We start from the raw sequence: 57,671 nt of genomic DNA on the forward strand, positions 1-57,671 counted from the left end.
CCCTCTGTGTCAGGCTACCTGTCGCCCTTGTTGATTGACTCGTTCATTCAAGAGGGTGAAGGTGCATAACAATGTCCAATTTAGGCAAGCGCTACGACAGCGACTTCAAAGACTGGGTCGTTTTGCAAATGATGCCGCCCTTTAATCGGTCAGTGGCAGAACTTGCCGTTGCACTCAATCTCACGCCACAGTCGCTGCGAAACTGGAGACAAATGGCCAGAGACAAAGGCTTGATCGTTCCAGGAAACGGCAAAACCAGTGACCAATGGTCTAGCGCCGATAAATTCAATGCTGTTATGGAAACCGCGCCGTTGAGCGAGGTGGAAATTTCTCAGTATTGCCGAATAAAGGGCATTTACCCTGAGCAAATTCAGCAGTGGAGACTGGCCTGTCAAAACGCCAATCCGGTCGTTGATCTCAACTCTCGAACCTCTAAAACGGCCGAGCAACGGCGTATCAAAATACTCGAGCGTCAATTGATCCAGTCAGATGCCGGACGTGCGGAGGCGGTGGCCTTGCTGGAGCTCAGAAAAAAAGCCAATGCGATCTGGGGCAAGGACAAGGAAGACTGATTAACGCCGCTGATCGTACGCAAGCCATGAAGTTGATTGCAGACGCAGTGCAGAGCGGCGCTCGTCGATATCGAGCCTGCAATGAGTTGGGGTTGAGCCTGCGTACAGTCCAGCGCTGGCGATATGCTGACTGTGATGGGCGACTGCTGGCTAAACGGGCAGCTCCGGCTAACAAGCTCAGTGAGTCGGAATGCCAAGCGGTACTTGATGCTGCCAATCAGGCTGGCTACGCCAGCCTTACTCCGCACCAGATCGTCCCCAAACTGGCCGATGAAGGCATCTATCTGGCTTCGGAATCGACGTTTTACCGAGTGTTAAAAGCGGCTCATCAAAACGTGCGTCGCGGCCGAACCAAAGCCCCGAAACGTAGGGTGCTGACGACGCATTGTGCCGATGGCCCCAACCAGGTGTGGTGCTGGGATATCACTTGGTTGCCAAGCACCGTCAGAGGTCGATTTTTCTACTGGTACATGGTCAAGGATGTCTACAGCCGCAAACTGGTCGCCAATGAAGTGCACGAAGTGGAATGCGCCGAACACGCATGCGAGCTGCTTAGAAAGGGATGCTTACGTGAACATACAGCGGGTCGCCCGCTGGTGCTGCACTCGGATAACGGACACGTGATGAGAGGTTCTTTGCTGCGTGAAAGCATGGTTGCACTTGGCGTCGAGCCTTCTTTTAGCCGGCCAAGGGTAAGTAACGATAACGCATATGCAGAGGCACTTTTCCGCACTGCAAAGTACTGCCCGCTCTGGCCGGATCAACCATTTGATACGGTCATTGATGCGAGGCTTTGGGTGCAGAAATTCATCGAGTGGTACAACGAAGATCATCGCCATAGCGCTTTGAAATACGTGACGCCAAACGAGAGGCACGAAGGCAAAGCGACGATGCTATTACAAGCAAGAGCAGCGCTTTATGAGGATGCCAGGAAAGCTAATCCGAGCCGTTGGAGCACTCGGACACGCAACTGGAAACTAGCTGATGCGGTGTATTTAAACCCAGAGCGCCCTGACTTTAAGGGCTCAACTGGCTAACAACGATTGGAACAAGGCGACAGGTGCCTTGACACGCACCGCGTTTGCCAAAAGTGACCCGCCGTAAGGGCGGAACCCTAAGAAGCCGTTACCGCAACAACGGATATTCACACCAAACAAACAGACAATAAAAAGGCGCCCGAAGGCGCCTTTTCACTTACCAGCCATCAGGCCATTTCTGCAGTGGTCTCGAAGTCAAACGTCAACTCACCATCCTTGATGTCGATGTGAACCACACCGCCATGCTCGGCCAGCTCGCCAAACAGAATCTCCTCCGCCAGCGGACGCTTGATCTTGTCCTGGATCAGACGCGCCATCGGACGAGCGCCCATGGCCGAATCGTAACCACCGGCCGCCAGCCAACTGCGCGCCGCATCGGTGACTTCCAGAAGCACCCGCTTGTCTTCCAGCTGCGCCTGAAGCTCGGTAAGGAACTTGTCCACCACGCTTTTGATAACCTCGTGGCTGAGGCGACCAAATTGAATGATGGTATCCAGGCGGTTGCGGAATTCCGGCGTGAAGCTCTTCTTGATCACTTCCATCGCATCGGACGAGTGGTCCTGATGGGTGAAACCGATCGAAGCACGTGCCGCCGTTTCAGCACCGGCGTTGGTGGTCATGATCACGATCACGTTGCGGAAGTCCGCCTTGCGCCCGTTGTTGTCAGTCAGCGTACCGTGGTCCATCACCTGCAACAGCAGATTGAAGACTTCCGGATGCGCCTTCTCGATTTCATCGAGCAGCAATACGCAATGCGGTTGCTTGGTGATCGCTTCGGTCAACAAACCGCCTTGGTCGAAACCGACGTAACCCGGAGGTGCACCGATCAAACGCGATACGGTGTGGCGCTCCATGTACTCGGACATGTCGAAGCGAACCAGTTCGATCCCCAGCGCCTTGGCCAATTGACGCGCGGCTTCGGTTTTACCGACACCGGTCGGCCCTGCGAACAGGAACGAACCAACAGGCTTGTCGGGCGACTTCAGACCGGCACGGGACAGCTTGATCGCAGTCGACAGCGAATCGATCGCCGCGTCCTGTCCGAACACCGTCAGCTTCAGGTCACGCTCCAGATTACGCAGCAGTTCCTTGTCGGAGCTGGTGACATGCTTCGGCGGAATACGCGCGATTTTCGCCACGATGTCCTCGACTTCAGGGACTTCGATGCGTTTCACGCGCTTCTCGACCGGCTGCAGACGCTGGTAGGCGCCCGCCTCGTCGATCACGTCGATGGCCTTGTCCGGCATGTGCCGGTCATTGATGTAGCGCGAAGCCAGTTCCGCAGCGGCGCGCAGCGACTCATCGCTGTATTCGATGTTGTGGTGCTGTTCGAAGCGACCTTTCAGGCCGCGCAGGATACCGATGGTGTCCTCCACCGACGGCTCGACCACATCGACCTTCTGGAAGCGACGCGCCAGGGCACGGTCTTTTTCGAAGATGCCACGGAATTCCTGGAACGTGGTCGAGCCGATGCAGCGAATGTCGCCAGACGACAGCAGCGGTTTGAGCAGGTTCGAGGCATCCATGACGCCACCGGACGCAGCACCCGCACCAATGATGGTGTGGATCTCGTCGATGAACAGGATCGCCTGCGGACGTTTTTTCAGTTCGTTGAGCAGCGCCTTGAAGCGCTTCTCGAAATCACCGCGATACTTGGTGCCCGCGAGTAGAGCGCCCAGATCGAGGGAATAAACGACGCTGTTGGCCAGCAGGTCCGGCACCTGGTTGTCGACAATGCGCTTGGCCAGGCCTTCGGCAATCGCGGTTTTACCCACGCCCGCCTCGCCCACCAGCAGCGGATTGTTCTTGCGACGGCGCGCAAGAATCTGCGCGACACGCTCAACTTCCGTTTCACGCCCGACTAGCGGATCGATCCGGCCCTGGCGTGCAAGTTCGTTAAGATTGCTGGCATAAGCGTCCAGCGGATTGCCTGAAGAAGAAGACTCACCGCCCTCGTCGTCCTGCATATCTTGTTCACCTTCAGAGTGATCGCCATGCCCCGGCACTTTGGAAATGCCGTGGGCGATATAGTTGACGACATCAATGCGTGCAACGCTCTGCTGTTTCAGCAGGAACACCGCCTGACTCTCTTGCTCACTGAAGATTGCAACCAGCACGTTGGCGCCGGTCACTTCGCGTTTGCCCGAGCTCTGCACATGAAAGACAGCACGTTGCAGCACACGCTGGAAGCCCAGGGTTGGCTGGGTTTCGCGATCCTCGTCGTGAACGGGGATCAGTGGCGTGGTGGAGTCGATGAACTCCTGCAGGTCGTGCTTGAGTTTGTCGAGGTTTGCGCCGCAGGCACGCAATACGGTGGCGGCAGCCTCATTGTCCAATAGGGCCAGCAGCAGGTGTTCGACGGTCATGAATTCATGACGTTTCGAACGTGCCTCCTTGAAGGCAAGATTGAGGGTGACTTCGAGCTCGCGGTTTAACATAGCTTCACCTCATACCCAAGTGGTCGGCGATTAACCGTCCTTCTCGATTTCACAGAGTAGCGGATGCTGGCTTTCCCTGGCGTACTGGTTGACCTGCATGGCCTTTGTCTCGGCGATGTCGCGGGTAAACACTCCACATACTGCCCGCCCTTCTGTGTGGACGGCCAGCATGACCTTGGTCGCCAGCTCGCGATTCAGGTTAAAAAACACCTCGAGCACTTCGACGACGAAATCCATCGGTGTGTAGTCATCATTGAACAAAACCACCTTGTACATCGGCGGCGCCTGTAACGCAGGCTTTGCTTCCTGAACAGCAACGCCTGCCGAATCGTCGTCGTGCTCCTGTGGAAGATCCTTTTGGAGAAGCGGGCGATCCTGATTGAATGTTAGTCGAATCTGGCTGATTGCATGCATGGAAAGAAAGGTTCGTCAGTTGTGCAAATACAGTGGTGGGGGCGGCTTGACACGTTTTCAACTCCGACTGCCCGGTCACCTTGACTATCGGGAAAACGGTGTTACAACCAATAGAACCCACAGTGGGGAAAAAAGATCCGCGGAGTCAATCTTTTTAACGGATTCGACTGCGGATGAATTGGATGATACTCCAGCGATGGAGACTGTTGCAGAGGGATTTGAGCATGGCTGTCGGCAAGGTGAAATGGTTCAACAATGCCAAGGGGTTCGGTTTCATCAACGCCGATGGCCCCATGGGACATGATGAAGATGGTAAGACCATCGATTTATTTGCCCACTACTCCACCATTGAGATGGAGGGGTACAAAACCCTGAAAGCCGGGCAAATCGTCAAATTCGAGATCGTGCAAGGGCCCAAAGGCCTGCATGCCACAAAAATTCAGAATGTCAATGTCGAGGCCGCGAAAGATGCCGCCTCGGCTGCTGCTGCCGCTCATCACCAATCAGTGACCAGCTGAAGTAACCCGAACACCTGCCAGAAAACAAACCGCCCGGCTCGATCACTCGAGCCGGGCGGTTTCGTTGCAGCCGTCTTTCTTACATATGCTTGATCAGCGCTTCACCGAAGCCCGAAGACGACACCAGCGTGGCGCCTTCCATCAGACGTTCGAAGTCGTAGGTCACGGTCTTGGCCTTGATTGCACCATTGGTGCCCTTGATGATCAGGTCGGCCGCCTCGGTCCAGCCCAGGTGGCGCAGCATCATCTCCGCCGACAGGATCACCGAACCCGGGTTGACCTGGTCCTTGCCGGCATATTTCGGCGCGGTACCGTGGGTCGCCTCGAACATGGCCACGGTGTCGGACAGGTTGGCACCCGGCGCGATACCGATACCGCCCACTTCCGCCGCCAGGGCGTCGGACAGGTAGTCACCGTTGAGGTTGAGGGTGGCGATCACATCGTATTCGGCCGGACGCAGCAGGATCTGCTGGAGCATGGCGTCGGCGATGGCGTCCTTGACGACGACCTCGCGGCCGGTTTTCGGGTTCTTGAATTTCATCCATGGGCCGCCATCAAGCAGCTCGGCGCCGAATTCTTCCTTCGCCACCTCATAACCCCAGTCCTTGAAGGCGCCTTCGGTGAATTTCATGATGTTGCCCTTGTGTACGATGGTCAGCGACTTGCGGTCATTGTCCACTACGTATTGCAGGGCCTTGCGCACCAGACGCTTGGTGCCTTCTTTCGAAACCGGCTTGATGCCGATGCCGCAGTCCTGGTCGAAACGGATCTTGGTGACGCCCATTTCTTCTTTCAGGAATTTGATGACCTTGGTGGCCTCAGGGGAGCCGGCCTTCCATTCGATACCGGCATAAATGTCTTCGGAGTTCTCGCGGAAGATCACCATATCGACGTCGCCGGGCTTTTTCACCGGGCTCGGCACGCCCTCGAACCACACCACCGGGCGCAGGCAGACATAGAGATCGAGCTGTTGGCGCAGGGCGACGTTGAGGGAGCGGATGCCGCCACCGACTGGAGTGGTCAGCGGGCCCTTGATGGAAACCACGTAATCCTTGACGGCGTCCAGGGTTTCCTGGGGCAGCCAGGTGTCCTGGTCATAGACTTGAGTCGCTTTTTCGCCAGCATAAACCTCCATCCAGGAAATCTTGCGCTTGCCCCCGTAGGCTTTCTCTACGGCAGCATCAACCACTTTGATCATCACAGGGCTGACGTCGACGCCAATGCCGTCACCTTCGATGAAGGGAATGATCGGGTTATCAGGGACATTGAGAGAATGGTCTGCGTTGACGGTGATTTTGTCGCCGACGGCTGGAACCTGAATCTTCTTGTAACCCATGCTGAACTCCATTGTTTGGATTGAACATCTGGCTTGGTTCGAGCGTAACCCAGTTAAATCAACACGCAAACCCTCTGTTCCGGGCGCGACCACATCTCGGTTCGTACAAGCCTGAAAGCAAAGGGAAAAGCGCCAATCTCAAGCATTCACGGCGACTCTACGCCCCACCCCGGCCTGCGACCTTTAGACCAATGGACGAGAATCGTTGCATATGAACCATCGGCAGATTGCCAGCTACCTATGTATAATGCCGCCCGCTGACCAAAGGGTCACGACGGCTGGCCTCTCTAGCACGAGACTTTCCGCCTGATTGGTCGGGTTGTTACCGCAGTCCGACTGCTTGACGCTCTACTGATGCACCCAACATCACCGCGAAGAATCTCGACATTCGGTTCATGGATGACTTTGAACGAACGCGCTTACCCGGCGCCCCTCGAGTTTCTGCGCACGCTTTAGCAAAGAAGAGAGAGTTAATCCGAATATGCCCACCCGCTCGAAGATCATCTATACCTTCACCGACGAAGCTCCAGCCCTCGCCACCTATTCCCTGCTGCCGATCATCGAGGCTTACACCGCCTCGGCCGATATCGCCGTGGAAACCCGCGATATCTCTCTTGCAGCACGTATTCTGGCCAGCTTCCCCGAGCAACTGGGCGACAAAGCCGTAGCCGACCACCTCGCCGAACTGGGCGACCTGGCCGTTACGCCTGAAGCCAACATCATCAAGCTGCCGAACATCAGCGCCTCGGTTCCGCAACTGCAAGCCGCGATCAAAGAACTGCAGGCCCAGGGCTACAACCTGCCGGACTACCCGGAAACCGTGACCAGCGACGCCGACAAAGACGCCAAGGCGCGCTACGACAAGGTCAAGGGCAGCGCCGTGAACCCGGTTCTGCGTGAAGGCAACTCCGACCGTCGCGCTCCGCTGTCGGTCAAGAACTACGCTCGCAAGCACCCGCACAAAATGGGCGCCTGGGCCAAGGACTCCAAGTCCCACGTCGCTCACATGAGCACCGGCGATTTCTACGGCAGCGAAAAAGCGGCCCTGATCGACGCCGCTGACACCGTGAAAATCGAGCTGGTCGCCCAAGACGGCACCACCACCGTCCTGAAAGAAAAAACCACCGTTCAGGCGGGCGAGATCCTCGACTGCTCCGTGATGAGCAAAAAGGCCCTGCGCGCGTTCATCGCCGCTGAAATCGACAGCGCCAAGCAACAAGGCGTGCTGCTGTCGGTTCACCTGAAAGCCACCATGATGAAGGTCTCCGACCCGATCATGTTCGGCCAGATCGTTGCCGAGTTCTACAAGGACGCCCTGACCAAGCACGCCGACGTTCTGGCCGAGATCGGCTTCAACCTGAACAACGGCATCGGCGACCTGTACGCCCGCATCAAATCCCTGCCGGCCGAACAGCAAGCCCAGATCGAAGCTGACGTGCAGGCGGTCTACGCCGTTCGTCCGTCGCTGGCGATGGTCAACTCCGACAAAGGCATCACCAACCTGCACGTGCCGAGCGACGTTATCGTCGACGCCTCGATGCCGGCCATGATCCGTGACTCCGGCAAGATGTGGGGCACCGATGGCCAGCTGCACGACACCAAGGCTGTGATCCCGGATCGCTGCTACGCGACCATCTACCAGGCCGTGATCGAAGATTGCAAAGCCAATGGCGCTTTCGATCCGACCACCATGGGCAGCGTGCCAAACGTTGGCCTGATGGCTAAAAAGGCTGAAGAGTACGGTTCCCACGACAAGACCTTCCAGATCAAGGCCGACGGCGTGGTTCGCGTGACCGACAGCAAAGGCACCCTGCTGATGGAGCAGGCTGTTGAAGCCGGCGACATCTTCCGTATGTGCCAGACCAAAGACGCGCCGATCCAGGACTGGGTCAAACTGGCCGTCAACCGTGCTCGCGCAAGCAGCACCCCGGCCATTTTCTGGCTGGACCCGATGCGCGCCCACGACGGCGTGGTGATCGAGAAGGTTCAGGCTTACCTGAAGGATCACGACACCACCGGTCTGGACATCCAGATCATGGCCCCGGTCGACGCCATGAAATACACCCTGCAGCGCACCCGCGAAGGCAAGGACACCATTTCGGTGACCGGCAACGTACTGCGCGACTACCTGACCGACCTGTTCCCGATCATGGAACTGGGCACCAGCGCCAAGATGCTGTCGATCGTGCCGCTGATGAACGGCGGTGGCCTGTTCGAAACCGGCGCCGGCGGCTCGGCTCCGAAGCACGTGCAGCAACTGGTCGAAGAGAACTTCCTGCGCTGGGATTCGCTGGGTGAATTCCTGGCCCTGGCCGCTTCTCTCGAGCACCTGGGTGTGAACTACAACAACCCGAAAGCGCTGGTACTGTCCAAGACTCTGGACCAGGCCACCGGCCAGTTCCTCGACAACAACAAGTCGCCATCGCGCAAAGTCGGCAACATCGACAACCGCGGCAGCCACTTCTACCTGGCGATGTACTGGGCACAAGCCCTGGCCGCCCAGACTGAAGACGCTGCACTGCAAGCGCAGTTCGCGACCCTGGCCAAGACCCTGACCGAGAACGAAGCGACCATCGTCGCCGAGCTCAACGCCGTTCAGGGCAAGCCAGTGGACATCGGTGGTTACTACCACGCCGACGCCGAGCTGATCAGCAAGGCCATGCGCCCTAGCGCAACCTTCAACGCGGCCATCGCTGCGCTGGTTTAAGGTTGTAAAGGGAACATCACAAACCCCGGCCATGCGCCGGGGTTTGTGTTTCTGCCTTTCGCCCAGGAGATTCAATCAATGCAATGGCTCCCCCACATCACTGTCGCCACCATCGTCGAGGACAACGGCCGCTTCCTGATGGTCGAGGAACACAAGGCCGGGCGTAACGTGCTCAATCAGCCGGCCGGCCATCTCGATCCGGACGAAACCCTGATCGAAGCCGCCGTGCGCGAAACCCTCGAAGAAACCGGCTGGGACGTCGAACCCACCAGCGTAATCGGCATTTATCTGTACACCGCACCGAGCAACGGCGTGACTTACCAGCGCGTGTGTTTCAGCGCCAAAGCCGTGAAACATCATCCGGAATATCAGCTGGACGAAGGCATCGTCGGCGCCAAGTGGCTGACCCGCGACGAATTATTGGCCCAGCGCGATAACTGGCGCAGCGAGCTGATCATCCGCTGCATCGACGATTATCTGGCCGGCAATCGCTTCGGCCTCGAACTGATCCGCCCTTCCCTTTAGCCTTGAGGCCGTGAGCCTGATAGAATCGCGTCCTTTTTCAAGACACTCATTGAATCCCTATGCGTGATCCAGCCCCTTCTGACACATCCAAGAAGCGCGTCATTGTCGGCATGTCCGGCGGCGTGGACTCTTCCGTTTCCGCTCTCCTGCTGATCGAGCAGGGCTATGAAGTGGAAGGCCTGTTCATGAAGAACTGGGAAGAAGACGACGGAACGGAATACTGCACCGCCATGGACGACCTGGCGGATGCCCAGGCCGTGTGCGACAAGATCGGTATCAAACTGCACACCGCCAACTTCGCCGCCGAGTACTGGGACAATGTGTTCGAGCACTTCCTGGCCGAATACAAGGCCGGCCGCACGCCGAACCCGGACATCCTGTGCAACCGCGAGATCAAGTTCAAGGCGTTCCTCGACTACGCCATGATGCTCGGCGCCGATCTGATCGCCACCGGCCACTACGTGCGCCGCCGCGACATCGACGGCCGCACCGAACTGCTCAAGGGCCTGGATCCGAACAAGGATCAGAGCTACTTCCTGCACGCCGTCGGCGGCGAACAGATCGCCAAGACCCTGTTCCCGGTCGGCGAGCTGGAAAAGCCGGAAGTCCGTGCAATTGCCGAGAAATACGAGCTGGCAACCGCCAAGAAGAAGGATTCCACCGGGATCTGCTTCATCGGCGAGCGTCGTTTCAGCGATTTCCTCAAGCAATACCTGCCGGCGCAACCGGGCGAGATCAAGACCACCGAAGGCGAAGTCATCGGCCGTCACCACGGTTTGATGTACCACACCATCGGCCAGCGCCAGGGCCTGGGCATCGGCGGTCTGAAAGACGCCGGCGACGAGCCGTGGTACGTGCTGCGCAAGGACCTGGACACCAACGAGCTGATCGTCGGTCAGGGCAACAACCATCCGTGGCTGTTCTCCAGCGCCCTGCTCGCTTCGGAAATCTATTGGGTCAACCCGATCGATCTGAGCCAGCCGCTGCGCCTGACCGCCAAGGTTCGTTATCGCCAAAGTGATCAGGCCTGCACGCTGGAAAAAACCGCGACCGGCTATCGCGCCGTGTTCGACGAGCCGCAACGCGCAGTCACGCCGGGCCAGTCAGTGGTGTTCTATGACGGTGAAATCTGCCTCGGTGGCGGCGTGATCGAAGTCGCCGAGCCGTGGAGCGGCCAGGCATGAGCCCGACTCAGGAGCAATTGACCGCTCTGGGCGGCGTGTTTCTCGCCGCCGTGCTAGTGGACCGGATCGCCAAGACTGGCCAGACCAACGAGGCCGGCCTGAGCTGCATGCTCGGCAGCCTGCTGGTTCGTGACCCGAAAGACACGCTGGATGTTTACGGCGGCGACGACATCAACCTGCGCGAGGGTTACCGCGCACTGATCGGCGCCCTCGAGCGCGACCCGAGCACCTTGCAGCGCGAACCGCTGCGTTACGCGTTGTCGATGCTTGGTCTTGAGCGGCAACTGGCCAAGCGCAACGACATGCTCGACGTGATCGGCAAGCGTCTGCCGCAGATCCAGTCGCAGGTCGAGCATTTCGGCCCTGCCCACGAAAACGTGATAGCGGCCTGCGGCGCGCTGTATCAGGACACCCTGAGCACGCTGCGCCAGCGCATTCAGGTGCACGGCGACATGCGCAACCTGCAGCAGCCGAGCAACGCCTCGAAGATCCGCGCCCTGCTGCTCGCCGGCATTCGCTCGGCACGCCTGTGGCGCCAGCTCGGCGGTCACCGCTGGCAGCTGGTCGTCAGCCGGCGCAAGTTGCTCAAAGAGCTGTATCCGTTGATGCGCAGCGAGTAAATCGTCGCGCAATAAAAGCTTTGTAGCCTGTAACGCGTAATACGCCGGTCAGTTGGCGACGGACCGGCGGATTTTTTCATGTATGATACGCGCCCCATTTCGTTGCCCGACTGTCCGAGAACACCCCATGCAGCTCTCTTCGCTCACTGCGGTTTCCCCTGTTGACGGCCGCTACGCCGGCAAAACCCAGGCCCTGCGCCCAATTTTCAGCGAGTACGGCCTGATCCGTGCCCGTGTTCTGGTTGAAGTGCGCTGGCTCCAGCGCTTGGCCGCTCACGCCGGCATCCCGGAAGTGCCAGCCTTCTCCGCCGAAGCCAACGCCGTTCTGAATGAACTGGCCGAAAACTTCTCGCTGGAGCACGCCGAGCGCGTGAAAGAGATCGAGCGCACCACCAACCACGACGTCAAAGCGATCGAATACCTGCTCAAGGAGCAGGCGGCCAAGCTGCCGGAGCTGGCCAAGGTCAGCGAATTCATCCACTTCGCCTGCACCAGTGAGGACATCAACAACCTGTCCCACGCCCTGATGCTGCGCGAAGGTCGTGATGACGTGATGCTGCCGCTGATGCGCCAGACCGCCAACGCCATCCGCGAACTGGCCATCCGTTTCGCCGACGTGCCGATGCTGTCGCGCACCCACGGCCAGCCGGCTTCGCCGACCACCCTGGGCAAAGAGCTGGCGAACGTGGTTTACCGTCTCGAGCGCCAGATCGCTCAGGTTGCTGCCGTTCCGCTGCTGGGCAAGATCAACGGCGCTGTCGGCAACTACAACGCCCACCTGTCGGCCTACCCGCAGATCGACTGGGAAGCCAACGCCCGCGCCTTCATCGAAGACGAGCTGGGCCTGGGCTTCAACCCGTACACCACGCAAATCGAGCCGCACGACTACATCGCCGAGTTGTTCGACGCCATTGCGCGCTTCAACACCATCCTGATCGACTTCGACCGTGACATCTGGGGCTACATCTCCCTGGGTTACTTCAAGCAGCGCACCATCGCCGGCGAAATCGGTTCGTCGACCATGCCGCACAAGGTCAACCCGATCGACTTCGAAAACTCCGAAGGCAACCTGGGCATCGCCAACGCACTGTTCCAGCACCTGGCGAGCAAACTGCCGATCTCCCGCTGGCAGCGCGACCTGACCGACTCCACCGTTCTGCGCAACCTCGGTGTCGGCTTCGCCCACAGCGTGATCGCGTACGAAGCGAGCCTCAAAGGCATCAGCAAGCTCGAGCTGAACGCTGACAAGATCGCTGCCGATCTGGACGCGTGCTGGGAAGTCCTGGCCGAGCCTATCCAGACCGTGATGCGCCGCTACAACATCGAAAACCCGTACGAGAAGCTGAAAGAACTGACTCGCGGCAAGGGCATCAGCCCTGAAGCGCTGCAGACTTTCATCGATGGCCTGGACATGCCGGCCGCTGCGAAAGCCGAGCTCAAGCAACTGACCCCGGCCAACTACATCGGCAACGCTGTAGCGCAAGCCAAACGCATCTGATCGACTGCTTGACCCGTTTGAGACGCCCGGCCGCGCCGGGCGTTTTTATTCCCGTCTGAAAAATGCTTTTTTTCAATAGGTTACATATGAATCCCGATATTCCTCTTCAACTTCTGGGTGGTCTTACGGCGCGCGAATTCATGCGCGATTACTGGCAGAAAAAACCACTGCTGATCCGTCAGGCGATTCCTGATTTCGAAAGCCCGATCGACGCCGACGAACTCGCCGGCCTGGCCCTGGAAGAGGAAGTCGAATCGCGCCTGGTGATCGAGCACGGCGAGCGTCCATGGGAACTGCGTCGCGGCCCGTTCGCCGAAGACGAATTCAGCAAACTGCCGGAGCGCGAGTGGACCCTGCTGGTGCAGGCGGTCGATCAGTTCGTGCCGGAAGTCAGCGAGCTGCTGGAAAATTTCCGCTTCCTGCCGAGCTGGCGCGTCGACGACGTAATGATCAGCTTCGCCGCCCCGGGTGGCAGCGTCGGCCCGCACTTCGACAACTACGACGTGTTCCTGCTGCAAGGCCACGGCAAGCGCAACTGGAAAATCGGCCAGATGTGCGACTCCGAAAGCCCGCTGCTGCAACACGCGGACCTGCGCATCCTCGCCGAATTCCACGAGACCGAAGAGTGGGTTCTGGAACCGGGCGACATGCTCTACCTGCCGCCGCGCCTGGCTCACTGCGGCGTTGCCGTCGATGACTGCATGACCTACTCGGTAGGTTTCCGCGCACCAAGCGCCGCTGAAGTGCTGACCCACTTCACCGACTTCCTCAGCCAGTTCCTGACTGACGAAGAGCGCTACACCGACGCCGATGCAAAACCGGTCAGCGATGATCCACATCAGATCCAGCACGATGCACTCGGCCGCCTGAAAGCACTGCTCGCCGAGCACATGAGCGATGAGCGCCTGCTGCTGACCTGGTTCGGCCAGTACATGACCGAGCCGCGTTATCCAGAGCTGGTGGTCGGCCCGGAAGAGGTCGAGGAAGAAGACTTGCTCGGCGCACTCGAAGACGGCGCCATCCTGATCCGCAACCCGAGCGCGCGCCTGGCGTGGTCGGACGTCGATGACGATCTGTTGCTGTTCGCCAGCGGCCAGAGCCGTTACCTGCCGGGCAAGCTGCGCGAGCTGCTGAAGCTGATCTGCTCCGCCGACGCCCTGCACACCGACAACCTCGGTGACTGGCTGAGCGACGAAGACGGTCGCGGCCTGCTGTGCGAATTGGTCAAACAGGGAAGCCTGGGGTTCGCCGACGATGAATAAGATTCGCGTACGTGTTGCAGACTGGCAAAAGGACAACGCCGAGATCCGCCGCATTCGCGAAACGGTGTTCATTGCCGAACAATCGGTTCCACCCGAGCTTGAGTGGGACGCCGACGACGCCACAGCGGTGCACTTCCTGGCTTTCGAAGGCGACTTTCCGATCGGCACCGCCCGCCTTTTGCCCGACGGACATGTTGGCCGGGTTTCGGTGCTCAAGGACTGGCGTGGCCTGAAGGTCGGCGATGCGCTGATGCAAGCGGTCATCGCCGAAGCAGAGGAGCGCGGACTGAAGCAGCAGATGCTCAGCGCCCAGGTGCAGGCCACGGCGTTCTATGAGCGCCTGGGTTTCAATCTGGTCAGCGAGGAATTCCTCGAAGCCGGGATTCCGCATGTCGACATGGTTCGTCATTCGGCATAAGTCCGCGTCGCGGCATTCGCGGGCAAGCCCGCTCCCACAGGAGACCTCCAGCGAACACAGATTTTGTGCTCGGCAGAGATCCAATGTGGGAGCGGGCTTGCTCGCGAAGAGGCCCTCCAGAACACCACAAAACGCCCTGCCATTTTCGGATGCCGGGGCGCTTTGCTGTCTACGATTCAACTTGCCCCACCCCGGGCCGACAAACTGGCAATATCAAGCCTTTCGAAAGCGGAGATAACGGACATGTCCCTACGCACCCTGCTCACCACCCTGCTGCTCGGCTGCAGTGTTTCGGTGATGGCAGCCACAGAAATCGTGCCCCTCAAGTACCACACCAGCGCCGACATGCTGCCGGTGGCTCAGGACTTCATCGGCAAGGACGGCCAGGTCAGCGCCTATGGCAACCAGCTGATCGTCAAGGCCGAGCCCGGCAAGATCGAAGAACTCAAGGACCTGCTATCGCAGCTCGACACCGCGCCCAAGCGCTTGCTGATCACGGTCGACACCAACGAAAACAACGGCCGTGGCGACGAAGGTTATTCAGTCAATGGCGCGCAAACCCGGATCATCAGCCGCAGCACCGCCAGCCGTGACGGCGGCATTCAGCAGATCCAGGCCAGCGAAGGTGCACCGGCGCTGATCCAGGTCGGCCAGAGCGTGCCGATCACCAGCAGCCAGACCAACTCCTACGGCGATTACAGCAGCCAGACCCAATATCGCAACGTCACCCAGGGTTTTTACGTCACCGCCAGCGTCACCGGCGAAACCGTTCACCTGGCCATCAGTACCAACCGTGACCGCATGAGCCAGGAACGTCCCGATGTAGTGAACGTGCAAAGCACCGACACAACTGTCACCGGACGGCTGGGCGAATGGATCACCCTCGCCGGCGTGAATCGCCAGACCCAGGCCGACAAACAGGGCCTGGCCCGCAGCTACTCGACTCAAGGCCGGGATGACATGACGTTGCGGGTGAAAGTCGACACGTTGGACTAAAGCACCAAAAACTGACTGATTAGTCGTATTAGACGAAAGATGTAGTGCTTGAAAAAAAGCACTACAAAACGTTTGACGAGCCAAAAAAGCGAAGGCATGATGGCCTCGCTCCCGCTAATCAGAGGCCCTGGCAAGGGCCTTCGAAGCGCTGCTCGCAACCATCCCCGCGAGCCGTTTCGTGTCTGTACCGCCCACAAGGTGTGTTTGACGAGGTTGCCGACTGGAACGAAGTTGTCCCGAGGGACGGAAGCGTAATTAGGTAACCCGGCTTTACACTGTCGTTCGTATAAAGGCCCACGACGCCCGAATGCGCCCACCAGTTCGCCTTTACCTGCTCACCTCCCCTCGAGCTCATCGTTCATCCCGTCGCCTGCCCCGCCGAACCCGACCTGACCACCTAAGCTTCTGGTCAGCGAGCGCAAGGAATTTTCCACCGCAGAACAACTTTTCATAAAGACGCGACGAGGTTTATCTCCATGGCACTGACACGCGAACAGCAAATTGCAGCCCTTGAAAAAGACTGGGCTGAAAACCCGCGCTGGAAAGGCGTGACTCGCAATTACTCCGCTGCTGACGTCGTCCGTCTGCGTGGCTCGGTTCAACCAGAGCACACCTTTGCAAAAATGGGCGCCGAGAAGCTGTGGAACCTGGTCACCCAGGGTGCCAAGCCGTCCTTCCGCCCAGAGAAAGATTTCGTCAACTGCATGGGCGCCCTGACCGGTGGTCAGGCTGTTCAACAGGTTAAAGCCGGTATCCAGGCGATCTACCTGTCGGGCTGGCAAGTCGCGGCGGACAACAACTCCGCCGAATCGATGTACCCGGACCAGTCGCTGTATCCGGTGGACTCGGTTCCAACCGTGGTCAAGCGCATCAACAACTCGTTCCGTCGCGCCGACCAGATCCAGTGGAAAGCCGGCAAGAACCCGGGCGACGAAGGCTACATCGACTACTTCGCGCCAATCGTGGCTGACGCCGAAGCCGGTTTCGGCGGCGTACTGAACGCCTACGAGCTGATGAAGAGCATGATCGAGGCAGGCGCCGCCGGCGTTCACTTCGAAGACCAGCTGGCTTCCGTGAAGAAATGTGGCCACATGGGCGGCAAGGTGCTGGTTCCAACCCAGGAAGCCGTGCAGAAGCTGACCGCGGCTCGTCTGGCTGCCGACGTTGCGGGCGTACCGACCATCATTCTGGCCCGTACCGACGCCAACGCTGCCGACTTGCTGACTTCCGACTGCGATCCGTACGACCAGCCATTCGTGACTGGCACCCGTACCCAGGAAGGTTTCTACAAGGTTCGTGCAGGTCTGGACCAGGCAATCGCCCGTGGCCTGGCCTACGCGCCGTACGCCGACCTGATCTGGTGCGAAACCGCCAAGCCGGACCTGGAAGAAGCCCGTCGTTTCGCTGAAGCGATCCAAAAGGAATACCCGGACCAGATCCTGTCGTACAACTGCTCGCCTTCCTTCAACTGGAAGAAAAACCTGGACGACGCGACCATCGCCAAGTTCCAGCGCGAACTGTCCGCCATGGGTTACAAGCACCAGTTCATCACCCTGGCCGGCATTCACAACATGTGGCACAGCATGTTCAACCTGGCGCACGACTACGCCCGCAACGACATGACTGCCTACGTGAAGCTGCAAGAGCAGGAATTCGCTGACGCCGCCAAGGGTTACACCTTCGTGGCTCACCAGCAGGAAGTGGGCACTGGCTACTTCGACGACATGACCACCGTGATTCAAGGTGGCTCATCGTCGGTAACCGCACTGACCGGTTCGACCGAAGAAGAACAGTTCCACTGATCGACTTCGCCTGAGCGAACGGCCTTTGCGGACCGTATAGAAAGCTAACCGCATTGCCGAAAAAACTGACGCCCCGACTGGTTCGGGGCGTTTTTTTGCCTGTGGTTTTCCAGGCACCTCAGGAATTGGCAAAGCCTGTCAGGCAAAACATTGATCCAGAGCGGTATCCGCATCGCAAAAATCGGCTAAAACGGGCGCCGCCGCTACTTGCAGTAACGCGCATATAAGACAACTTCCCAACTACTGACCCGTTAAGTTACGAAACCACTGCAAACGCTATCAATTATCATTTAGCGACAACTATGTTCGTTACATTTCCCACAAAACATAATTCTTGAAATTCCGGCTAATGCCCGCAACGCATGGGCTGCGGGCCCTTCGAGGTGTGCTATGTCCTTATTCCAATAAATAATTTCGCTATAGGAATTTTACTTGCAGGGTGTTTAGCCATAAAATCAGCGCGATTGATTGCTGCGACATATCGTCACTGCCTTATTTCTTTATCAAGCTCAGAGACCTTTGCTCTCTGTTAAGGATTTCCAGCATGCCCGAAGCGACAGGACTCATGGCCCACAACTGGGGCTTTGCCATTTTCCTTCTGGGTGTAGTCGGCCTGTGCGCCTTCATGCTCGGCGTCTCCAGCCTCCTCGGGTCAAAAGCCTGGGGCCGCAGCAAAAACGAACCGTTCGAGTCCGGCATGCTACCTACCGGTGGCGCCCGCTTGCGGCTCTCAGCCAAATTCTATCTGGTCGCGATGCTGTTCGTGATCTTCGATATCGAAGCCCTCTTTCTCTTTGCATGGTCTGTGTCCGTCCGCGAAAGCGGCTGGACCGGATTCGTCGAAGCTCTCGTTTTCATAGCAATTCTGTTGGCAGGTCTTGTCTACCTGTTCCGAGTGGGCGCCCTTGACTGGGCTCCGGAAGCTCGTCGCAAGCGGCAGGCGAAGCTGAAACAATGAGGCTTTGGCAATGCAATACAATCTCACCAGAATCGACCCCGATGCTCCTAACGAGCAGTATCCGATCGGCCAGCGGGAAACCGTTTCCGATCCGTTAGAGGATCAAGTCCACAAAAACATTTTCATGGGCAAGCTGGAAGACGTGCTGAGTGGCGCGGTCAACTGGGGACGTAAGAACTCCCTGTGGCCGTACAACTTCGGTCTGTCGTGCTGCTACGTGGAAATGACCACCGCCTTCACGGCGCCCCACGACATCGCGCGCTTCGGCGCCGAAGTTATCCGGGCATCACCGCGTCAGGCCGACTTCATGGTTATCGCCGGGACCTGCTTCATCAAGATGGCGCCGATCATTCAGCGCCTGTACGAGCAGATGCTCGAGCCCAAGTGGGTGATCTCGATGGGTTCGTGCGCCAACTCCGGCGGCATGTACGACATCTACTCCGTGGTTCAGGGGGTGGACAAGTTCCTGCCCGTTGACGTCTACGTACCTGGCTGCCCGCCCCGTCCAGAAGCATTTCTGCAAGGCTTGATGCTGTTGCAGGAATCCATTGGCCAGGAGCGTCGCCCACTTTCCTGGGTCGTTGGCGATCAAGGCGTTTATCGCGCCGACATGCCTTCGCAGAAGGAACAGCGCCGCGAACAGCGAATCGCAGTCACCAACCTGCGCAGCCCTGACGAAGTCTGATCCAGTCTGTTTCAAAGAAACGAGAAGCTGGCTTCATTCTTTACGTTGACCGAAAGCGAAAAAATAACCATGACTACAGGCAGTGCTCTGTACATCCCGCCTTATAAGGCAGACGACCAGGATGTGGTCGTCGAACTGAACAACCGTTTTGGCGCCGAAGCGTTCACCGCTCAGCCGACCCGCACCGGCATGCCGGTGCTGTGGGTGGCTCGCGCCAAGCTCGTCGAAGTCCTGACCTTCCTTCGCAACCTGCCCAAGCCGTACGTCATGCTCTATGACCTGCACGGCGTGGACGAGCGTCTGCGCACCAAGCGTCAAGGGCTGCCGGGCGGTGCCGATTTCACCGTGTTCTATCACCTCATGTCGCTGGAACGTAATAGTGACGTGATGATCAAGGTCGCCTTGTCCGAGAGCGACCTCAGCTTGCCGACCGTCACCAGCATCTGGCCGAACGCCAACTGGTACGAGCGTGAAGTCTGGGACATGTTCGGCATCGACTTCAAAGGTCACCCGCACCTGTCGCGCATCATGATGCCGCCGACCTGGGAAGGTCACCCGCTGCGCAAGGACTTCCCGGCGCGCGCCACCGAGTTCGATCCGTTCAGCCTGAACCTGGCCAAGCAACAGCTCGAGGAAGAAGCCGCGCGCTTCCGTCCTGAAGACTGGGGCATGAAGCGTTCCGGGGCGAACGAGGACTACATGTTCCTCAACCTGGGTCCGAACCACCCTTCGGCGCACGGTGCGTTCCGCATCATCCTGCAACTGGACGGTGAAGAGATCGTCGATTGCGTTCCGGACATCGGTTACCACCACCGTGGCGCCGAGAAGATGGCCGAGCGTCAGTCCTGGCACAGTTTCATTCCGTACACCGACCGTATCGACTACCTCGGCGGCGTGATGAACAACCTGCCATACGTGCTCTCGGTCGAGAAGCTGGCCGGCATCAAGGTGCCCGAGAAAGTCGACGTCATCCGCATTATGATGGCCGAGTTCTTCCGGATCACCAGCCACCTGCTGTTCCTGGGTACCTACATCCAGGACGTCGGCGCCATGACCCCGGTGTTCTTCACCTTCACCGACCGCCAGAAGGCTTACACGGTGATCGAAGCCATCACCGGTTTCCGTCTGCACCCGGCCTGGTACCGCATCGGCGGCGTTGCCCACGACCTGCCGCGCGGCTGGGAAAAACTGGTGAAAGACTTCGTTGAATGGCTGCCGAAGCGCCTCGACGAATACACCAAGGCCGCGCTGCAGAACAGCATCCTCAAGGGTCGTACCATCGGCGTTGCCCAGTACAACACCAAAGAGGCCCTGGAATGGGGCGTCACCGGTGCCGGCCTGCGTTCCACCGGTTGCGACTTCGACCTGCGTAAAGCGCGTCCGTACTCCGGTTACGAGAATTTCGAGTTCGAAGTGCCACTGGCCGCCAACGGCGATGCCTACGACCGCTGCATGGTTCGCGTCGAAGAGATGCGCCAGAGCGTCAAGATCATCGACCAGTGCCTGCGCAACATGCCGGAAGGCCCGTACAAGGCGGATCACCCGCTGACCACGCCGCCGCCGAAAGAGCGCACGCTGCAGCACATCGAAACCTTGATCACGCACTTCCTGCAAGTTTCGTGGGGCCCGGTCATGCCGGCCAACGAATCCTTCCAGATGATCGAAGCGACCAAGGGCATCAACAGTTATTACCTGACGAGCGACGGCGGCACCATGAGCTACCGTACCCGGATCCGTACTCCGAGCTTCCCGCATCTGCAACAGATCCCTTCGGTGATCAAAGGCAGCATGGTCGCGGACCTGATTGCGTACCTGGGTAGTATCGATTTCGTTATGGCCGACGTGGACCGCTAAGCATGAACAGCACGCTTATCCAGACAGACCGTTTCACCCTGAGTGAAACCGAGCGCTCGGCCATCGAGCACGAGCTGCATCACTACGAAGACCCGCGCGCGGCGTCGATCGAAGCCCTGAAGATCGTTCAGAAAGAACGCGGCTGGGTGCCGGACGGCGCCCTGTACGCCATCGGCGAGATCCTCGGCATCCCGGCCAGCGACGTTGAAGGCGTGGCCACGTTCTACAGCCAGATCTTCCGTCAGCCGGTCGGCCGTCACATCATTCGCGTCTGCGACAGCATGGTCTGCTACATCGGCGGCCACGAGTCGGTGGTCAGCGAAATCCAGAACAACCTGGATATCGGCCTGGGTCAGACCACTGCCGACGGTCGTTTCACCCTGCTGCCGGTCTGCTGCCTTGGCAACTGCGACAAGGCACCGGCGCTGATGATCGATGACGACACCTTTGGCGATGTCCAGCCTGCCGGCGTCGCCAAACTGCTCGAGGGCTACGTATGACCCTGACTTCTTTCGGTCCTGCCAACCGCATCCAGCGTTCGGCCGAGACTCACCCGCTGACCTGGCGCCTGCGTGACGACGGCGAAGCCGTGTGGCTCGACGAGTACCAGGCCAAGAACGGTTACGCCGCTGCGCGCAAGGCCTTCGCCGACATGGATCAGGACGCCATCGTCCAGACCGTGAAAGACGCAGGCCTCAAAGGTCGCGGCGGTGCAGGCTTCCCCACAGGCGTGAAGTGGGGCCTGATGCCAAAGGACGAATCCATCAACATCCGCTACCTGCTGTGCAACGCGGATGAAATGGAGCCGAACACCTGGAAAGACCGCATGCTGATGGAGCAACTGCCCCATCTGCTGATCGAAGGCATGCTGATCAGCGCCCGCGCGCTGAAAACCTACCGTGGTTACATCTTCCTGCGTGGCGAGTACACCACCGCCGCCAAGCACCTGAACCGTGCCGTGGAAGAAGCCAAGGCAGCGGGCCTGCTGGGCAAGAACATCCTGGGCAGCGGCTTCGACTTCGAGCTGTTCGTCCACACCGGCGCCGGGCGTTACATCTGCGGTGAAGAAACCGCACTGATCAACTCCCTCGAAGGCCGCCGCGCCAACCCTCGCTCCAAGCCGCCCTTCCCTGCCGCCGTCGGCGTGTGGGGCAAGCCGACCTGCGTGAACAACGTTGAAACCCTGTGCAACGTGCCGGCGATCATCGCCGACGGCGTGGACTGGTACAAATCGTTGGCCCGCGACGGCAGCGAAGACATGGGCACCAAGCTCATGGGCTTCTCCGGCAAGGTCAAGAACCCTGGCCTGTGGGAACTGCCATTCGGCGTGACCGGTCGCGAGCTGTTCGAAGATTACGCCGGCGGCATGCGCGACGGTTACAAGCTCAAGGCCTGGCAGCCAGGCGGCGCCGGTACCGGTTTCCTGTTGCCGGAACACCTCGACGCACAAATGTACGCCGGCGGCATCGCCAAGGTGGGCACCCGTATGGGTACCGGCCTGGCCATGGCGGTGGACGACAGCGTCAACATGGTGTCCCTGCTGCGCAACATGGAGCAGTTCTTCGCTCGCGAATCCTGCGGTTTCTGCACCCCTTGCCGTGATGGCCTGCCATGGAGCGTCAAGCTGCTGATGGCCATCGAACAAGGCCGCGGCCAGCCAGGCGACATCGAGACCCTGCTGGGTCTGGTCAACTTCCTCGGCCCGGGCAAGACCTTCTGTGCTCACGCACCGGGTGCCGTGGAGCCGTTGGGCAGTGCCATCAAATACTTCCGTCCAGAGTTCGAAGCCGGTATCGCGCCCGCAAGCGCCACCGTCCCGCCTCTGGCGAAGCCGATCACAGTCGGCGCGTAAACGCTTAAAAAAGGCGAAGGGTCCGTGCCCTTCGCCTTTCGTCCGATGACGCCTTTCGGGGCTGACTGGATTCGGACGGATAACAAGATTCCATTAGCCACGCCCGCTGACACCGGGCCAACGAAGACCTTTGAACCATGGCCACTATCCACGTAGACGGCAAAGCGCTCGAAGTCGACGGGGCAGACAACCTGTTACAGGCATGTCTGTCGCTGGGCCTCGACATCCCTTATTTCTGCTGGCACCCCGCGCTTGGTAGCGTCGGGGCGTGCCGCCAGTGCGCGGTCAAACAGTACACCGACGAGAACGACACCCGTGGTCGCATCGTCATGTCCTGCATGACCCCTGCCACCGACAACACCTGGATCTCCATCGACGATGAAGAATCCAAGGCGTTCCGCGCCAGTGTCGTTGAATGGCTGATGACCAACCACCCGCACGACTGCCCTGTGTGCGAGGAAGGCGGTCACTGCCACCTGCAAGACATGACGGTGATGACCGGCCACAACGAGCGCCGTTATCGCTTCACCAAACGTACCCACCAGAACCAGCAACTGGGCCCGTTCATTTCCCACGAGATGAACCGCTGCATTGCCTGCTACCGCTGCGTGCGTTTCTACAAGGATTACGCCGGCGGCACCGACCTCGGTGTATTCGGCGCCCACGACAACGTGTACTTCGGTCGCGTTGAAGACGGCACCCTCGAAAGCGAGTTCTCCGGCAACCTCACCGAGGTCTGCCCGACCGGTGTGTTCACCGACAAGACTCACTCCGAGCGCTACAACCGCAAGTGGGACATGCAGTTCTCGCCGAGCATCTGCCATGGCTGCTCGAGCGGTTGCAACATCTCCCCGGGCGAGCGTTACGGCGAACTGCGTCGCATCGAAAACCGTTACAACGGTTCGGTGAACCAGTATTTCCTGTGCGACCGTGGCCGTTTCGGTTATGGCTACGTCAACCGCACCGACCGCCCACGTCAGCCGCTGCTGGCCGACGGCACCAAGCTTGGCCTGGATGCTGCGCTGGACAAAGCCGCCGACCTGCTGCGCGGTCGCAACATCGTCGGTATCGGTTCGCCGCGTGCCAGCCTGGAAAGCAACTACGCGTTGCGTGAACTGGTAGGCGCCGAGCACTTCTACTCCGGTATCGAGGCCTCCGAACTGGAGCGCATCCGTCTGGTCCTGCAAGTGCTGAAAGACAGCCCCCTGCCCGTGCCGAACATGCGCGACATCGAAGATCACGACGCCGTGTTCGTCCTCGGTGAAGACCTGACCCAGACTGCCGCCCGTATGGCCCTGGCTCTGCGTCAGTCGGCCAAAGGCAAGGCCGAAGACATGGCCGAAGCCATGCGCGTCCAGCCTTGGCTCGACGCTGCGGTGAAGAACATCGGTCAGCACGAACTGAACCCGCTGTTCATCGCCAGCCTGGCTGAAACCAAGCTCGACGACATCGCCGAAGAGTGTGTACACGCCGCTCCAGACGATCTGGCCCGCATCGGTTTCGCCGTGGCTCACGCCCTGGACGCCAGCGCACCGGCCGTTGAAGGTCTGGACGCCGAAGCCCTGGAGCTGGCCAAGCGCATCGCCGACGCCCTGCTCGCGGCCAAGCGTCCGCTGATCATCGCCGGTACTTCGCTGGGCTCCAAAGCCTTGATCGAAGCCGCGGCGAACATCGCCAAGGCCCTGAAGCTGCGCGAGAAGAACGGTTCGATCAGCCTGATCGTGCCGGAAGCCAACAGCCTCGGCCTGGCCATGCTCGGTGGCGAATCGGTCGATGCCGCGCTGCAAGCGGTCATCGACGGCAAGGCCGACGCCATCGTCGTGCTGGAAAACGATCTGTACACCCGCACCGCCAAAGCCAAGGTCGATGCGGCACTGAACGCTGCGCAAGTGGTAATTGTTGCCGACCATCAGAAGACCGCCACCAGCGACCGCGCGCATCTGGTGCTGCCAGCCGCCAGCTTCGCTGAAGGCGACGGTACGCTGGTCAGCCAGGAAGGTCGCGCCCAGCGCTTCTTCCAGGTCTTCGACCCGCAATACATGGACGCGAGCATTCTGGTCCACGAAGGCTGGCGCTGGCTGCACGCCCTGCGCGCCACCCTGCTGAACCAGCCGATCGACTGGACGCAACTCGACCACGTGACCGCTGCCGTTGCTTCGAGCACGCCGCAACTGGCCCGTATTGTCGACGCCGCACCGTCCGCTTCGTTCCGCATCAAGGGTCTGAAACTGGCGCGTGAGCCGCTGCGTTACTCCGGTCGCACCGCGATGCGCGCCGACATCAGCGTTCACGAACCACGCACCCCGCAGGACAAGGACACCGCGTTCGCCTTCTCGATGGAAGGTTACTCGGGCTCCGCCGAACCGCGTCAGCAAGTGCCGTTCGCCTGGTCGCCGGGCTGGAACTCGCCGCAGGCCTGGAACAAGTTCCAGGACGAGGTCGGTGGTCACCTGCGCGCTGGCGATCCGGGCACCCGCCTGATCGAAAGCAGCGGTGATTCGCTGAACTGGTTCGCCAGTGTTCCGCGCGCGTTCAACCCAGCCCAGGGCACCTGGCAAGCCGTGCCGTTCTACCACCTGTTCGGCAGCGACGAGAACTCGTCAAAAGCCGCTCCGGTCCAGGAACGCATCCCGGCTGCCTACGTTGCACTGGCCAAGTCGGAAGCGGATCGCCTGGGCGTCAACGACGGCGCACTGCTGAGCCTCAATGTTGCCGGCCAGACCCTGCGTCTGCCGCTGCGCATCAATGAAGAGCTGGGCGCTGGCCTGGTTGCACTGCCGGCCGGTCTGGCAGGCATTCCACCGGCGATTTTCGGCCAAACCGTTGATGGTCTGCAGGAGGCAGCGCAATGACCTGGTTCACCCCTGAAGTGATCGATGTGATCCTGACGGTCATCAAGGCCATCGTGATCCTGCTGGCCGTGGTGGTCGCAGGCGCGTTGCTCAGCTTTGTCGAGCGTCGCCTGCTGGGCTGGTGGCAGGACCGTTACGGTCCGAACCGCGTTGGCCCGTTCGGCATGTTCCAGATCGCAGCCGACATGCTGAAGATGTTCTTCAAGGAAGACTGGACCCCGCCGTTTGCCGACAAGGTGATCTTCACCCTGGCACCGGTGGTGGCCATGTCCGCCCTGCTGATCGCGTTCGCGATCATCCCGATCACCCCGACCTGGGGCGTGGCGGATCTGAACATCGGCCTGCTGTTCTTCTTCGCCATGGCCGGTCTGTCGGTTTACGCGGTGCTGTTCGCCGGCTGGTCGAGCAACAACAAGTTCGCCCTTCTGGGCAGCTTGCGTGCCTCGGCGCAGACCGTGTCCTACGAAGTGTTCATGGGCCTGGCCCTGATGGGCATCGTGGTGCAGGTCGGCTCGTTCAACATGCGCGACATCGTCGAGTACCAGGCGCAGAACCTGTGGTTCATCATTCCGCAGTTCTTCGGCTTCTGTACCTTCTTCATCGCTGGCGTGGCCGTGACTCACCGTCACCCGTTCGACCAGCCGGAAGCGGAGCAGGAACTGGCCGACGGTTACCACATTGAATACGCCGGTATGAAATGGGGCATGTTCTTCGTCGGTGAATACATCGGCATCATCCTGATCTCGGCGCTGCTGGTCACCCTGTTCTTCGGTGGCTGGCACGGTCCGTTCGGCATCCTGCCGCAACTGTCCTTCGTCTGGTTCGCACTGAAGACCGCGTTCTTCATCATGCTGTTCATCCTGCTGCGCGCTTCCATCCCGCGTCCGCGTTATGACCAGGTGATGGATTTCAGCTGGAAATTCTGCCTGCCACTGACCCTGATCAATTTGCTGATAACCGCTGCGGTTGTGTTGTGGAACACACCTGCGGTTGCGGTTCAGTGAGGATTTGACCCATGTTCAAATATATTGGCGACATCGTTAAGGGTACCGGTACCCAGTTGCGCAGCCTGGTCATGGTCTTCGGCCATGGCTTTCGCAAGCGCGACACCCTGCAATACCCGGAAGAGCAGGTCTATCTACCACCGCGCTACCGTGGCCGCATCGTCCTGACCCGCGACCCCGATGGCGAAGAACGCTGCGTAGCCTGCAACCTGTGCGCCGTGGCGTGCCCGGTGGGTTGCATCTCGCTGCAGAAAGCTGAAACCGAAGACGGTCGCTGGTACCCGGACTTCTTCCGTATCAACTTCTCGCGCTGCATTTTCTGCGGTCTCTGCGAGGAAGCCTGCCCGACCACCGCGATCCAGCTGACCCCGGATTTCGAGATGGCCGAGTTCAAACGTCAGGACCTGGTGTACGAGAAAGAAGATCTGCTGATCTCCGGCCCCGGCAAAAACCCTGATTACAACTTCTATCGTGTTGCAGGTATGGCCGTTGCGGGCAAGCCGAAAGGTGCCGCACAAAACGAAGCCGAGCCGATCAACGTGAAGAGCTTGCTGCCTTAAGGAAGAACGATGGAATTCGCTTTCTATTTCGCATCGGGTATCGCTGTTGTGTCCACACTGCGTGTGGTCACCAACACCAATCCTGTGCACGCCCTGCTCTACCTGATCATTTCGTTGATCGCCGTGGCCATGACCTTCTTCGCACTCGGCGCGCCGTTCGCCGGCGTGCTGGAAGTGATCGCCTACGCTGGCGCCATCATGGTGCTGTTCGTGTTTGTGGTGATGATGCTGAACCTGGGCCCGGCCTCGGTGCAGCAGGAACGCACCTGGCTCAAGCCCGGGATCTGGGCGGGGCCGGTGATTCTCGCCGCCCTGCTGCTGGCCGAACTGCTGTATGTGCTGTTCGCTCACCAGAGCGGTCAGGCCATCGGCCACACCACCGTCGACGCAAAAGCCGTGGGCATCAGCCTGTTCGGTCCGTATCTGCTGGTGGTCGAACTCGCCTCGATGCTGCTGCTCGCTGCAGCCGTCACGGCGTTCCATTTGGGCCGTAATGAGGCTAAGGAGTAGAACATGCCTGTTATCCCTCTCGGTTCTATACCTATGGAGCATGGCCTGGCCGTCGCCGGCATCCTGTTCTGCCTTGGTCTGGTCGGCCTGATGGTCCGCCGCAACATTTTGTTCGTGTTGATGAGTCTGGAAGTGATGATGAACGCCTCTGCACTGGCCTTCATCGTTGCGGGCGCCCGCTGGGCGCAACCGGATGGACAGATCATGTTCATCCTGGTGATCAGCCTTGCAGCCGCCGAAGCCAGTATTGGCCTGGCGATCCTGCTGCAACTGTATCGCCGCTTCCACACGCTCGATATCGACGCTGCCAGTGAGATGCGCGGATGAACCTACTCTTTCTGACTTTCGTATTCCCTCTGATCGGGTTCCTGTTGCTGTCGTTCTCCCGCGGCCGCTTCTCGGAAAACCTGTCGGCGCTGATCGGTGTCGGCTCCATCGGCCTGTCTGCCATCGTCGCGGCTTACGTGATCTGGCAATTCAACGTCGCGCCACCGGAAGGTGGCGTCTACACCCAGGTGCTGTGGCGCTGGATGTCGGTGGAAGGCTTCCAGCCTGACTTCGCGCTGTACCTGGATGGTCTGTCCGTGACCATGCTCGGTGTGGTCGTCGGTGTCGGCTTCCTGATCCACCTGTTTGCATCGTGGTACATGCGTGGTGAAGACGGTTACTCGCGCTTCTTCTCGTACACCAACCTGTTTATCGCCAGCATGCTGTTCCTGATCCTCGGCGATAACCTGCTGTTCATCTACTTCGGTTGGGAAGGTGTGGGCCTGTGCTCGTACCTGTTGATCGGTTTCTACTACAGCAACCGCAACAACGGTAACGCCGCACTCAAAGCCTTCATCGTCACCCGTATCGGCGACGTGTTCATGGCGATCGGCCTGTTCATCCTGTTCCAGCAACTGGGCACGCTGAACGTCCAGGAGCTGCTGGTGAAGGCGCCTGAGCACTTCAAGGTCGGCGATTTCTGGATCGTGCTGGCGACCCTGATGCTCCTGGGCGGTGCGGTCGGTAAATCGGCGCAACTGCCGCTGCAGACCTGGCTTGCGGACGCGATGGCCGGCCCTACCCCGGTTTCGGCACTGATCCACGCCGCAACCATGGTGACTGCCGGTGTCTACCTGATCGCCCGTACCCACGGCCTGTTCGCCCTGGCGCCGGACATCCTGCACCTGGTCGGCATCGTGGGCGGTGTGACCCTGGTACTGGCCGGTTTCGCCGCACTGGTGCAAACCGACATCAAACGTATCCTCGCCTATTCGACCATGAGCCAGATCGGCTACATGTTCCTGGCGCTGGGCGTTGGTGCCTGGGAAGGCGCGATCTTCCACCTGATGACCCACGCCTTCTTCAAGGCCCTGCTGTTCCTTGCCTCCGGTGCGGTGATCGTTGCCTGCCACCACGAGCAGAACATCTTCAAGATGGGCGGCCTGTGGAAGAAACTGCCGCTGGCCTACGCCAGCTTCATCGTCGGTGGTGCCGCCCTGGCCGCCCTGCCGCTGGTGACCGCCGGTTTCTACTCCAAGGACGAAATCCTCTGGGAAGCGTTCGCCAGCGGCAACCACGGTCTGCTTTACGCAGGTCTGGTCGGTGCCTTCATGACGTCGCTGTACACCTTCCGCCTGATCTTCATCGCGTTCCACGGTGAAGCCAAGACCGAAGCCCACGCCGGTCACGGCATCGCTCACTGGCTGCCGCTGTCGGTGCTGATCGTGCTGTCGACCTTCGTCGGCGCCATGATCGTTCCACCACTGCACGGCGTACTGCCGGAGAGCGTTGGCCATGCCGGTGGCGAAGCCAAGCACAGTCTGGAAATTGCCTCGGGTGCCATCGCCCTGGCCGGTATCCTGCTGGCGGCCCTGCTGTTCCTCGGCAAGCGTCGCTTCGTCACCGCGATCGCCAACAGCGGCATCGGCCGTCTCCTTTCGGCCTGGTGGTTCGCTGCCTGGGGCTTCGACTGGATCTACGACAAACTGTTCGTCAAGCCGTACCTTGCGATCAGCCATGTACTGCGCAAAGACCCGCTCGACCAGACCATCGGTCTGATCCCGCGCATGGCCAAGGGTGGTCACACCGCCCTGAGCCGTACTGAAACCGGTCAACTGCGTTGGTACGCCGCCTCGATGGCTGCTGGTGCCGTGTTGGTCATCGGCGCTGTCGTGCTGGTAGCGGTCTGATATGAACCTTGCGAATTTGCGAAAGGAAACGAGCCCGTCATGATTCTGCCTTGGCTAATCCTGATCCCCTTCATCGGCGGCCTGCTGTGCTGGCTGGGTGAGCGCTTCGGCGCCACCCTCCCCCGCTGGATTGCGCTGTTGACCATGACCCTGGAACTCGCCCTCGGCCTCTGGCTGTGGGCCCACGGTGACTATTCATTTGCACCGGCGCCTGGCGCCGATCCGACCTGGGCGCTTGAGTTCAAGCACGTCTGGATCCAGCGCTTCGGCATCAATGTGCACCTGGCCCTCGACGGCCTGTCGCTGCTGATGATCCTGCTGACCGGCCTGCTGGGCATCCTCTCGGTACTCTGCTCGTGGAAAGAGATTCAACGTCACGTTGGCTTCTTCCACCTGAACCTGATGTGGATCCTGGGCGGCGTTGTCGGCGTGTTCCTCGCCCTCGACCTGTTCATGTTCTTCTTCTTCTGGGAAATGATGCTGGTGCCGATGTACTTCCTCATCGCGCTCTGGGGTCACAGTTCTTCGGACGGCAAGAAAACCCGGATCTACGCGGCAACCAAGTTCTTCATCTTCACTCAGGCTTCCGGCCTGATCATGCTGGTGGCGATCCTCGGTCTGGTCCTGGTCAATTACAACAGCACCGGCGTGATCACCTTCAACTACGCCGACCTGTTGAAGACCAAGATGTCGATGACCACCGAGTACATTCTGATGCTCGGTTTCTTCATCGCTTTCGCGGTCAAGCTGCCAGTGGTTCCGTTCCACTCCTGGCTGCCTGACGCTCACGCCCAGGCGCCGACTGCAGGTTCCGTCGACCTCGCCGGTATCCTGCTGAAAACCGCGGCCTACGGTCTGCTGCGTTTCGCCCTGCCGCTGTTCCCGAACGCCTCGGCCGAGTTCGCGCCGATCGCCATGACCCTCGGTCTGATCGGGATCTTCTACGGTGCGTTCCTGGCGTTCGCGCAAACCGACATCAAGCGTCTGATCGCCTTCTCGTCCGTTTCCCACATGGGCTTCGTACTGATCGGCATCTACTCCGGCAGCCAACTGGCACTGCAAGGTGCCGTGATCCAGATGCTGGCGCACGGTCTGTCGGCAGCTGCACTGTTTATCCTCAGCGGTCAGCTGTACGAGCGTCTGCACACGCGTGACATGCGTGAGATGGGCGGTCTGTGGTCGCGTATCGCTTACCTGCCGGCGATCAGCCTGTTCTTCGCAGCCGCTTCGCTGGGTCTGCCAGGCACCGGTAACTTCGTCGGCGAGTTCCTGATCCTGATCGGTACATTCGCCAGTGCGCCATGGATCACCGCGATTGCCACCTCCGGTCTGGTGTTCGGTTCGGTCTACTCGCTGATCATGATCCACCGCGCTTACTTCGGTCCGTCCAAATCGGATTCGATCCTGCACGGCATGGACGGTCGCGAACTGATCATGGTGCTGGGCCTTGCGGTACTGCTGATTTACCTCGGCGTCTACCCGCAACCGTTCCTCGACACTTCCGCCGCCACGATGCATGGCGTGCAGCAGTGGCTCGGCACCGCCTTCACTCAACTCGCTTCGGCCCGGTAAGAGCGCTATGGAATTCACGATTCAACACTTTATTGCGCTAGCGCCACTGTTGATCACCAGCCTCACCATTATCGTGGTGATGCTGGCAATCGCCTGGCGCCGCAACCACTCGCAGACCTTCCTGATTTCGGTGGCGGGTCTGAACCTGGCCTTGCTGTCGATCCTGCCGGCCCTGAAAGTCGCGCCTCTGGCCGTGACTCCATTGCTGCAGATCGACACCTTTGCCTGCCTGTACATGGCGCTGATCCTGGTCGCTACCCTCGCTTGCGTCACCCTCGCCCACGCCTACCTCGGCGATGGCGGTTCGGGTTACCCGGGCAACCGTGAAGAACTGTACCTGCTGATCCTGATGGCTGCCGCCGGTGGCCTGGTTCTGGTCAGCGCGCAGCACCTGGCCGGGTTGTTCATCGGTCTGGAACTGCTGTCGGTGCCGGTCTACGGTCTGGTGGCCTACGCCTTCTTCAACAAGCGTTCGCTGGAAGCCGGCATCAAGTACATGGTGCTGTCGGCCGCCGGTTCCGCGTTCCTGCTGTTCGGTATGGCGCTGCTGTACGCCGACTCGGGTTCGCTGAGCTTCGTCGGTATCGGTCAGGCACTGGCCGCGACCGGCCTGCCAAGCTCGCTGGCGCAACTGGGCCTGGGCATGATGCTGATCGGTCTGGCGTTCAAGCTGTCGCTGGTACCGTTCCACCTGTGGACGCCGGACGTGTACGAAGGTGCTCCGGCACCGGTGGCCGCGTTCCTCGCCACCGCGTCGAAAGTGGCTGTGTTCGCGGTCATGGTTCGTCTGTTCCAGATCTCCCCTGCCGCAAGCAGTGGCGTACTGAGCAACGTGCTGACCATCATCGCCATTGCCTCGATCCTGTTCGGTAACCTGCTGGCCCTGACCCAGAGCAACCTCAAGCGTCTGCTCGGTTACTCCTCCATCGCGCACTTCGGCTACCTGCTGATTGCACTGGTGGCGAGCAAGGGTCTGGCCGTGGAAGCCATCGGCGTGTACCTGGTCACCTACGTGATCACCAGCCTCGGCGCCTTCGGCGTGATCACCCTGATGTCCTCGCCGTACAACGGCCGTGACGCAGACGCGCTGTACGAGTACCGCGGCCTGTTCTGGCGCCGTCCGTACCTGACCGCCGTCCTGACCGTGATGATGCTGTCCCTGGCCGGTATCCCGCTGACCGCTGGCTTCATCGGCAAGTTCTACATCATCGCCACCGGTGTCGAGTCGCACCAATGGTGGTTGGTCGGTTCCCTGGTCCTGGGCAGCGCCATCGGCGTGTTCTACTACCTGCGCGTGATGGTCACCCTGTACCTGATCGAACCGAACCTGCGCCGCCACGACGCCCAACTGCACTGGGAACAGAAAGCAGGCGGCGTGATGCTGCTGGCGATTGCCGTCCTGGCGTTCTTCCTCGGCCTGTACCCACAACCGTTGCTGACCCTGGTTCAGCAATCGGGCCTGGCGGGCTGATCGTTTAGCGATCGTTGGCTACAAACAGAAACGGCACCTTCGGGTGCCGTTTTTGCTTCTGGGCGAGCATTCCGAGTTCCCCCTGCCAGTCCTGCTTGAACGCCGGAAAGCTTGCGCCGATTGTGCGGTACTTTGCCAAACCTCATAGGAAAACTCACCGCATAACTGTTCCATAAGTCCACGTAAATCCTTCAGTACGAATTTGCGTCATCCCCGCGATGAAACATCTGACAACGGCAGGAAACAGAACGTCTCAGAACGCAGATTCCTTTCGCCTGACTCGACCGTTATCACGCCGTTCGATGCTCTCAGAAGCGCCCCGCCTGGTGATTCCAGCACGTCAATTCACGTTTTATCAGTACGTGTTTCGACACCGCTGAAACCCGCGGCTGGAAACGTCCGGACATTTTTGACCCCGCCCTCACCACCCTTTTAGATTCGGCTCGTGCTTGCAACAGCACTCCCAAACAACAACCAAGGAGCAACATCATGGGCTACATGGGCAGCTGGAACGCAAACCCTATCGATGAACTGGAAGAGCAGGAAGCGCCCTCTCCAGAGCAGATCGAAGCGCTGCAACTGACCGAGGAAGAACAGGCGGAACTCAACGCCGAGTGACAGGACTCGCGGGGGCCTTGCGCCCTCGCGGGCTTTCCAGGAAGGAAATCATGGACAAGACAACGTTGGCCGAGCGTGAGCTCACGGCCGATCAGGCAGAACGGCGTATTCACACCGAACTTTCACGCCTGGGCCTCACACCGCACACCCGCACCCTCGGCAGCAAAGTGGTTGCCGTTCAGGCGAGTCTTCATGGCGGCGACAACCGTCATGCCCGTGGCTCCGGCAAGGGTTATGCGGATCAGGCGCACCTGGGCGCGCTCTATGAAGCGCTCGAGCATTACTGGACGGATGAGCTCTGTACCTACGATGTTCACCACGAAACGGAACGCTATTTTAAAGACACACCAATGTTTGCCGATGACTCGCTTCTGCACAGACTCACTTGCCAGCAAAACGTGCACATCACCTGCCGGACCTATGTCTGTCCGCCGTGGCATGACCGGTTTTCCTATCCGGTGGCGCTGACTTCGCCGAACGGCTCACGTTTACCCTCGTCACCGGGCATGGCGGACTACCGCGCCGTGCGGCGTTACGCCAGCAACAGCGGCACCGCGATTGGCGCCACTTACAACGAAGCGATGCTGCACGCCGCCAACGAATGCATTGAGCGCGACGCCGTGTCGTTGTTTCTGCTCAACCATTTTTACTACCAGAACCATCCGCCACTGCGACGGGTGGCGCGCGTTGATGGCAGTGACGACCTAAGTCGTCTGTGGGCCGATGCCGAACAGGAAATCGACGGCGAAATCGTGCTGGTGGATATCAGCACCGAATTCATGACCCGGACCTTTCTGGCGTTCACGACGAAACCGGGCCCTCACCCACAGATATTCGGCAGTGGCAGCTCTCTCGACCCGCGCCACGCGGCGTGGCGGGCACTCACTGAACTGGTGCAGTTGCAACTGAGTGCCGCCGAACCCGAATACCGCCAGACGCTGGCCAATGCGCTGCGCAACCTGCAACCGTTCCCGCGCCTGCTGCGCTGTGCGCAGTTCGATCCGCAGACGCTGCTGCATCACTGCGTTCAACACGAGGAGAGACTGCCGGATTCCGCCAAAGACCTGTCGGTGCAAAATCAACTGCACCTGCTGATTCAAGACCTGCGGATTCATGGCCGTACGCTGGGTGCAGCGGTCCTGCAGCGAACCGAGCTCGGCACGACCCTGCTCAATGTGGTGATCCCCGGACTGGAACGCTTCTTCGTGGTCTGCAGCGGTAACGTCGTCGTCCCGCAAGCCCGGGGCCGTACGCTGGAGAGGCCCGCCCCATGAGCCGACCCGATCGCAACCGGGAGCTGACACTGGCCCGATCCATGCGCCTTTACCTCAACGAGAACGGCGCTGTTGGCCACTTCCTCGAACCGCGAGGCAGCGGACTGCATCACATTTTTTTACTGCGGGTGAACGATGAGCTCTGGGTCGGCCGCAAGCTCCTGCAACGTGACCGGCATTTTCGATGGCAGGCCAGCAGCTCGCTCAAACCCGACATGTTGTTTGGCCCGCATCTGCATTCATTGTGGGGGGATGACGGGCTGTCAATCGGCTATCGGACGGTCTCCCCCGCCGACAAAGCGCAGTTCTTCGAGCACGCCTTGCATCAGGCTGACAGCGAGATCCTGTTTCCCTTCCCGCTGCTGGATGAGGCGGGCCGGGAAGCGGTCTGCCCGGCAGAGTTCTGGCAAGGCAACGAATCACTGGCCGAACAGCTGAACACCGACGAACACCACCTGCGCGAATACTGCGCCAGGCTGCTCCAGGCCATCACAGAAAAAGGCGCACTGGTTTACGACCCGGCTTGTTCAACGGGCGCGTTCATCGCCCATCTCGCCCGTGCCCTGCCCGACTGTCTTTGCCTGGGCAGTGACCGTTCGGCCTCGATGATCGAACATGCCAGGCGATGGCACAGCGCAACCTCCGTCGAGTTCGATGTGCTGGAGGCGAGTGAAGCCTTCGATACCGGGATTCGCTGCGATGTCTTGATCCTGCGTTTCCTCAACGCCGAAGTCTTGACCCGCCGAGCGGCCCAAACCGCATTCGAGTCGCTGATCCGCTGCGTCAAGCCCGGCGGCACGATCCTCGTTTTCGGTCACACCCCGGTGCTGATCCCGGTCACCTGGCTTGCCTCCACCCACCACCTGAAACTTGAATCCAGCGTCGCGGCACGGCCTGGGCAGGTCGAGCTGTTCCAGTTCTATCGTCTGACGGTTCAGGCGTCATGACCTTCTCCCTGCACAGCCGAGGTTATTACCCGACCGGCGACGGCCATCAACTCTATTGGGAACGGCATGGTGTTCCGGGACACGAACCGGTGTTTTTCCTCCATGGAGGGCCCGGCGGGCGTATCAGCCGCCACCATTTGCAGTTCTTCGACCCGGGCCGGTTCGACATCATCCTGTTTGACCAACGGGGTTGCGGGCGCTCGACGCCTTACGGCGAGCTGCAGGACAACACTACCGGGCTGTGTGTCGAAGATATCGATGGCCTGCGCCAGCATTTCGGCTTCGAAAAAATCAGTGTGTTGGGGGTGTCATGGGGCAGTTGGCTGGCGATTCAGTACCAGCAGCGTTACCCGCAGCACCTGCTGAAAACCACGCTGGTTTCGGTATTCGTGCCGTTTGCCGACAATGTCCGGGCTTACGATCAGGCGCTCAATGACGGGCTGACGCAATCGCCAGAATCATCGCCCGGCCAACGCGCCAGGAACATCTACCGGATCCTCGGCGAAGGCTGTCCATCGCAGCAACACCGCGCCGCCATCGAATGGTTGAACGCTGTTCTACGTCGCACAGGGCAGACGATTTGCCGCGCCACACTGGAGCGCTTCGTCGATCAGGAAGCGGTGCTCGCGATCCGCCTCGAACTGCATTACCACCTGCACAACTATTTCTTCACACCAAAGGACGAATACCTGACCCTCGACGACAACACCCTGCTGATCCAGGGCATCCACGACACCCATGGCATGGCCAGCGTGCGCTGGCTCAGGCAACGCATGAACATCCACTGCCGACTGCTGCATGCCGGGCACAACGCCTTTGAAAACGCCATCCTCAAAGCGGTGCGTCGGGCGGTGAAACGTGAAATCGAAAGGTGAGCGTTATATGGCCGTAGGATTTTTTTCCGTTACTGGCCCGTCCCGCCGGGAACACAGAAAGCTCTCTCCAGAATGCCCGTCTCGTCCTACAGCCACGCCAGGAAACAAGACGTTATCTTGGGTCACGGTTTACCAAGCGGCTGAGGCCAGAACGGACAATGAAACGTGAAATCTTTTTTGAGCTGGTGAGCAGCTTCGATTCATCGGTGGTCGAGCGACGGAGCAAAGTCATGCAATTTCCCTATATAGCGCGGCGTGCAGGTTTGCCCCTCACCTGCACAGAACAAATCCGGGACTTTGCCGGCCCCCTTGATTCTGGCTATATTTGTCCAGAATATGAGGAGGACATGATGATCATCGTTCCGTTGGCCGAAGCCAAAAACAATCTATCCAGACTCGTCGATGAGGCCGCCTCGGGGCAAATCATCACAATTGCCAAACATGGGCGTGCACTCGCTCGTCTGGTTCCTGTCACCAACGCTCACGGTCCGCGCATAGGTGCGATGAAGGGCAAACTCGTGCTCCCCGAAAACTTCGACGCGCCACTACCGGATGACATGCTCGACGCGTTTGAGGGTGGCCGGTCATGAGGGTATTGCTCGACACCCACATTCTGCTCTGGACGCTTTCAGACGATTCCAGACTCTCCGCAAAAGCCAGAAAACTGATTGAGAACGCCACCGAAATCTACATCAGCGCTGCGACCTACTGGGAGATGGCGATCAAGGTCGGGCTCGGCAAGTTGAATGTTGATCTCGAAGAGATAAGGCAATACAGCCTCGACAGCGGTTTTATCGAACTCCCAGTGACCTCAGAACACGCCATTGCCGTAAAGGAGCTTGAACACCACCATCGCGATCCATTCGATCGGCTTATTGTTGCAACCGCCATGATTGAGCCGATGAAGCTGCTAACCGCCGATCCCCTGGTGGCTCAGTACACAGATCTGGCTGTTCTGGTCTGAATCCCGCACAAAGAAAAACGGCACCCGAAGGTGCCGTCCCGTCCCGCAAAAGCGCTTACTTGCGTGCCGCCTCCCACGACTTGAGCAGTTCGTTGTAGCTCACGGTTTCGCCTTTCGGCTTCTCGTTGGCCAGCTTCGGTTTTGGTGCGCCCGGCTGGTCGAACCAGTATTGCGCGTCGCGCTCGGGGTTCATTTTCGGGGCGCACACCGCTTGGGCCTTGGAGCGTTCCAGGCGGGTCATGATCGCGTCCTGATCCTTGGCCAGACCGTCGAGGGCCTGTTGCGGGGTCTTCTCGCCGCTGGCGGCTTCGGCGATGTGGCTCCACCACAATTGTGCCAGGCGTGGGTAATCCGGCACGTTGGTTCCGGTCGGCGTCCATTGCACACGGGCCGGGCTGCGGTAGAACTCGACCAGACCACCGAGTTTCGGCGCCAGATCGGTCATCGCTTGCGAGTTGATGTCCGATTCACGAATCGGCGTCAGGCCGACGATGGTTTTCTTCAGCGACACGGTTTTCGAGGTCACGAACTGCGCGTACAGCCAGGCCGCGAGTTTCTGTTTCTCAGGCGTGGATTTCATGAAAGTCCACGAGCCCACGTCCTGATAACCGAGCTTCATCCCCTCTTCCCAGTACGGTCCGCGCGGCGACGGCGCCATGCGCCATTTCGGAGTGCCGTCGGCGTTGACCACCGGCAGACCCGGCTTGGTCATGTCGGCGGTGAAGGCCGTGTACCAGAAGATCTGCTGGGCGATGTTGCCCTGGGACGGCACCGGGCCGGATTCGGAGAAGGTCATGCCCGCCGCTTCCGGTGGCGCGTACTTCTTCAGCCAGTCGACGTATTTGGTGGTGGCGAACACCGCCGCCGGTCCGTTGGTGTCGCCGCCGCGGGTCACGCTGGAACCGACCGGGTGGCAATCCTCGACGCGAATCCCCCACTCGTCCACCGGCAAACCGTTGGGAATGCCCTTGTCGCCGCCACCGGCCATGGAGAACCAGGCATCGGTGAAGCGCCAGCCCAGCGACGGGTCTTTCTTGCCGTAGTCCATGTGCCCGTAGATGCGCTTGCCGTCGATTTCCTTGACGTCTTCGCTGAAGAACTTGGCGATGTCTTCATAGGCCGACCAGTTCACCGGCACGCCCAGTTCATAGCCGTACTTTTCCTTGAACTTGGCTTTCAGGTCGGCGCGTTCGAACCAGTCGGCGCGGAACCAGTAAAGGTTGGCGAACTGCTGGTCGGGCAATTGATAGATCTTGCCGTCCGGCGCAGTGGTAAAGGAGATGCCGATGAAGTCCTTGATGTCGAGGGTCGGCGAGGTGAAGTTCTTGCCTTCGTTGGCCATCAGGTCGGTGATCGATTCGGTCTTGCCGTAGCGAAAGTGCGTACCGATCAGGTCCGAGTCGTTGACCCAGCCGTCGTAGATGTTCTTGTCCGACTGCATCACCGTCTGCATTTTTTCCACCACGTCGCCTTCCTGCAGCAGGTCGTGGGTCAGCTTGATGCCGGTGATTTCGCTGAAGGCCTTGGCCAGCACCTTGGATTCATATTCGTGAGTGGTCAGGGTTTCCGAGACAACCTTGATGTCCATCCCGCGGAACGGCTCGGCCGCCTTGATGAACCACTTCAGTTCTTCGAGCTGCTGCTCGGCCGTCAGGGTCGACGGCTTGAACTCGCTGCCGATCCATTTTTTTGCGGCATCTTCGTAGGCGTCGGCCCAGGCGGACGCGCTCAAACCGCTGAGTGCCAGCATGGCTGCCAATGAAATGCTATGTCGCAGCTTATTTTTCTTATCGAACATAGAGACCTCCTGTTAGGTTTTCGGAGCACGATTGCCGAGCGATTCGACTAGCCCCAACGCATCACAGCCAACAGCCACACCAGGGACAACGCGGACGCTACCCAGATGCTCCAGTCGGTCACGCCGATTACCAGCAGATGCAGGTAGGCGCTGCCGAGAAGACCGATGAACAAGCGATCGCCACGGGTGGTGGCAATCGGCAGAAACCCTCGCCGCAAAATGCTCGGCGAGCGCAGTTCCCAGGTGGTCATGCCCACCAGGATCAAACCAATCACGATGAAAAACGCCGCCGTCGGGACGGTCCAGCTCATCCATTCCATCATCAGTTCCTCAGACCCGGCCCAGGGCAAAGCCCTTGGCCACGTGGTTGCGAACGAACCAGATCACCAGCATGCCGGGGAGAATAGTCAACACCCCCGCTGCCGCCAGTACGCCCCAGTCAATCCCGGATGCCGACACCGTGCGCGTCATCACCGCCGCGATCGGTTTGGCGTTCACCGAAGTCAGCGTGCGCGCCAGCAGCAGTTCGACCCAGGAAAACATGAAGCAGAAAAACGCCGTCACACCGATGCCGGAGCCGATCAGCGGGATGAAGATCTTCACGAAGAACTTGGGAAAACTGTAGCCGTCGATGTAGGCAGTTTCGTCGATTTCCTTCGGCACCCCGGACATGAAGCCTTCAAGGATCCACACCGCCAACGGCACGTTGAACAGGCAGTGCGCCAGCGCCACGGCGATGTGGGTGTCGAACAGGCCGATCGACGAATACAGCTGGAAGAACGGCAGCAGGAACACCGCCGGTGGCGCCATGCGGTTGGTCAGCAGCCAGAAGAAGAGGTGCTTGTCGCCGAGAAAACGGTAGCGCGAAAACGCGTAGGCCGCCGGCAGCGCCACGGTCAGAGAAATGATCGTGTTCAGACTGACGTAGTACAGCGAATTGATATAGCCGGTGTACCAGCTCGGGTCGGTGAAGATCACCTTGTAGTTCGCCAGCGTGAAATCCTGTGGGAAAAGAGTCAGTCCGCCGAGGATTTCGGTGTTGCTCTTGAACGACATGTTCAGCAGCCAGTAGATCGGCACCAGCAGGAACAGAATGTAGAGCAGCAGTGGGATCACTTTTTTCATAGGGGTAAGACGTTTGCTCATGGCCGGGCCTCAGCGGTTGGCATCGTTGTGGGTCATGGCGGTGTAGAACAGCCAGGACACCAGCAGGATGATCAGGAAGTACACCAGCGAGAATGCCGCCGCCGGCCCCAGGTCGAATTGGCCTACGGCCATCTGGGTCAGGGTCTGACTCAGAAAGGTCGTCGAGTTACCCGGCCCGCCACCGGTGAGCACGAACGGTTCGGTGTAGATCATGAAGCTGTCCATGAAGCGCAGCATCACCGCGATCAGCAGCACGCTTTTCAACTTGGGCAACTGAATGTGCCGGAACACGGCCCAGGCCGAGGCCCGGTCGATGCGCGCGGCCTGGTAATACACATCGGGAATCGCCCGCAGGCCGGAGAAACACAGCAGCGCCACCAGCGAAGTCCAGTGCCAGACGTCCATCACCAGCACGGTGACCCAGGCGTCCATGGTGTTGGCCGCGTAGTTGTAGCTGATGCCCATGGCGTTGAGGCTCGACCCGAGCAGGCCGATGTCGGCGCGGCCGAAAATCTGCCAGATGGTACCGACGACGTTCCATGGAATCAGCAGCGGGATCGCCAGCACGATCAGCACCACCGATGACCAGCGACCCTTGGTCGGCATGGTCAGGGCAATGGCGATCCCGAGGGGGATTTCGATCAGCAGCACACACGCCGAGTAGATGAACTGGCGCAGCAACGAGTCGTGCAGACGCGGATCAAGCAGCACCTGCTTGTACCAGTCGGCGCCGACGAAGTAGCGGCTGGACTGATCGAAGATGTCCTGCACCGAATAGTTGACCACGGTCATCATCGGAATCACCGCACTGAAGGCCACCAGCAGGAACACCGGCAACACCAGCCACCAGGCTTTGTTGTTCTGCACCTTGTTCATGGCTGTACCTCGCTGTCGGTGGCATCCAGCAGAAACTCGTCGGCATAGACCATCAGCCACTGCGCCGGAAAACTGATGTACGCCGTGCCCTGGGGCACCGGTTTGTCCTCGGCCAGACGCACTTTCAGCGGTGCGCCGTCCAGATCCAGGGTCATGATCTTGTAGGTGCCGAGGTCTTCGACGTGTACGACCCGCGCCTGCATCGCGTCATCGAACGGCTCGTCCCACACATGGATGAACTCGGGACGGATGCCGACCTTCAGATTTTTCCACTGGCCGTGTTCGATATGGCGCTGCAAGGCGTCGGACAGCGGCAGATGGGTCGAGTTGAAACCGACCCCGCCCGGTTGCGGTTGCACTTCGATCAGGTTCATCCCCGGGCTGCCGATGAAGTAGCCGACAAAGGTGTGGCTCGGCCGCTCGAACAATTCCCGTGGCGTGCCGAACTGGACGATCTGGCCGCCGTACATCACCGCGATCTTGTCGGCGAAGGTCGAGGCCTCCAGCTGATCGTGGGTGACGTAGACCATGGTGATGTTGAACTGCTCGTGGATCTGCTTGAGCTTGCGCCGCAATTTCCATTTCAGGTGCGGGTCGATCACCGTCAGCGGCTCGTCGAACAGAATCGCCGAGACGTCATCGCGCACCAGACCACGGCCCATGGAGACTTTCTGTTTTTCGTCGGCGGTGAGGTTGCGCGCCTTCTTGCTCAGGAGGTTCTGCAGGTCGAGAACTTCGGCGATTTCCTGCACCTTGCTGTGCACTTTCGCCTCGGCCAGGCCCTGATTGCGCAGGGGAAAGGCCAGGTTGTCGAACACGGTCATGGTGTCGTACACCACCGGGAACTGGAACACCTGGGCGATGTTGCGCTTCTCCGGGGTCAGGTCGTTGACCGCTTTGCCATCGAACAGCACATGGCCCTGGGACGGACTGAGCAGGCCGGAAATGATGTTGAGCAAGGTCGACTTGCCGCAACCCGAAGGGCCGAGCAAAGCATAGGCGCCGCCCTGCTCCCAGATGTGGTCCATCTCACGGATCGCGTAATCCTCGGGCCCGCTCGGGGTTTTACTGTAGCTGTGGGCGAGGTGCTGCAAACGGATTTCGGCCATCAGGCAACCCTCGCGACGCGCCGGCCCGGTGCCTGCACCAGACGGCCCTGCGCATCGAACACAAACAGTTTATGGGTCGGGATATAGATGCGGATCGGCGCATCGACGTCGTATTCGTGAACCCCCGGCAAATGCAGCACCAGCAGGAAATGCTCGTTGCGCACGTGGAGGAAGGTTTCCGAACCGCTGATTTCCGCCACCTCGACGGTCACCGCCAGTTCCAGGTCGTCATCGTTGCTCGGCACCAGCGAGATGTGGCTCGGGCGCACGCCAAAACGGAACTCGCCCTCGCCCACCGGCCGCAGGTCGACGTTCAACGGGAAGTGCACGAAGTTGGCGAAACTCACTTCGTTACCGGCGATGCGCCCCGGCATCAGGTTGATCGGCGGCTCGGAGAACAATTCAGCCGCCAGCACCGTTTGCGGCTGGTGATAGACCTCGGTCGACGGGCCGCTCTGGATCACCCGGCCTTCATGAAGAATGGTGGTGGTGCCGCCCAGCGCCAGCGCTTCATTGGGCTCGGTGGTCGCGTAAATCGCGATGGTGTGGCGCGCCTTGAACAGCTCGCGCATTTCCTGGCGCAGTTCTTCGCGCAGCTTGTAGTCGAGGTTGACCAGCGGCTCGTCGAACAGGATCAGCTCGGCATCCTTGACCAGCGCCCGGGCCATCGCGGTGCGCTGTTGCTGGCCGCCGGACAGTTCCAGCGGATAGCGCTTGAGAAACTTCTCGATGCGCAGCATCTTCGCGGTTTCCTGCACCTTGCTCTGAATCTGCTCATTGGAGATCCCGGCCTGGCGCAGCGGCGAGGCGATGTTCTCGAACACCGTCATGGTCGGGTAATTGATGAACTGCTGATAGACCATCGACACGTTGCGCAAACGCACCGGGCGCTGGGTGACGTCGACGCCGTTCATCAGGATGCGGCCGCTGTCGGGCTTGTCCAGACCGGCCATCAGGCGCATCAGACTGGTCTTGCCGGACAGCGTGCGTCCGAGCAAAACGTTGAAAGATCCAGGTTCGAATTTCAGGCTCGCATCGTCGATCCAGGTCTGGCCCTCGACGGTACGGCAGACGTGCTCCAGGGTGAGTGACATGGCTCGGCCTTTTTATTATTGGAGTCAAGCGACCTGTCCTGTAGAGCGACATTCGTGCCAGAAACGGCAAGCTGTTGATTTACCGCCAGATTCGCTGAAAGCCACGCAAACCGTGGTTCGTAGCTGAACACAAGTGAACAGTCGCGACTGAACAATTGAACAGTTTGGCGATTGACAATGAACAATAGTGAACAACACTCTATGGATGCTTTTTGCTCATCGAATGAGCCATAACAAAAACAACAAAGCACCCTTCAGAGACTGCCAATCATGGCCGCACCTGCTCCGCCGCTTTCCCACGACGCCCTCGTCCAGAGTTCCTGGCAACGTTGCCGCGCGTTCGGTCTGGATCACCAAAGCGCCCCGGCCTTTGATCAGTTGCCCGCCGCCGGCATCGCGCATCTGCTCGACAGCCATCACGCGCTGGTGCAGACCACCCACCAGGAAGTCTTGCCCTACTACGAAAACATCCTCAGCAATTCCAACTGCCTGATCATGCTCGCCGACAATCAGGGCCAGGTGCTGACCTCGTGGGGCACGCAACGCTTTATCGAGCCGAGTCTGGCGCGGGGTTTTCAACCGGGAGCGAGTTGGATCGAACGCGCCAGCGGCACCAACGCCATCGGCACGGCGCTGGCCTGCGAGCAGGCGGTGCACATCGAACACGATGAACACTTTCTCAAGGCCAACCGCTTCATGACCGGTTCCGCCGCGCCGATTTTCGATGCCGAGCGCAAGGTCATCGCCGTACTTGATGTGTCCAGTGACAGCTATCTGCCGCCCTCGCATACCCTCGGCATGGTCAAGATGATGAGCCAGACCGTGGAGAACCGGCTGATCCTCAACCTGTTCCATGGTCAGCACTTTCAACTGACCTTCAACACCGGGTTGAACAACCTCGACAGCCAGTGGGCCGGGCTGCTGATCTTTGATGAGAGCGGTCAGGTGCTGTCGGCCAACCGTCGGGCCGACAATCTGCTGGGTGTGCGCTTGTCGCGGGTCAGCGTTGAAAGCCTGTTCAAGGTGTCGTTGCTGGAGTTGATCAATCAGCCGGACGGTTTGCCGTTTGCCTTGCAGACTTCCGGGCGCAATCGTTTCCAGTGTTTGTTGAAGCGACCTAAACAGGCGCCGGTTCAGGCGCGAGTCTTCACTGAAACAAGAACCGCTGAAACCAGAACCGCTGAAACCAGAACCGCCGAACCGAAAGTCGCCGCACCCACGGCCATCAGCCTGAGCACTTTGCACTTCGGCGACAGCCGCGTGGAGAAAGCCGTGCGCCAGGCTGAACGTCTGCTGGAAAAGGACATCCCGCTGCTGATTCACGGCGAAACCGGGGTAGGCAAGGAAGTCTTCGTCAAAGCCCTGCACCAAGCCAGCTCCCGCAGCAAACAGGCGTTCATCGCCGTCAACTGCGCGGCGATCCCCGCCGAACTGGTGGAGTCAGAGCTGTTCGGCTACGAGAAAGGCGCGTTCACCGGTGCCAACCAGAAAGGCAGCATCGGCCTGATCCGCAAGGCCGACAAGGGGACGCTTTTCCTCGATGAAATTGGCGATATGCCACTGCCAACCCAGGCCCGGCTGTTGCGGGTGTTGCAGGAGCGCTGCGTGCAACCGGTGGGCAGCAGCGAGCTGTTCCCGGTGGATCTGCGGATCATTTCCGCCACCAACCGTTCGCTCCGGGAACAGGTGCAACTGGGGCGCTTTCGCGAGGATTTGTACTACCGCATCGGCGGCCTGACCTTGGAACTACCTCCGCTTCGCGAGCGCAGCGACAAGCAGGCGCTGTTCAAACGCCTGTGGGAACAACATCGCGAGCCATCGCAGTGGGCGGGATTGAGTCGCGAGGTGCTGGAACTGTTCGAGCGGCACCCGTGGCCGGGCAATCTGCGCCAGGTCAGCAGCGTGATGCAGGTGGCGCTGGCGATGGCCGAGGAACAACCGATTCGACCCGAGCATTTGCCGGACGATTTTTTCGTCGACCTGGAGATGGAGCCCGTCGAAGTGGCCGAGCCGTTGAGCATCGACCTGAACGATGCCGAGGCGTTGAACCGGGAGTTGCAGCTGGCCGGGGGCAATATTTCCCACCTGGCGCGGCGATTGGGGGTGAGCCGCAATACGCTGTACAAGCGATTGCGGCAGCTTGAAAGCTGAGCGCCCCCATAGCAGGTCAGGCCGAAATTGCTGGTTCAACAGGCGCAGCCGATGCGGACGCCAACGTCCGCAGGCCCATCAGCACCACGACCATCATCATCAGACCTGCAGCAATCGCGACCGCGAACCCTGCCCGTGCACCAAAAGCATCAATCACCAGCCCCGCCAGCATGCCGCCGAGCGCCACGCCGATGCTGATTCCGGTGGTCATCCACGTCAGGCCTTCGGTCATCCTCGCTGCTGGGATGATGATTGTTCCCAGCTTCATGACCACAACCATGGTCGGCGCGAACGAGATGCCGGCGATAAACAGCATCGCGGTAAGGACATAAACGTCCGGTGAGAAAATCGGCAATACGCCGGTGACTGCCGTGACCAGGATCCCGATAAAGAACTGCTTTTCAATCGCCAGCGAAACCCGCAACGCGCCGAAGGTCAGGCCCGCCACCAGCGAGCCGAACGCATAGGCGGCGAGGATGAAGGTGGCGGACGCTGGCCAGCCCTGGGCATTGGCGAAGGCCACAACGGCGACATCGATCGATCCGCCAATGGCGCCCATCGCCAGCAGTGCCAGGACAATGGTGCGAACGCCGGGAATCAGCAGGGTCGAACCGCTGTTTTTCCGGTTGCCCGCCACGACTTTCGGTTCGGTCTGACGCTGCATGAGAAACGCCGTCACGCCGACGGCCAGCAACCCCACCGCCACCAGCGGCCCGGCTTCCGCGAAGAAACTTACGCTCAAACCGATCGCCAGTGGCGGGCCGATGATGTAAGCCAGTTCGGTGAGGACCGTGTCCAGCGAGAACGCGGTGTGCAGTTGTGGCTTGCCACGAAACAATTGCGTCCAGCGTGCGCGGATCATGGACGGCATGCTCGGCATCGTCCCCGCCAGTGCCGCCAGCACAAAAAACAGCGCGGCCGGCGCCCTCAGGTGCACCGCAACAATCAGCGCCAGCAACATGACGATGCTGAACGCCGTGACGACGGGCAGCACGCGACTCTGGCCACGCCGATCAACCTGTTTCGAGATGCGCGGGCCGAGCAGCGCATTGGCCAGGGTAAACGTACCGGCGACTGCACCGGCCAGCCAGTAAACGCCGGTCTGCTGCACCAGCATGGTGATGATGCCGATGCCGATCATTGCCTGGGGCAGTCGGGCAATAGAGCTCGCGAGGATCAGCCCGGTCGCGCCGGGTGTCGATACCAACTCGCGATAGTGATTAGCCATGATTCCTCCCTTCCGGATTCGCCGCTGATGAGCATCCTGCCGCGTGCGCTATCAAGACCCATGCGAATACCAAAAGCAATCACACATTGTCTGGATCGTTCCCTCGCGGAGCGTGGGAACGATCAACTGTCTGCGTGAGAACGATCAGTCCGGACAGAAAAACAAAAACCCGCACAAGGCGGGTTTTGTTTGTAACAGGCGCAGCAATCAGTCAGCCAGACGCCAGGTCGTGCCGCCCTTGCCGTCCTCCAGCACCACGCCCATGGCGGTGAGCTGGTCGCGGATGCGGTCGGATTCGGCCCAGTCCTTGCCGGCCCGTGCCGCCAGACGCGCAGCGATCAGCGCCTCGACTTCGGCTGCATCGACACGCCCTTCGGCGCCGGCCTGCAGGAAGTCATCGGCTTCGAGCTGCAATACACCCAGCACGCTGGCCAGTTCTTTCAGGCGTGCCGCCAGACCGGCCGCAGCCTCGAGATCGCTCTCGCGCAGACGGTTGATCTCACGCACCATCTCGAACAGCACCGCGCAGGCTTCCGGCGTGCCGAAGTCGTCGTTCATCACCGTGGTGAAACGCTCGACGAACGCTTCGCCGCCCGCCGGCGCCACATTCGGCAGGCCTTTCAGCGCGTGGTAGAAACGCTCCAGTGCGCCCTTGGCGTCCTTGAGGTTGTCTTCCGAGTAGTTGATCGCGCTGCGGTAGTGGCTCGACACCAGCAGGTAACGCACGACTTCCGGGTGGTACTTGTCGAGCACGTCGCGAATGGTGAAGAAGTTGTTCAAGGACTTGGACATCTTCTCGCCATTGATACGGATCATGCCGCAATGCATCCACGCGTTGGCGTAGGTCTTGCCGGTGGCCGCTTCGCTCTGGGCGATTTCGTTTTCGTGGTGCGGGAACTCGAGGTCGCTGCCGCCGCCATGAATGTCGAACGTCTCACCCAGGCAGCAGGTGGACATCACCGAGCACTCGATGTGCCAGCCCGGACGCCCGGCGCCCCACGGCGATTCCCAGCTCGGCTCGCCCGGCTTGACGCCTTTCCACAGCACGAAGTCCAGCGGATCTTCCTTGGCTTCGTCGACCTCGATCCGCGCACCGATGCGCAGGTCTTCGATCTTCTTGCGCGAGAGCTTGCCGTAGCCCATGAACTTGCCGACGCGGTAGTACACGTCGCCATTGCCCGGGGCGTAGGCGTAACCCTTGTCGATCAGGGTCTGGATCATCGCGTGCATGCCAGGGATGTGATCCGTGGCGCGCGGCTCCATGTCCGGCTTCTGGATGTTCAGGCGCGCTTCGTCTTCGTGCATCGCGGCGATCATGCGCTCGGTCAACGCTTCGAACGACTCGCCGTTCTCGTTGGCCCGGTTGATGATCTTGTCGTCGATGTCGGTGATGTTGCGCACGTAGGTCAGGTCATAACCGCTGAACCGCAACCAGCGGGTCACCAGGTCGAACGCGACCATGCTGCGGCCGTGGCCCAGGTGGCAGTAGTCGTACACGGTCATCCCGCAGACGTACATGCGCACCTTGTTGCCATCCAGCGGCTTGAAGATTTCTTTGCTCTTGGTGAGCGTGTTGTAGATCGTAAGCACGGTGTTTCCTTAAGACTTGATCACTGGCCCCACGAATCACGCAGGGTCACGGTACGGTTGAATACCGGCTGACCTGGTTTCGAGTCCTTGATATCCGCGACGAAGTAACCTTCGCGCTCGAACTGGAAACGGTCTTCCGGCTGTGCGTTGCCCAGCGAGGGTTCAGCACGACAACCGGTCAGCACTTGCAGTGAGTCAGGGTTGATGTTGTCCAGGAAACTCGCGCTGTCTTCGGCCTTCTCCGGGTTCGGAGAACGGAACAGGCGATCGTACAGACGCACTTCGCACTCGATGCTGGCACCGGCCGGCACCCAGTGGATCACGCCCTTGACCTTGCGGCCTTCAGGGTTCTTGCCCAGGGTGTCCGGATCGTAGGAGCAACGCAGCTCGACGATGTTGCCGTCGGCGTCCTTGATCGCTTCGTCGGCACGGATCACGTAGCTGCCGCGCAGACGCACTTCGCCATTCGGCTCCAGGCGCTTGTAGCCTTTTGGCGGTTCTTCCATGAAGTCATCGCGGTCGATGTAGATTTCACGGGCGAACGGCAGCTGGCGCACGCCGAGTTCTTCTTTCTGCGGATGACGCGGCAGTTCGAGGTTCTCGACCTGGCCTTCCGGGTAGTTGGTGATCACGACTTTCAACGGACGCAGCACGCACATGGCGCGCGGGGCGTTCGCGTCCAAGTCCTGACGGATGCTGAACTCGAGCATGCCGAAGTCGACCACACCGTCGGAACGGTTGGTGCCGATCATCTCGCAGAAGTTGCGGATCGACGCCGGGGTGTAGCCACGGCGGCGGAAGCCCGACAGCGTCGACATGCGCGGATCGTCCCAGCCGTTGACGTGTTTCTCGTCAACCAGTTGCTTGAGCTTGCGCTTGCTGGTGATGGTGTAGTTGAGGTTCAGACGGCTGAACTCGTACTGACGCGGGTGCGCCGGCACTGGCAGTGCGTCGAGGAACCACTCGTACAGCGGACGATGGCTTTCGAACTCCAGGGTGCAGATCGAGTGGGTGATGCCTTCGATGGCGTCCGACTGACCGTGGGTGAAGTCGTAGTTCGGGTAGATGCACCACTTGTCACCGGTCTGGTGGTGATGGGCGTGGCGGATGCGGTACATGATCGGGTCGCGCAGGTTCATGTTCGGCGAGGCCATGTCGATCTTGGCACGCAGTACGCGGGCACCGTCCGGGAACTCACCGGCGCGCATGCGGGCGAACCAGTCCAGGTTCTCTTCAACCGAACGGTCGCGGAACGGGCTGTTCTTGCCCGGCTCGGTCAGGCTGCCGCGGTATTCCCTGGCTTGCTCGGGCGTCAGGTCGTCGACGTAGGCCTTGCCGGCCTTGATCAGCTCGACGGCCCAGTCGTGCAACTGGTCGAAGTATTGCGAGGCGTAGCGCACTTCGCCGGACCATTCGAAGCCCAGCCATTTGACGTCGCTTTCGATCGCGTCGATGTATTCCTGGTCTTCCTTGGCCGGGTTGGTGTCGTCGAAACGCAGGTGAGTGACGCCGCCGAACTCCTGGGCCAGGCCGAAGTTCACACAGATCGACTTGGCGTGGCCGATGTGCAGGTAGCCGTTGGGCTCAGGCGGGAAACGGGTGACGATCTGCGTGTGCTTACCCGAGTCCAGGTCCGCCTGGATGATCGGGCGCAGGAAATTGACCGGCGTAACGGGGCCGGTCTTGGAATTCGAGGTAGGGTCGACAGTGGGCTTGCTCATAGGATCCTTGAACGTACAGTGCGCGGCCGGGACACGGGCCTGACAAAACAAAGCCGCTATCATAGCCGATGCTGTCAAGCCCCTGACAGAGCAGGGCTTAAAAGGAATGCATTTAATCGCCGGGTTTTGAAAAACAGCCTCGAAATTCGCGCCTGTCACGCTAAACTGCGCACCTTGGCCCCCACGGGCTGAACCGGTACGGGGCCCAAATGTCCCAATACCCACGAATTCCTTATAAAACGCGCTTCAACTTATAAAGAGTAACGATCATGACTCAAGTTAAATTGACCACCAACTTCGGTGACATCGTCCTGCAACTGGACGCTGAAAAGGCGCCGGTCACCACCGCCAACTTCATCGAGTACGTTAAAAAGGGTCACTACGAGAACGTCGTGTTCCACCGCGTCATCAAAGGCTTCATGATCCAGGGCGGCGGTTTCGAGCCAGGCATGAAAGAAAAGAAAGACAAGAGCCCGAGCATCCAGAACGAAGCCGACAACGGTCTGAAGAACGATAAGTACACCATCGCCATGGCCCGCACCATGGACCCGCATTCGGCTTCGGCACAGTTCTTCATCAACGCCTCCGACAACAGCTTCCTGAACCACACCGCCAAGACCGCTCAGGGCTGGGGTTATGCCGTGTTCGGTAAAGTGGTTTCGGGCACCGACGTTGTCGACAAGATCGAAGGCGTTTCCACCACCTCCAAGGCAGGCCACCAGGACGTACCCGCAGACGACGTGATCATCGAGAAAGCCGAGATCATCGAAGCGTGATATTGCTGATTTCAGACTTGCATCTGGAAGAGGAGCGCCCGGACATTACCCGGGCGTTTCTGGATTTGCTCGCCGGACGCGCCCGCTCGGCGAGTGCGTTGTACATTCTGGGCGACTTCTTCGAGGCGTGGATTGGCGACGACGCCATGACCCCCTTCCAGCGTTCCATCTGCCAGGCCCTGCGCGAACTCAGCGACAGCGGCACGGCCATTTTTCTGATGCACGGCAATCGCGACTTCATGCTCGGCAAGGCCTTTTGCAAAGAGGCCGGCTGCACGCTGTTGAAGGATCCGAGTGTCGTGCGGTTTTACGGCGAACCGGTGCTGCTGATGCACGGCGACAGCCTGTGCACCCGCGACGAAGCCTACATGAAGCTGCGCCGCTACCTGCGCAACCCGCTGAGTCTGTTCATCCTGCGCAACCTGCCCTTGCGCACCCGGCACAAACTGGCGCGCAAGCTGCGCAGCGAAAGCCGGGCGCAGACGCGGATGAAGGCCAATGACATCGTCGATGTCACGCCGGAGGAAATTCCGCGGATCATGCAGGAATACGGGGTGAAAACCCTGGTTCACGGGCACACGCATCGCCCGGCGATCCACAAGTTGCAGATCGGTGATCAGGCGGCGAAGCGGATTGTGCTGGGGGATTGGGATCGTCAGGGTTGGGCGTTGCAGGTGGATGAGAACGGGTTTGCGCTGGGGCCTTTCGACTTCGCGCCGCCGCCAGCACTGCCCGCCCCCGCAATCTAAAGCCAAACCCAAAAACAAATGTGGGAGCGGGCTTGCTCCCACATTTGACCGTACTTCGGATCAGTGACCGCTGGCGGCCGGGCCTGCCTTGGCAGCGAATGGCGGCTTGGCCAGCCACACAATCAGAATCAACCCCATGAACCCCCAGCCCAGCAACGTGAAGTAATCCACGGTGGAGAGCATGTACGCCTGACTGGTGAGGATCTGATCCATCTGCGCATAGGCCGATTGGCTCGCGCCACCCAGCGAATGCAAGGTCTCGCGAGTCGCTGGCTCGAAGGTGCTGATGCTCTCGCTCATATAGGCATGATGCTGATCCGCCCGGCGAATCCAGATCCACGTAGTCAACGACGCCGCAAAGCTGCCGCCCAGTGTCCGCAGAAACGTCGCCAGACCCGCGCCATCGGCAATCTGGCTCGGCGGCAGGTCCGACATCAGAATGCTCAGGGTCGGCATGAAGAACAGCGCCACGCCAATCCCCATGAACAACTGCACCAGGGCGATGTGCTGAAAGTCCACTTCGTTGGTGAACTCGGCGCGCATGAAGCAGCTCAGGCCGATCGCCAGGAACGCCAGCCCGGCCAGCAGGCGCAGGTCGAACTTGTGCGCGTACTTGCCGACAAACGGCGACAGCAGCACCGGCAGAATGCCGATCGGCGCCACCGCCAGACCGGCCCAGGTCGCGGTGTAGCCCATCTGGGTCTGCAACCACTGCGGCAGGATCAGGTTGATGCCGAAGAATCCGGCGTAACCCAATACCAGCACCAGCGTGCCGATGCGGAAGTTGCGATAGGCAAACAGCCGCAGGTTGACCACCGGATGCTGGTCGGTCATTTCCCAGATCACGAACACCGCCAGCGCGATCACCGAAATCGCCGCGCCGATGATGATGAAGTTCGACTCGAACCAGTCCAGGTCATTGCCCTTGTCGAGGATCACCTGCAACGCGCCCACGCCGATGATCAGCGTGATCAGCCCGACGTAATCCATCGGCTGATGGCTGGTCACCACCGGGCGCTTGGCCAGTTGCTGGCGCACCACCATCACCGCAAAGATGCCGATCGGCACGTTGATGAAGAAAATCCACGGCCAGCTGTAACTGTCGGTGATCCAGCCGCCGAGGATCGGCCCGGCAATCGGCGCCACCACCGTGACCATCGCCAGCAACGCCAGGGCCATGCCCCGCCTCGCCGGCGGATACACCGCAATCAGCAGTGTCTGGGTCATCGGGTACAACGGCCCGGCCACCAGGCCTTGCAGCACGCGGAAACCGATCAGTTCCGGCATCGACGTGGAAATACCGCAGAGGAACGAAGCCAGCACAAACAGGATGGTCGCCCACAGAAACAGCTTTACCTCGCCGAAGCGACGGCTCAGCCAGCCGGTGAGCGGCAGCGCAATGGCGTTGCTCACGGCGAACGAGGTGATGACCCAGGTGCCCTGCTCCGAACTCACGCCGAGGTTGCCGGAAATGGTCGGCAACGCCACGTTGGCGATGGTGGTGTCGAGCACCTGCATAAAGGTCGCCAGCGACAGGCCGATGGTGCTGAGCAACAGGCTGGGCGGCGTAAAAGAGGCGTTATTGCTCATCGTGAATCCTATGAAGCCGGGTTGGCGCCGTGTCTGTTACAGACGCAGTCGCCCTTTGTGGGAGCGAGCCTGCTCGCGAAGACGGCGGTTCAGCCNGCCATCGCGAGCAGGCTCGCTCCCACAGGATGGGATCAGCGTTGCGCAGTCTTGCTGACCGCGGCGCTGTTGTCGTGGATCAACTGGGTGATCATCGCGTCGGCTTCGGCCAGTTGGCGGTCGTAGACGTTGGTGCTGAACGAGGCCTTTTGCGGCGGCTGCTGGGCCAGTACCGGGCCGCTCTGGTCGTGCAGGTTGACCTCGACATTGGTCGACAGGCCGACGCGCAGCGGGTGTTTGGCCAGCTCTTCGGCGTTGACATGAATCCGTACCGGCACACGTTGCACGATCTTGATCCAGTTACCGGTGGCGTTCTGCGCCGGCAACAGGGCGAACGCGCTGCCGGTGCCCGCGCCGAGGCTGTCGATGGTGCCGCTGAACTTGACGTCGCTGCCGTAGATGTCCGACTCGATTTCCACCGGTTGGCCGATGCGCATGTCACGCAGCTGGGTTTCCTTGAAGTTGGCGTCGATCCACAGCTGATCCAATGGAATCACCGCCATCAGCGCAGTGCCCGGCTGCACACGCTGGCCAAGTTGCACGGTGCGCTTGGCGACATAACCGGTGACCGGCGCGATCAAGGTGCTGCGTGCGTTGGTCAGGTAGGCCTGGCGCAGTTGCGCGGCGGCAGCCATCACGTCCGGGTGCGAGGAGACCACGGTGTCATCGACCAGCGCGCTGGTGGTTTTCAACTGCTGCCTGGCGTTGGCCAGGGCGTTTTGTGCCGAGGTCAGGTCATCGCGGGCGTGGGACAGTTCTTCCTGGGAAATCGCCCCGCCGGCCGCGAGGTTCTTACGACGGTTGAAGTTGTCCTGGGCTTTCTGCACTTCGGCCTGTTGCGCATTGACCTGGGCCTTCATGCCGTCGACGTTGCTGTACAGACCGCGCACCTGACGCACGGTGCGGGCCAGATTGGCCTTGGCACTTTGCAGACCGACTTCGGCGTCGTTCGGGTCGAAGTTGATCAGCACCTGGCCTTCGTGCACCAGATCGCCATCGTCAGCACCGATGCTGACCACGGTGCCGGTCACCAGCGGGGTGATTTCCACCACGTTGCCGTTGACGTAGGCGTCGTCGGTGCTTTCGCTCCAGCGCCCGATGAATTCGTGATACGCCCAGACACCGGCACCGGCGAGGGCAACCACAACGGCCAGCACCAGCAGCATCACCTTGCGTTTGCGCGGATTGCCAGTGTCCTGGGCGTTGTCTTGAGCTTGTGTGTTTTCGGCAGTGGCCATGACAAGTACCTTGAATTAGTTGTGCGGCGTGGCTGGGGTGGCGTTGGCTGCGGTCAGGGTTTCACCCTGGAAGCCGCCGCCCAGCGCTTGCATCAGTTGAATCGACAGGTCGATCTGCTCGGCATTCAGGTTGGCCAGCTGACGCTGGGCCTGCAGTAATTGCTGCTCGATGCTGAGCACGTCCAGGTAGTTGCCGATGCCGGAACCGTAACGCTGGACGACGGTGTTGTAAGAATCCTGGGCAATCTCGGTCGCGTGCTGCTGGGCGCCGATCTGCCGGCCGATGTCACGCAGCTGGTTGATCGTGTCGCTGACATCGCCCAGGGCTTTCACCAGGCTTTTGTTGTACTGCGCCACGGCGAGGTCGTAATCGGCGTCGCGGGCATCGAGGTTGGCGCGCAGGCGCCCGCCATCGAAGATCGGCACCGAAATCGTCGGGGCAATGTTGAAGAAGCGACTGGCGGAGCCGAACATCGCGTCCCCCAACAAGGATTCGGCACCGGCGGAAGCCGACAGGTTCAGGTTGGGATAGAAGCGGGTCTTGGCCGAGTCGATGTCCTTGCTCGCCGCCTCGACACGCCAGCGCGCGGCGACCAGATCGGGGCGACGGCCCAGCAGCTCGGCCGGCAGCACCGAGGGCAATGCCACGGCGCTGGCTTGCAGAACTTTCGGTCGAGCGATTTCGTTGCCGCGATCCGGGCCTTTGCCGAGCAGCACGGCCAGGGCGATTTTCGCGCTGTTCAGGCGTTTTTCGGCGTCGATCAGGCTGGCTTCGGAGCTGGCTTCCAGACTTTGGGTCTGCTGGAACTGGTACTGACTGTCGATCCCCGAGCTCAAACGACGCTGGCTCAGGTCGAGCATCTGTTTGGTGCGCTTCAAATCTTCGTTGGCCAGGTCATAGACGATGTGCGCCTGACCCAGATCGCTGTAGGCCCGGGCCACATCAGCGGCGAGAGTCAGTTGCGCAGCCTGACGGTCGACTTCGGCGGCGCGGGCCTGGCCGAGTGCGGCCTCCCAGGCTTCACGCTGACCGCCCCACAGGTCGAAGTTGTAATTGAAGCCGGCGCTGATGTTGCGCACGGTGGAGTAAGCCCCACCCTGCCCCAGCGGATCCTGATCCCGGGCCAGACGCGAACGGCTGATGCCGGCGCTGGCGTCGAGGGTCGGATAATGCTCGGCATCGGCGGCATACGCGGCGGCGCTGGCCTGATGGGCGCGGGCGTCGGCGATCTGCATGTCCGGGCTGTCTTTCAGGGCTTCGCGGATCAGGCCGTCGAGCTGCGGATCGCCGAGGCTGGTCCACCAGTCGCTCTTCGGCCACGCGGCCTGGAACAGGGTGACGCCGTTGAGCGATTGTCCGGTCTGCAGGGTTTTCGCATCGAGGCTCGCGCCCTGGGTATCGAGGCCACTGTAGTTGGCGCAACCGGCGAGGATCATCGCCGACAGCACCAGTGTCAGGCTGCTGCGCAAGGTTTTACCGCTCATTGTGTTCACCTAACCGCTGGAGGGTGATCGGGTCACCGGCTGCCAGCAAAATTTTCTTGAGGATGTATTCCAGGGTTTTCAACTCGTCCGGGGTCACGGCGCCGGCCAGTTCATTCATGGCGTCGGCGCCGATGTGCGGCAGGCGATCGGCCAGTTGCTGGCCCTGCTCGGTGAGCTTGAGTTGCACCTGACGGCGATCGCCTTCGCTGCGTTGGCGAACCAGGAAACCTTTCTGCTCCAGACGATCGAGCATCCGAGTCATCGAACCGCTGTCCAGCGACAGATGCCGGCACAGCTCGGCCGGAGTGTCGACGCCGAACTGGGCCATGATGATCAACACCTTGAACTGCGCGGCGGTGATGCCGTGGGGTTCCATGTGGGTGTCGATGATCTTGTCCTTGAGTAAAGCGGCACGGCCGAGCAACAGGCCGAGATGGCAATGCTGGAATTCGTCAGGGGTGAAATGCTTCATGTGCTCACCTAATAACTGCCTAGGCAGTGAATGTATGTCGAGATGTTACTGCCTAGGCAGCGAATGTCAACGTAATAGTTAGGGGGCTTGCTAATCAGATGACCAGTGGCTTTGGTTTGGGCGATGGGTAGGCGTTGGAAAGCGTTGCCTGTAGGAGTGAGCCTGCTCGCGATGAGGCCATCAGCCGCACCGTTGATGGTGAATGAAAGGACGCCATCGCGAGCAGGCTTACCCCTACAGGGGAGCGCATTCCGATGTGAAGAGCGCCGGTGCTTTCTAGGAATCGCCTGATGTCCAGCTTTGAGTGTCGCGGCTAACGTACGCCGCTCATTGGCCGATACGTAAAGCCCTCTTCATGAAGCGTTTCCAACCGCAGCGCCCTACCCCGATCACGAAATTGATTCACACGCTGTGCCTGACGCTGCTCTTCGCGTCCAGCTACGCGGGCGCGGCTAATTGCTCGTTCTACCCAAACCATCATCAAACAACTCTCACTATGCAAGTACCCGCTACACTTTCCATTCCTCGTGACACACCTAACGGCACCCTAATATATGAAAGTCCGCCAATCACACTCGGCCCTACGCCCAGCTCATATAAATGCACTAACGAGTTTTCATATGGTGTTTTGAACAACGTCGGCGTGTCTAAATCGGGCGACCTTGTTTACGCGATAGGAACCACTGGACTTGCATGGCAGTGGTCTTTCAAAGACAACGTAACCATACCCATTTATCCGGGCATTCGGCGAGAAGCGGGTGGATACGGATGGGACACCACAAGACACGTGCTACGACTATTCAAAATAGCGGATGTAATCGGTGTACAGAAAATCCCGGCAGGTACACTTGGGGTTTTCCATGCAGACGGTGTATCACCAATGACAATGGCGACCAACGGCGTAACGATCGTACCTCAATCCTGTGAAACGCCTGATATCCAGGTAGACATGGGATCACACGACATCAGTATATTCGCCAATAACGGAGCCTATTCTGAACCGGTCAAATTCGACATAAGCCTCAACAACTGTCCATCAGGCATTAATAAAG

The 57,671-nt window shown here is 60.0% G+C and carries 50 protein-coding genes (1 of these 50 running past the window's edge); 34 read left to right on the forward strand and 16 right to left on the reverse strand.

All coding sequences use genetic code 11. The annotated features are described in order from the left end of the window. Positions 1 to 71: 71 nt before the first annotated feature. Positions 72 to 1,609 (forward strand): IS3 family transposase gene (locus ACTJK9_RS23535; RefSeq protein ID WP_139834536.1). Its coding sequence is split into 2 segments (ribosomal slippage): positions 72 to 522 and positions 522 to 1,609, totalling 1,539 coding nucleotides; the frame shifts between segments, so codons are not numbered across the junction. 167 nt (positions 1,610 to 1,776) lie between these two features. Here the strand turns inward: ACTJK9_RS23535 and clpA are convergent. After that, entirely contained in the window at positions 1,777 to 4,047 is a 2,271-nt protein-coding gene (clpA, locus tag ACTJK9_RS23540) for an ATP-dependent Clp protease ATP-binding subunit ClpA (RefSeq protein ID WP_007951436.1), read from the reverse strand. Positions 4,048 to 4,077: 30 nt separating this feature from the next. Next, positions 4,078 to 4,461, reverse strand: a complete 384-nt coding sequence (clpS, locus tag ACTJK9_RS23545) for an ATP-dependent Clp protease adapter ClpS (RefSeq protein ID WP_011334948.1) — start codon at positions 4,459 to 4,461, stop codon at positions 4,078 to 4,080. Positions 4,462 to 4,685: 224 nt separating this feature from the next. Here clpS and ACTJK9_RS23550 point away from each other — a divergent pair, with 224 nt between their 5' ends. Continuing rightward, positions 4,686 to 4,979: a cold shock domain-containing protein gene (locus ACTJK9_RS23550; protein WP_085612660.1), complete on the forward strand. Its 294-nt coding sequence runs from the start codon at positions 4,686 to 4,688 to the stop codon at positions 4,977 to 4,979. A 79-nt stretch (positions 4,980 to 5,058) separates the two neighbouring features. Here ACTJK9_RS23550 and icd read toward each other — a convergent pair whose 3' ends face one another. After that, complete coding sequence (icd, locus tag ACTJK9_RS23555) at positions 5,059 to 6,315, reverse strand: NADP-dependent isocitrate dehydrogenase (RefSeq protein ID WP_007951441.1); 1,257 nt, start codon at positions 6,313 to 6,315, stop codon at positions 5,059 to 5,061. A gap of 481 nt (positions 6,316 to 6,796) precedes the next feature. Between icd and ACTJK9_RS23560 the strand changes: the two genes are divergently transcribed. The 28 genes from ACTJK9_RS23560 (at position 6,797) to ACTJK9_RS23695 (ending at position 37,500) form a co-directional block, all read left to right on the forward strand. Continuing rightward, positions 6,797 to 9,022, forward strand: a complete 2,226-nt coding sequence (locus ACTJK9_RS23560; RefSeq protein WP_039767409.1) for an NADP-dependent isocitrate dehydrogenase — start codon at positions 6,797 to 6,799, stop codon at positions 9,020 to 9,022. A 78-nt stretch (positions 9,023 to 9,100) separates the two neighbouring features. Beyond that, positions 9,101 to 9,547 (forward strand): NUDIX hydrolase, encoded by a 447-nt coding sequence (locus ACTJK9_RS23565; protein ID WP_440816629.1) that lies wholly within the window; start codon positions 9,101 to 9,103, stop codon positions 9,545 to 9,547. 59 nt (positions 9,548 to 9,606) lie between these two features. Continuing rightward, entirely contained in the window at positions 9,607 to 10,731 is a 1,125-nt protein-coding gene (gene mnmA / locus ACTJK9_RS23570) for a tRNA 2-thiouridine(34) synthase MnmA (RefSeq protein WP_007951446.1), read from the forward strand. Then, a complete protein-coding gene (gene hflD, locus ACTJK9_RS23575; protein ID WP_039767411.1) occupies positions 10,728 to 11,351 on the forward strand; it encodes a high frequency lysogenization protein HflD in 624 nt (207 codons plus the stop codon). The genes mnmA and hflD overlap by 4 nt, the downstream gene beginning before the upstream one ends. 127 nt (positions 11,352 to 11,478) lie before the next feature. After that, entirely contained in the window at positions 11,479 to 12,849 is a 1,371-nt protein-coding gene (gene purB / locus ACTJK9_RS23580; protein WP_039767413.1) for an adenylosuccinate lyase, read from the forward strand. An 86-nt stretch (positions 12,850 to 12,935) separates the two neighbouring features. Continuing rightward, a complete protein-coding gene (locus ACTJK9_RS23585; RefSeq protein WP_007951451.1) occupies positions 12,936 to 14,111 on the forward strand; it encodes a ribosomal protein uL16 3-hydroxylase in 1,176 nt (391 codons plus the stop codon). Continuing rightward, complete coding sequence (locus ACTJK9_RS23590) at positions 14,104 to 14,529, forward strand: GNAT family N-acetyltransferase (RefSeq protein WP_039767415.1); 426 nt, start codon at positions 14,104 to 14,106, stop codon at positions 14,527 to 14,529. Before ACTJK9_RS23585 ends, ACTJK9_RS23590 begins: the two co-directional genes overlap by 8 nt. A 243-nt stretch (positions 14,530 to 14,772) precedes the next feature. Further along, positions 14,773 to 15,525 (forward strand): secretin N-terminal domain-containing protein, encoded by a 753-nt coding sequence (locus tag ACTJK9_RS23595; RefSeq protein ID WP_085648274.1) that lies wholly within the window; start codon positions 14,773 to 14,775, stop codon positions 15,523 to 15,525. 476 nt (positions 15,526 to 16,001) lie between these two features. Further along, on the forward strand, positions 16,002 to 17,327 hold the full coding sequence (aceA, locus tag ACTJK9_RS23600; protein ID WP_440816634.1) for an isocitrate lyase: 1,326 nt from the start codon (positions 16,002 to 16,004) through the stop codon (positions 17,325 to 17,327). Between the two features lie 544 nt (positions 17,328 to 17,871). Beyond that, positions 17,872 to 18,285, forward strand: a complete 414-nt coding sequence (locus tag ACTJK9_RS23605) for an NADH-quinone oxidoreductase subunit A (RefSeq protein ID WP_003223812.1) — start codon at positions 17,872 to 17,874, stop codon at positions 18,283 to 18,285. A gap of 10 nt (positions 18,286 to 18,295) precedes the next feature. Further along, positions 18,296 to 18,970: a NuoB/complex I 20 kDa subunit family protein gene (locus ACTJK9_RS23610; RefSeq protein ID WP_007951456.1), complete on the forward strand. Its 675-nt coding sequence runs from the start codon at positions 18,296 to 18,298 to the stop codon at positions 18,968 to 18,970. Positions 18,971 to 19,039: 69 nt separating this feature from the next. Beyond that, the gene (nuoC, locus tag ACTJK9_RS23615) at positions 19,040 to 20,824 is read left to right on the forward strand and encodes an NADH-quinone oxidoreductase subunit C/D (protein ID WP_440816636.1); all 1,785 of its coding nucleotides are present in this window, start codon (positions 19,040 to 19,042) and stop codon (positions 20,822 to 20,824) included. 2 nt (positions 20,825 to 20,826) lie between these two features. Next, positions 20,827 to 21,324: an NADH-quinone oxidoreductase subunit NuoE gene (nuoE, locus tag ACTJK9_RS23620; protein WP_440816639.1), complete on the forward strand. Its 498-nt coding sequence runs from the start codon at positions 20,827 to 20,829 to the stop codon at positions 21,322 to 21,324. Then, on the forward strand, positions 21,321 to 22,676 hold the full coding sequence (gene nuoF / locus ACTJK9_RS23625; RefSeq protein ID WP_039767423.1) for an NADH-quinone oxidoreductase subunit NuoF: 1,356 nt from the start codon (positions 21,321 to 21,323) through the stop codon (positions 22,674 to 22,676). The genes nuoE and nuoF overlap by 4 nt, the downstream gene beginning before the upstream one ends. 137 nt (positions 22,677 to 22,813) lie before the next feature. Then, positions 22,814 to 25,528, forward strand: a complete 2,715-nt coding sequence (nuoG, locus tag ACTJK9_RS23630; protein ID WP_440816643.1) for an NADH-quinone oxidoreductase subunit NuoG — start codon at positions 22,814 to 22,816, stop codon at positions 25,526 to 25,528. Continuing rightward, positions 25,525 to 26,532 carry an NADH-quinone oxidoreductase subunit NuoH gene (nuoH, locus tag ACTJK9_RS23635; RefSeq protein ID WP_007964859.1) on the forward strand — a complete coding sequence of 336 codons (1,008 nt, stop codon included), beginning with the start codon at positions 25,525 to 25,527 and terminating at the stop codon, positions 26,530 to 26,532. Before nuoG ends, nuoH begins: the two co-directional genes overlap by 4 nt. Positions 26,533 to 26,543: 11 nt before the next feature. Beyond that, a complete protein-coding gene (nuoI, locus tag ACTJK9_RS23640) occupies positions 26,544 to 27,092 on the forward strand; it encodes an NADH-quinone oxidoreductase subunit NuoI (RefSeq protein ID WP_011334960.1) in 549 nt (182 codons plus the stop codon). A gap of 9 nt (positions 27,093 to 27,101) precedes the next feature. Next, positions 27,102 to 27,602 carry an NADH-quinone oxidoreductase subunit J gene (gene nuoJ, locus ACTJK9_RS23645; protein ID WP_007951462.1) on the forward strand — a complete coding sequence of 167 codons (501 nt, stop codon included), beginning with the start codon at positions 27,102 to 27,104 and terminating at the stop codon, positions 27,600 to 27,602. A gap of 3 nt (positions 27,603 to 27,605) precedes the next feature. Beyond that, a complete protein-coding gene (gene nuoK, locus ACTJK9_RS23650; RefSeq protein WP_085699101.1) occupies positions 27,606 to 27,929 on the forward strand; it encodes an NADH-quinone oxidoreductase subunit NuoK in 324 nt (107 codons plus the stop codon). Further along, the gene (nuoL, locus tag ACTJK9_RS23655) at positions 27,926 to 29,779 is read left to right on the forward strand and encodes an NADH-quinone oxidoreductase subunit L (RefSeq protein WP_074688953.1); all 1,854 of its coding nucleotides are present in this window, start codon (positions 27,926 to 27,928) and stop codon (positions 29,777 to 29,779) included. Before nuoK ends, nuoL begins: the two co-directional genes overlap by 4 nt. 39 nt (positions 29,780 to 29,818) lie before the next feature. Then, positions 29,819 to 31,351: an NADH-quinone oxidoreductase subunit M gene (gene nuoM / locus ACTJK9_RS23660; protein WP_011334963.1), complete on the forward strand. Its 1,533-nt coding sequence runs from the start codon at positions 29,819 to 29,821 to the stop codon at positions 31,349 to 31,351. A gap of 7 nt (positions 31,352 to 31,358) precedes the next feature. Next, complete coding sequence (gene nuoN, locus ACTJK9_RS23665) at positions 31,359 to 32,822, forward strand: NADH-quinone oxidoreductase subunit NuoN (RefSeq protein ID WP_064597748.1); 1,464 nt, start codon at positions 31,359 to 31,361, stop codon at positions 32,820 to 32,822. Positions 32,823 to 33,311: 489 nt separating this feature from the next. Continuing rightward, a complete protein-coding gene (locus ACTJK9_RS23670) occupies positions 33,312 to 33,440 on the forward strand; it encodes a hypothetical protein (RefSeq protein WP_256574470.1) in 129 nt (42 codons plus the stop codon). A 50-nt stretch (positions 33,441 to 33,490) separates the two neighbouring features. Continuing rightward, positions 33,491 to 34,714 (forward strand): YcaO-like family protein, encoded by a 1,224-nt coding sequence (locus tag ACTJK9_RS23675; protein WP_440816650.1) that lies wholly within the window; start codon positions 33,491 to 33,493, stop codon positions 34,712 to 34,714. A gap of 41 nt (positions 34,715 to 34,755) precedes the next feature. Beyond that, positions 34,756 to 35,661 carry a class I SAM-dependent methyltransferase gene (locus tag ACTJK9_RS23680; RefSeq protein WP_440816653.1) on the forward strand — a complete coding sequence of 302 codons (906 nt, stop codon included), beginning with the start codon at positions 34,756 to 34,758 and terminating at the stop codon, positions 35,659 to 35,661. Beyond that, positions 35,658 to 36,536: an alpha/beta fold hydrolase gene (locus ACTJK9_RS23685; protein ID WP_440816656.1), complete on the forward strand. Its 879-nt coding sequence runs from the start codon at positions 35,658 to 35,660 to the stop codon at positions 36,534 to 36,536. Before ACTJK9_RS23680 ends, ACTJK9_RS23685 begins: the two co-directional genes overlap by 4 nt. A 158-nt stretch (positions 36,537 to 36,694) precedes the next feature. Continuing rightward, positions 36,695 to 37,126 carry a type II toxin-antitoxin system Phd/YefM family antitoxin gene (locus ACTJK9_RS23690; RefSeq protein WP_256575417.1) on the forward strand — a complete coding sequence of 144 codons (432 nt, stop codon included), beginning with the start codon at positions 36,695 to 36,697 and terminating at the stop codon, positions 37,124 to 37,126. Continuing rightward, entirely contained in the window at positions 37,123 to 37,500 is a 378-nt protein-coding gene (locus ACTJK9_RS23695; RefSeq protein ID WP_039767456.1) for a type II toxin-antitoxin system VapC family toxin, read from the forward strand. The genes ACTJK9_RS23690 and ACTJK9_RS23695 overlap by 4 nt, the downstream gene beginning before the upstream one ends. Before the next feature lie 55 nt (positions 37,501 to 37,555). Here the strand turns inward: ACTJK9_RS23695 and ACTJK9_RS23700 are convergent, their stop codons facing one another. From ACTJK9_RS23700 to ACTJK9_RS23725, 6 genes are read right to left on the reverse strand one after another with little or no spacing between them, the layout of a single operon-like run. Then, positions 37,556 to 39,298 (reverse strand): ABC transporter substrate-binding protein, encoded by a 1,743-nt coding sequence (locus ACTJK9_RS23700; RefSeq protein ID WP_007951484.1) that lies wholly within the window; start codon positions 39,296 to 39,298, stop codon positions 37,556 to 37,558. A gap of 47 nt (positions 39,299 to 39,345) precedes the next feature. Further along, on the reverse strand, positions 39,346 to 39,618 hold the full coding sequence (locus ACTJK9_RS23705) for a DUF2160 domain-containing protein (RefSeq protein ID WP_039767461.1): 273 nt from the start codon (positions 39,616 to 39,618) through the stop codon (positions 39,346 to 39,348). A 10-nt stretch (positions 39,619 to 39,628) separates the two neighbouring features. Further along, complete coding sequence (locus ACTJK9_RS23710; RefSeq protein WP_371915867.1) at positions 39,629 to 40,423, reverse strand: carbohydrate ABC transporter permease; 795 nt, start codon at positions 40,421 to 40,423, stop codon at positions 39,629 to 39,631. A 30-nt stretch (positions 40,424 to 40,453) separates the two neighbouring features. Then, positions 40,454 to 41,320 (reverse strand): carbohydrate ABC transporter permease, encoded by an 867-nt coding sequence (locus ACTJK9_RS23715; protein ID WP_007951487.1) that lies wholly within the window; start codon positions 41,318 to 41,320, stop codon positions 40,454 to 40,456. Further along, positions 41,317 to 42,429 (reverse strand): ABC transporter ATP-binding protein, encoded by a 1,113-nt coding sequence (locus tag ACTJK9_RS23720; protein ID WP_085699085.1) that lies wholly within the window; start codon positions 42,427 to 42,429, stop codon positions 41,317 to 41,319. The genes ACTJK9_RS23715 and ACTJK9_RS23720 overlap by 4 nt, the downstream gene beginning before the upstream one ends. Beyond that, complete coding sequence (locus tag ACTJK9_RS23725) at positions 42,429 to 43,523, reverse strand: ABC transporter ATP-binding protein (RefSeq protein ID WP_064597764.1); 1,095 nt, start codon at positions 43,521 to 43,523, stop codon at positions 42,429 to 42,431. The genes ACTJK9_RS23720 and ACTJK9_RS23725 overlap by 1 nt, the downstream gene beginning before the upstream one ends. Before the next feature lie 270 nt (positions 43,524 to 43,793). Here ACTJK9_RS23725 and ACTJK9_RS23730 point away from each other — a divergent pair, with 270 nt between their 5' ends. Then, positions 43,794 to 45,674, forward strand: coding sequence for a sigma-54-dependent Fis family transcriptional regulator (locus ACTJK9_RS23730; RefSeq protein ID WP_221397672.1), 1,881 nt, complete (start codon positions 43,794 to 43,796; stop codon positions 45,672 to 45,674). 16 nt (positions 45,675 to 45,690) lie between these two features. Here ACTJK9_RS23730 and ACTJK9_RS23735 read toward each other — a convergent pair whose 3' ends face one another. From ACTJK9_RS23735 to ACTJK9_RS23745, 3 genes are all read right to left on the reverse strand, one after another. Next, positions 45,691 to 46,902 (reverse strand): MFS transporter, encoded by a 1,212-nt coding sequence (locus ACTJK9_RS23735; RefSeq protein WP_085612672.1) that lies wholly within the window; start codon positions 46,900 to 46,902, stop codon positions 45,691 to 45,693. Positions 46,903 to 47,109: 207 nt separating this feature from the next. Further along, complete coding sequence (gene cysS, locus ACTJK9_RS23740) at positions 47,110 to 48,492, reverse strand: cysteine--tRNA ligase (RefSeq protein ID WP_221397673.1); 1,383 nt, start codon at positions 48,490 to 48,492, stop codon at positions 47,110 to 47,112. 20 nt (positions 48,493 to 48,512) lie between these two features. Further along, positions 48,513 to 50,213: a glutamine--tRNA ligase/YqeY domain fusion protein gene (locus tag ACTJK9_RS23745; protein WP_221397674.1), complete on the reverse strand. Its 1,701-nt coding sequence runs from the start codon at positions 50,211 to 50,213 to the stop codon at positions 48,513 to 48,515. Between the two features lie 269 nt (positions 50,214 to 50,482). On the opposite strand from ACTJK9_RS23745, the gene ACTJK9_RS23750 reads away from it, so the two are divergent. Together ACTJK9_RS23750 and lpxH are read left to right on the forward strand one after the other, a co-directional pair. Beyond that, the gene (locus ACTJK9_RS23750; protein WP_085612674.1) at positions 50,483 to 50,989 is read left to right on the forward strand and encodes a peptidylprolyl isomerase; all 507 of its coding nucleotides are present in this window, start codon (positions 50,483 to 50,485) and stop codon (positions 50,987 to 50,989) included. Beyond that, complete coding sequence (lpxH, locus tag ACTJK9_RS23755) at positions 50,986 to 51,738, forward strand: UDP-2,3-diacylglucosamine diphosphatase (protein WP_085612675.1); 753 nt, start codon at positions 50,986 to 50,988, stop codon at positions 51,736 to 51,738. Before ACTJK9_RS23750 ends, lpxH begins: the two co-directional genes overlap by 4 nt. Before the next feature lie 60 nt (positions 51,739 to 51,798). Here lpxH and ACTJK9_RS23760 read toward each other — a convergent pair whose 3' ends face one another. The 4 genes from ACTJK9_RS23760 to ACTJK9_RS23775 form a co-directional block, all read right to left on the reverse strand. Beyond that, positions 51,799 to 53,328 (reverse strand): DHA2 family efflux MFS transporter permease subunit, encoded by a 1,530-nt coding sequence (locus ACTJK9_RS23760; protein ID WP_039767480.1) that lies wholly within the window; start codon positions 53,326 to 53,328, stop codon positions 51,799 to 51,801. A 131-nt stretch (positions 53,329 to 53,459) separates the two neighbouring features. Then, positions 53,460 to 54,662: an HlyD family secretion protein gene (locus tag ACTJK9_RS23765; RefSeq protein ID WP_039767481.1), complete on the reverse strand. Its 1,203-nt coding sequence runs from the start codon at positions 54,660 to 54,662 to the stop codon at positions 53,460 to 53,462. Positions 54,663 to 54,677: 15 nt separating this feature from the next. Further along, positions 54,678 to 56,147, reverse strand: a complete 1,470-nt coding sequence (locus ACTJK9_RS23770; RefSeq protein ID WP_440816668.1) for an efflux transporter outer membrane subunit — start codon at positions 56,145 to 56,147, stop codon at positions 54,678 to 54,680. Then, positions 56,137 to 56,619 carry a MarR family winged helix-turn-helix transcriptional regulator gene (locus ACTJK9_RS23775; protein ID WP_085612677.1) on the reverse strand — a complete coding sequence of 161 codons (483 nt, stop codon included), beginning with the start codon at positions 56,617 to 56,619 and terminating at the stop codon, positions 56,137 to 56,139. The genes ACTJK9_RS23770 and ACTJK9_RS23775 overlap by 11 nt, the downstream gene beginning before the upstream one ends. Positions 56,620 to 56,974: 355 nt before the next feature. Between ACTJK9_RS23775 and ACTJK9_RS23780 the strand changes: the two genes are divergently transcribed. Then, positions 56,975 to 57,671, forward strand: partial view of a fimbrial protein gene (locus ACTJK9_RS23780; protein WP_085644029.1) — the 5' portion only. It continues 308 nt past the right edge of the window; the window shows 697 of its 1,005 coding nt (coding positions 1-697); its start codon is at positions 56,975 to 56,977; the stop codon falls past the right edge of the window.

It is taken from the genome of Pseudomonas sp. 22082 (assembly GCF_052046055.1).
Classification (GTDB): Bacteria; Pseudomonadota; Gammaproteobacteria; order Pseudomonadales; family Pseudomonadaceae; genus Aquipseudomonas; species Aquipseudomonas pharyngis.

Coding starts and splice junctions, on each gene's coding strand:
- ACTJK9_RS23770 (WP_440816668.1), bottom strand. CDS start 56,147: ATGAGCGGTAAAACCTTGCGCAGCAGCCTGACACTGGTGCTGTCGGCG.
- ACTJK9_RS23550 (WP_085612660.1), top strand. CDS start 4,686: ATGGCTGTCGGCAAGGTGAAATGGTTCAACAATGCCAAGGGGTTCGGT.
- ACTJK9_RS23745 (WP_221397674.1), bottom strand. CDS start 50,213: ATGAGCAAGCCCACTGTCGACCCTACCTCGAATTCCAAGACCGGCCCC.
- ACTJK9_RS23715 (WP_007951487.1), bottom strand. CDS start 41,320: ATGAACAAGGTGCAGAACAACAAAGCCTGGTGGCTGGTGTTGCCGGTG.
- ACTJK9_RS23775 (WP_085612677.1), bottom strand. CDS start 56,619: ATGAAGCATTTCACCCCTGACGAATTCCAGCATTGCCATCTCGGCCTG.
- nuoN (WP_064597748.1), top strand. CDS start 31,359: ATGGAATTCACGATTCAACACTTTATTGCGCTAGCGCCACTGTTGATC.
- ACTJK9_RS23685 (WP_440816656.1), top strand. CDS start 35,658: ATGACCTTCTCCCTGCACAGCCGAGGTTATTACCCGACCGGCGACGGC.
- ACTJK9_RS23605 (WP_003223812.1), top strand. CDS start 17,872: ATGCCCGAAGCGACAGGACTCATGGCCCACAACTGGGGCTTTGCCATT.
- ACTJK9_RS23610 (WP_007951456.1), top strand. CDS start 18,296: ATGCAATACAATCTCACCAGAATCGACCCCGATGCTCCTAACGAGCAG.
- ACTJK9_RS23730 (WP_221397672.1), top strand. CDS start 43,794: ATGGCCGCACCTGCTCCGCCGCTTTCCCACGACGCCCTCGTCCAGAGT.
- nuoE (WP_440816639.1), top strand. CDS start 20,827: ATGAACAGCACGCTTATCCAGACAGACCGTTTCACCCTGAGTGAAACC.
- nuoK (WP_085699101.1), top strand. CDS start 27,606: ATGCCTGTTATCCCTCTCGGTTCTATACCTATGGAGCATGGCCTGGCC.
- nuoM (WP_011334963.1), top strand. CDS start 29,819: ATGATTCTGCCTTGGCTAATCCTGATCCCCTTCATCGGCGGCCTGCTG.
- ACTJK9_RS23725 (WP_064597764.1), bottom strand. CDS start 43,523: ATGTCACTCACCCTGGAGCACGTCTGCCGTACCGTCGAGGGCCAGACC.
- ACTJK9_RS23670 (WP_256574470.1), top strand. CDS start 33,312: ATGGGCTACATGGGCAGCTGGAACGCAAACCCTATCGATGAACTGGAA.
- ACTJK9_RS23690 (WP_256575417.1), top strand. CDS start 36,695: ATGAAACGTGAAATCTTTTTTGAGCTGGTGAGCAGCTTCGATTCATCG.
- ACTJK9_RS23595 (WP_085648274.1), top strand. CDS start 14,773: ATGTCCCTACGCACCCTGCTCACCACCCTGCTGCTCGGCTGCAGTGTT.
- ACTJK9_RS23675 (WP_440816650.1), top strand. CDS start 33,491: ATGGACAAGACAACGTTGGCCGAGCGTGAGCTCACGGCCGATCAGGCA.
- nuoC (WP_440816636.1), top strand. CDS start 19,040: ATGACTACAGGCAGTGCTCTGTACATCCCGCCTTATAAGGCAGACGAC.
- nuoH (WP_007964859.1), top strand. CDS start 25,525: ATGACCTGGTTCACCCCTGAAGTGATCGATGTGATCCTGACGGTCATC.
- ACTJK9_RS23760 (WP_039767480.1), bottom strand. CDS start 53,328: ATGAGCAATAACGCCTCTTTTACGCCGCCCAGCCTGTTGCTCAGCACC.
- nuoF (WP_039767423.1), top strand. CDS start 21,321: ATGACCCTGACTTCTTTCGGTCCTGCCAACCGCATCCAGCGTTCGGCC.
- ACTJK9_RS23705 (WP_039767461.1), bottom strand. CDS start 39,618: ATGGAATGGATGAGCTGGACCGTCCCGACGGCGGCGTTTTTCATCGTG.
- ACTJK9_RS23680 (WP_440816653.1), top strand. CDS start 34,756: ATGCGCCTTTACCTCAACGAGAACGGCGCTGTTGGCCACTTCCTCGAA.
- ACTJK9_RS23695 (WP_039767456.1), top strand. CDS start 37,123: ATGAGGGTATTGCTCGACACCCACATTCTGCTCTGGACGCTTTCAGAC.
- ACTJK9_RS23720 (WP_085699085.1), bottom strand. CDS start 42,429: ATGGCCGAAATCCGTTTGCAGCACCTCGCCCACAGCTACAGTAAAACC.
- ACTJK9_RS23735 (WP_085612672.1), bottom strand. CDS start 46,902: ATGGCTAATCACTATCGCGAGTTGGTATCGACACCCGGCGCGACCGGG.
- hflD (WP_039767411.1), top strand. CDS start 10,728: ATGAGCCCGACTCAGGAGCAATTGACCGCTCTGGGCGGCGTGTTTCTC.
- clpS (WP_011334948.1), bottom strand. CDS start 4,461: ATGCATGCAATCAGCCAGATTCGACTAACATTCAATCAGGATCGCCCG.
- mnmA (WP_007951446.1), top strand. CDS start 9,607: ATGCGTGATCCAGCCCCTTCTGACACATCCAAGAAGCGCGTCATTGTC.
- clpA (WP_007951436.1), bottom strand. CDS start 4,047: ATGTTAAACCGCGAGCTCGAAGTCACCCTCAATCTTGCCTTCAAGGAG.
- ACTJK9_RS23750 (WP_085612674.1), top strand. CDS start 50,483: ATGACTCAAGTTAAATTGACCACCAACTTCGGTGACATCGTCCTGCAA.
- nuoL (WP_074688953.1), top strand. CDS start 27,926: ATGAACCTACTCTTTCTGACTTTCGTATTCCCTCTGATCGGGTTCCTG.
- aceA (WP_440816634.1), top strand. CDS start 16,002: ATGGCACTGACACGCGAACAGCAAATTGCAGCCCTTGAAAAAGACTGG.
- purB (WP_039767413.1), top strand. CDS start 11,479: ATGCAGCTCTCTTCGCTCACTGCGGTTTCCCCTGTTGACGGCCGCTAC.
- ACTJK9_RS23590 (WP_039767415.1), top strand. CDS start 14,104: ATGAATAAGATTCGCGTACGTGTTGCAGACTGGCAAAAGGACAACGCC.
- ACTJK9_RS23710 (WP_371915867.1), bottom strand. CDS start 40,423: ATGAAAAAAGTGATCCCACTGCTGCTCTACATTCTGTTCCTGCTGGTG.
- nuoG (WP_440816643.1), top strand. CDS start 22,814: ATGGCCACTATCCACGTAGACGGCAAAGCGCTCGAAGTCGACGGGGCA.
- ACTJK9_RS23700 (WP_007951484.1), bottom strand. CDS start 39,298: ATGTTCGATAAGAAAAATAAGCTGCGACATAGCATTTCATTGGCAGCC.
- ACTJK9_RS23585 (WP_007951451.1), top strand. CDS start 12,936: ATGAATCCCGATATTCCTCTTCAACTTCTGGGTGGTCTTACGGCGCGC.
- nuoJ (WP_007951462.1), top strand. CDS start 27,102: ATGGAATTCGCTTTCTATTTCGCATCGGGTATCGCTGTTGTGTCCACA.
- ACTJK9_RS23565 (WP_440816629.1), top strand. CDS start 9,101: ATGCAATGGCTCCCCCACATCACTGTCGCCACCATCGTCGAGGACAAC.
- icd (WP_007951441.1), bottom strand. CDS start 6,315: ATGGGTTACAAGAAGATTCAGGTTCCAGCCGTCGGCGACAAAATCACC.
- nuoI (WP_011334960.1), top strand. CDS start 26,544: ATGTTCAAATATATTGGCGACATCGTTAAGGGTACCGGTACCCAGTTG.
- ACTJK9_RS23560 (WP_039767409.1), top strand. CDS start 6,797: ATGCCCACCCGCTCGAAGATCATCTATACCTTCACCGACGAAGCTCCA.
- ACTJK9_RS23765 (WP_039767481.1), bottom strand. CDS start 54,662: ATGGCCACTGCCGAAAACACACAAGCTCAAGACAACGCCCAGGACACT.